This is a genomic window from Pseudomonas sp. TUM25319 (genome assembly GCF_056388475.1).
Genome location: NZ_CM150751.1, coordinates 2,418,224 through 2,471,666, shown reverse-complemented (window position 1 = coordinate 2,471,666; position 53,443 = coordinate 2,418,224). Strand labels below are relative to the sequence as shown.

The 53,443-nt window shown below is 62.1% G+C and carries 65 protein-coding genes, 4 tRNA genes, 1 pseudogene and 1 riboswitch (2 of these 71 cut by a window edge); of the genes and pseudogenes, 55 read left to right on the top strand and 15 right to left on the bottom strand.

The annotated features are described in order from the left end of the window. From tig to AC05QJ_RS11755, 3 genes are all read right to left on the bottom strand, one after another. Positions 1-830, bottom strand: the 5' portion of a protein-coding gene (gene tig / locus AC05QJ_RS11765; protein ID WP_476747017.1) for a trigger factor. Its footprint begins 484 nt before the window's first position; the window shows 830 of its 1,314 coding nt (coding positions 1-830); the start codon lies at positions 828-830; its stop codon lies beyond the left edge, outside the window. A gap of 223 nt (positions 831-1,053) precedes the next feature. Next, positions 1,054-1,359: a DUF6388 family protein gene (locus AC05QJ_RS11760; RefSeq protein WP_476747016.1), complete on the bottom strand. Its 306-nt coding sequence runs from the start codon at positions 1,357-1,359 to the stop codon at positions 1,054-1,056. A gap of 244 nt (positions 1,360-1,603) precedes the next feature. Then, positions 1,604-1,679: transfer RNA gene (locus tag AC05QJ_RS11755), tRNA-His, on the bottom strand. 832 nt (positions 1,680-2,511) lie between these two features. Here AC05QJ_RS11755 and AC05QJ_RS11750 point away from each other — a divergent pair. Then, on the top strand, positions 2,512-2,853 hold the full coding sequence (locus tag AC05QJ_RS11750; RefSeq protein ID WP_476747015.1) for a hypothetical protein: 342 nt from the start codon (positions 2,512-2,514) through the stop codon (positions 2,851-2,853). A gap of 149 nt (positions 2,854-3,002) precedes the next feature. Here the strand turns inward: AC05QJ_RS11750 and AC05QJ_RS11745 are convergent, their stop codons facing one another. The 3 genes from AC05QJ_RS11745 to AC05QJ_RS11735 form a co-directional block, all read right to left on the bottom strand. After that, positions 3,003-3,764, bottom strand: coding sequence for a DNA adenine methylase (locus AC05QJ_RS11745; protein ID WP_476747014.1), 762 nt, complete (start codon positions 3,762-3,764; stop codon positions 3,003-3,005). Positions 3,765-3,826: 62 nt separating this feature from the next. Beyond that, complete coding sequence (locus tag AC05QJ_RS11740) at positions 3,827-4,864, bottom strand: phage portal protein (protein WP_476747013.1); 1,038 nt, start codon at positions 4,862-4,864, stop codon at positions 3,827-3,829. Then, on the bottom strand, positions 4,861-6,618 hold the full coding sequence (locus AC05QJ_RS11735) for a terminase ATPase subunit family protein (protein WP_476747012.1): 1,758 nt from the start codon (positions 6,616-6,618) through the stop codon (positions 4,861-4,863). The genes AC05QJ_RS11740 and AC05QJ_RS11735 overlap by 4 nt, the downstream gene beginning before the upstream one ends. A gap of 154 nt (positions 6,619-6,772) precedes the next feature. On the opposite strand from AC05QJ_RS11735, the gene AC05QJ_RS11730 reads away from it, so the two are divergent. From AC05QJ_RS11730 to AC05QJ_RS11605, 26 genes and pseudogenes are all read left to right on the top strand, one after another. Further along, complete coding sequence (locus tag AC05QJ_RS11730) at positions 6,773-7,612, top strand: GPO family capsid scaffolding protein (RefSeq protein ID WP_476747011.1); 840 nt, start codon at positions 6,773-6,775, stop codon at positions 7,610-7,612. A gap of 43 nt (positions 7,613-7,655) precedes the next feature. After that, complete coding sequence (locus AC05QJ_RS11725) at positions 7,656-8,663, top strand: phage major capsid protein, P2 family (RefSeq protein WP_476747010.1); 1,008 nt, start codon at positions 7,656-7,658, stop codon at positions 8,661-8,663. A gap of 11 nt (positions 8,664-8,674) precedes the next feature. Continuing rightward, positions 8,675-9,373 (top strand): phage terminase small subunit, encoded by a 699-nt coding sequence (locus tag AC05QJ_RS11720; RefSeq protein ID WP_476747009.1) that lies wholly within the window; start codon positions 8,675-8,677, stop codon positions 9,371-9,373. 102 nt (positions 9,374-9,475) lie between these two features. Next, positions 9,476-9,952, top strand: a complete 477-nt coding sequence (locus AC05QJ_RS11715; RefSeq protein ID WP_476747008.1) for a head completion/stabilization protein — start codon at positions 9,476-9,478, stop codon at positions 9,950-9,952. After that, positions 9,952-10,164 (top strand): tail protein X, encoded by a 213-nt coding sequence (locus tag AC05QJ_RS11710; RefSeq protein ID WP_476747918.1) that lies wholly within the window; start codon positions 9,952-9,954, stop codon positions 10,162-10,164. The genes AC05QJ_RS11715 and AC05QJ_RS11710 overlap by 1 nt, the downstream gene beginning before the upstream one ends. A 21-nt stretch (positions 10,165-10,185) precedes the next feature. Next, the gene (locus tag AC05QJ_RS11705; protein ID WP_476747007.1) at positions 10,186-10,539 is read left to right on the top strand and encodes a putative holin; all 354 of its coding nucleotides are present in this window, start codon (positions 10,186-10,188) and stop codon (positions 10,537-10,539) included. 1 nt (position 10,540) lies between these two features. Then, a complete protein-coding gene (locus AC05QJ_RS11700; protein WP_476747006.1) occupies positions 10,541-10,819 on the top strand; it encodes a phage holin family protein in 279 nt (92 codons plus the stop codon). Next, positions 10,816-11,652 (top strand): N-acetylmuramidase domain-containing protein, encoded by an 837-nt coding sequence (locus tag AC05QJ_RS11695; RefSeq protein WP_476747005.1) that lies wholly within the window; start codon positions 10,816-10,818, stop codon positions 11,650-11,652. Before AC05QJ_RS11700 ends, AC05QJ_RS11695 begins: the two co-directional genes overlap by 4 nt. Beyond that, positions 11,649-12,119, top strand: coding sequence for a hypothetical protein (locus AC05QJ_RS11690; protein WP_476747004.1), 471 nt, complete (start codon positions 11,649-11,651; stop codon positions 12,117-12,119). The genes AC05QJ_RS11695 and AC05QJ_RS11690 overlap by 4 nt, the downstream gene beginning before the upstream one ends. Further along, positions 12,116-12,487: pseudogene (locus AC05QJ_RS11685) on the top strand (Rz-like lysis system protein LysB); the annotation flags it as partial. The gene AC05QJ_RS11690 and the pseudogene AC05QJ_RS11685, both read left to right, overlap by 4 nt. Then, positions 12,408-12,674 carry an Rz1-like lysis system protein LysC gene (gene lysC / locus AC05QJ_RS11680; RefSeq protein WP_476747003.1) on the top strand — a complete coding sequence of 89 codons (267 nt, stop codon included), beginning with the start codon at positions 12,408-12,410 and terminating at the stop codon, positions 12,672-12,674. The pseudogene AC05QJ_RS11685 and the gene lysC, both read left to right, overlap by 80 nt. Then, on the top strand, positions 12,658-13,191 hold the full coding sequence (locus AC05QJ_RS11675; RefSeq protein WP_476747002.1) for a phage tail protein: 534 nt from the start codon (positions 12,658-12,660) through the stop codon (positions 13,189-13,191). The genes lysC and AC05QJ_RS11675 overlap by 17 nt, the downstream gene beginning before the upstream one ends. Then, positions 13,184-13,639: a phage virion morphogenesis protein gene (locus AC05QJ_RS11670; RefSeq protein WP_476747001.1), complete on the top strand. Its 456-nt coding sequence runs from the start codon at positions 13,184-13,186 to the stop codon at positions 13,637-13,639. The genes AC05QJ_RS11675 and AC05QJ_RS11670 overlap by 8 nt, the downstream gene beginning before the upstream one ends. A 61-nt stretch (positions 13,640-13,700) precedes the next feature. Continuing rightward, positions 13,701-14,276, top strand: a complete 576-nt coding sequence (locus AC05QJ_RS11665) for a phage baseplate assembly protein V (RefSeq protein WP_476747917.1) — start codon at positions 13,701-13,703, stop codon at positions 14,274-14,276. After that, complete coding sequence (locus AC05QJ_RS11660) at positions 14,273-14,617, top strand: GPW/gp25 family protein (RefSeq protein ID WP_476747000.1); 345 nt, start codon at positions 14,273-14,275, stop codon at positions 14,615-14,617. The genes AC05QJ_RS11665 and AC05QJ_RS11660 overlap by 4 nt, the downstream gene beginning before the upstream one ends. Continuing rightward, positions 14,614-15,528, top strand: coding sequence for a baseplate J/gp47 family protein (locus tag AC05QJ_RS11655; protein WP_476746999.1), 915 nt, complete (start codon positions 14,614-14,616; stop codon positions 15,526-15,528). Before AC05QJ_RS11660 ends, AC05QJ_RS11655 begins: the two co-directional genes overlap by 4 nt. After that, the gene (locus tag AC05QJ_RS11650; RefSeq protein ID WP_476746998.1) at positions 15,525-16,136 is read left to right on the top strand and encodes a phage tail protein I; all 612 of its coding nucleotides are present in this window, start codon (positions 15,525-15,527) and stop codon (positions 16,134-16,136) included. The genes AC05QJ_RS11655 and AC05QJ_RS11650 overlap by 4 nt, the downstream gene beginning before the upstream one ends. Beyond that, a complete protein-coding gene (locus tag AC05QJ_RS11645) occupies positions 16,133-17,440 on the top strand; it encodes a phage tail protein (protein ID WP_476746997.1) in 1,308 nt (435 codons plus the stop codon). Before AC05QJ_RS11650 ends, AC05QJ_RS11645 begins: the two co-directional genes overlap by 4 nt. A 9-nt stretch (positions 17,441-17,449) precedes the next feature. Continuing rightward, positions 17,450-17,872: a phage tail assembly chaperone gene (locus tag AC05QJ_RS11640; RefSeq protein WP_476746996.1), complete on the top strand. Its 423-nt coding sequence runs from the start codon at positions 17,450-17,452 to the stop codon at positions 17,870-17,872. 89 nt (positions 17,873-17,961) lie between these two features. Continuing rightward, on the top strand, positions 17,962-19,134 hold the full coding sequence (locus tag AC05QJ_RS11635; RefSeq protein ID WP_476746995.1) for a phage tail sheath protein: 1,173 nt from the start codon (positions 17,962-17,964) through the stop codon (positions 19,132-19,134). A gap of 15 nt (positions 19,135-19,149) precedes the next feature. Then, entirely contained in the window at positions 19,150-19,665 is a 516-nt protein-coding gene (locus AC05QJ_RS11630) for a phage major tail tube protein (protein ID WP_476746994.1), read from the top strand. A 15-nt stretch (positions 19,666-19,680) separates the two neighbouring features. After that, on the top strand, positions 19,681-20,001 hold the full coding sequence (locus AC05QJ_RS11625) for a phage tail assembly protein (protein WP_476746993.1): 321 nt from the start codon (positions 19,681-19,683) through the stop codon (positions 19,999-20,001). A gap of 8 nt (positions 20,002-20,009) precedes the next feature. After that, on the top strand, positions 20,010-20,129 hold the full coding sequence (locus tag AC05QJ_RS11620; RefSeq protein ID WP_476746992.1) for a GpE family phage tail protein: 120 nt from the start codon (positions 20,010-20,012) through the stop codon (positions 20,127-20,129). Then, positions 20,119-22,806 (top strand): phage tail tape measure protein, encoded by a 2,688-nt coding sequence (locus tag AC05QJ_RS11615; protein ID WP_476746991.1) that lies wholly within the window; start codon positions 20,119-20,121, stop codon positions 22,804-22,806. Before AC05QJ_RS11620 ends, AC05QJ_RS11615 begins: the two co-directional genes overlap by 11 nt. Positions 22,807-22,812: 6 nt before the next feature. Continuing rightward, entirely contained in the window at positions 22,813-23,256 is a 444-nt protein-coding gene (locus AC05QJ_RS11610) for a phage tail protein (RefSeq protein ID WP_476746990.1), read from the top strand. Beyond that, the gene (locus AC05QJ_RS11605) at positions 23,253-24,512 is read left to right on the top strand and encodes a phage late control D family protein (RefSeq protein ID WP_476746989.1); all 1,260 of its coding nucleotides are present in this window, start codon (positions 23,253-23,255) and stop codon (positions 24,510-24,512) included. Before AC05QJ_RS11610 ends, AC05QJ_RS11605 begins: the two co-directional genes overlap by 4 nt. A 1,218-nt stretch (positions 24,513-25,730) precedes the next feature. Here AC05QJ_RS11605 and AC05QJ_RS11600 read toward each other — a convergent pair. Both AC05QJ_RS11600 and AC05QJ_RS11595 read right to left on the bottom strand, forming a co-directional pair. Then, positions 25,731-26,195 (bottom strand): hypothetical protein, encoded by a 465-nt coding sequence (locus AC05QJ_RS11600; RefSeq protein WP_476746988.1) that lies wholly within the window; start codon positions 26,193-26,195, stop codon positions 25,731-25,733. A gap of 38 nt (positions 26,196-26,233) precedes the next feature. Continuing rightward, on the bottom strand, positions 26,234-26,557 hold the full coding sequence (locus tag AC05QJ_RS11595) for a helix-turn-helix domain-containing protein (protein ID WP_476746987.1): 324 nt from the start codon (positions 26,555-26,557) through the stop codon (positions 26,234-26,236). 85 nt (positions 26,558-26,642) lie between these two features. Here AC05QJ_RS11595 and AC05QJ_RS11590 point away from each other — a divergent pair, with 85 nt between their 5' ends. From AC05QJ_RS11590 to AC05QJ_RS11525, 14 genes are all read left to right on the top strand, one after another. Further along, the gene (locus tag AC05QJ_RS11590; protein ID WP_476747916.1) at positions 26,643-26,852 is read left to right on the top strand and encodes a DNA-binding protein; all 210 of its coding nucleotides are present in this window, start codon (positions 26,643-26,645) and stop codon (positions 26,850-26,852) included. 29 nt (positions 26,853-26,881) lie between these two features. Then, entirely contained in the window at positions 26,882-27,364 is a 483-nt protein-coding gene (locus AC05QJ_RS11585; protein ID WP_476746986.1) for a YmfL family putative regulatory protein, read from the top strand. Beyond that, the gene (locus tag AC05QJ_RS11580; protein WP_476746985.1) at positions 27,361-27,654 is read left to right on the top strand and encodes an Ogr/Delta-like zinc finger protein; all 294 of its coding nucleotides are present in this window, start codon (positions 27,361-27,363) and stop codon (positions 27,652-27,654) included. The genes AC05QJ_RS11585 and AC05QJ_RS11580 overlap by 4 nt, the downstream gene beginning before the upstream one ends. After that, positions 27,651-28,022 carry a hypothetical protein gene (locus AC05QJ_RS11575; RefSeq protein WP_476746984.1) on the top strand — a complete coding sequence of 124 codons (372 nt, stop codon included), beginning with the start codon at positions 27,651-27,653 and terminating at the stop codon, positions 28,020-28,022. The genes AC05QJ_RS11580 and AC05QJ_RS11575 overlap by 4 nt, the downstream gene beginning before the upstream one ends. A 71-nt stretch (positions 28,023-28,093) precedes the next feature. Beyond that, positions 28,094-28,327: a hypothetical protein gene (locus tag AC05QJ_RS11570; protein ID WP_476746983.1), complete on the top strand. Its 234-nt coding sequence runs from the start codon at positions 28,094-28,096 to the stop codon at positions 28,325-28,327. Positions 28,328-28,338: 11 nt separating this feature from the next. Further along, positions 28,339-31,062 (top strand): toprim domain-containing protein, encoded by a 2,724-nt coding sequence (locus AC05QJ_RS11565; RefSeq protein WP_476747915.1) that lies wholly within the window; start codon positions 28,339-28,341, stop codon positions 31,060-31,062. Positions 31,063-31,109: 47 nt separating this feature from the next. After that, positions 31,110-31,394, top strand: coding sequence for a hypothetical protein (locus AC05QJ_RS11560; RefSeq protein ID WP_476746982.1), 285 nt, complete (start codon positions 31,110-31,112; stop codon positions 31,392-31,394). Between the two features lie 49 nt (positions 31,395-31,443). Further along, a complete protein-coding gene (locus AC05QJ_RS11555; protein WP_476746981.1) occupies positions 31,444-32,268 on the top strand; it encodes a hypothetical protein in 825 nt (274 codons plus the stop codon). 68 nt (positions 32,269-32,336) lie between these two features. Beyond that, positions 32,337-32,924, top strand: a complete 588-nt coding sequence (locus AC05QJ_RS11550) for a hypothetical protein (protein ID WP_476746980.1) — start codon at positions 32,337-32,339, stop codon at positions 32,922-32,924. Further along, positions 32,921-33,280, top strand: a complete 360-nt coding sequence (locus tag AC05QJ_RS11545; protein ID WP_476746979.1) for a hypothetical protein — start codon at positions 32,921-32,923, stop codon at positions 33,278-33,280. Before AC05QJ_RS11550 ends, AC05QJ_RS11545 begins: the two co-directional genes overlap by 4 nt. Before the next feature lie 63 nt (positions 33,281-33,343). Next, entirely contained in the window at positions 33,344-34,075 is a 732-nt protein-coding gene (locus AC05QJ_RS11540) for a hypothetical protein (RefSeq protein ID WP_476746978.1), read from the top strand. Next, positions 34,068-34,271 carry a hypothetical protein gene (locus AC05QJ_RS11535; RefSeq protein ID WP_476746977.1) on the top strand — a complete coding sequence of 68 codons (204 nt, stop codon included), beginning with the start codon at positions 34,068-34,070 and terminating at the stop codon, positions 34,269-34,271. The genes AC05QJ_RS11540 and AC05QJ_RS11535 overlap by 8 nt, the downstream gene beginning before the upstream one ends. Then, positions 34,261-34,485 (top strand): hypothetical protein, encoded by a 225-nt coding sequence (locus AC05QJ_RS11530; protein ID WP_476746976.1) that lies wholly within the window; start codon positions 34,261-34,263, stop codon positions 34,483-34,485. The genes AC05QJ_RS11535 and AC05QJ_RS11530 overlap by 11 nt, the downstream gene beginning before the upstream one ends. Positions 34,486-34,720: 235 nt before the next feature. After that, a complete protein-coding gene (locus AC05QJ_RS11525) occupies positions 34,721-35,887 on the top strand; it encodes an Arm DNA-binding domain-containing protein (RefSeq protein WP_476746975.1) in 1,167 nt (388 codons plus the stop codon). 136 nt (positions 35,888-36,023) lie between these two features. Here the strand turns inward: AC05QJ_RS11525 and AC05QJ_RS11520 are convergent. The 3 genes from AC05QJ_RS11520 to AC05QJ_RS11510 form a co-directional block, all read right to left on the bottom strand. Further along, positions 36,024-36,108: transfer RNA gene (locus AC05QJ_RS11520), tRNA-Leu, on the bottom strand. Between the two features lie 53 nt (positions 36,109-36,161). Next, positions 36,162-36,237 (bottom strand) — tRNA-His (locus AC05QJ_RS11515). A gap of 39 nt (positions 36,238-36,276) precedes the next feature. Continuing rightward, positions 36,277-36,353, bottom strand: a tRNA-Arg gene (locus AC05QJ_RS11510). Between the two features lie 284 nt (positions 36,354-36,637). Here AC05QJ_RS11510 and folD point away from each other — a divergent pair. The 14 genes from folD (at position 36,638) to AC05QJ_RS11440 (ending at position 50,145) form a co-directional block, all read left to right on the top strand. Further along, a complete protein-coding gene (gene folD, locus AC05QJ_RS11505) occupies positions 36,638-37,492 on the top strand; it encodes a bifunctional methylenetetrahydrofolate dehydrogenase/methenyltetrahydrofolate cyclohydrolase FolD (protein WP_476746974.1) in 855 nt (284 codons plus the stop codon). Positions 37,493-37,595: 103 nt separating this feature from the next. Next, positions 37,596-37,796, top strand: a riboswitch (cobalamin riboswitch). A gap of 119 nt (positions 37,797-37,915) precedes the next feature. Next, the gene (locus AC05QJ_RS11500) at positions 37,916-39,850 is read left to right on the top strand and encodes a TonB-dependent receptor plug domain-containing protein (protein WP_476746973.1); all 1,935 of its coding nucleotides are present in this window, start codon (positions 37,916-37,918) and stop codon (positions 39,848-39,850) included. A gap of 50 nt (positions 39,851-39,900) precedes the next feature. After that, positions 39,901-40,248 carry a (2Fe-2S) ferredoxin domain-containing protein gene (locus AC05QJ_RS11495; RefSeq protein WP_476746972.1) on the top strand — a complete coding sequence of 116 codons (348 nt, stop codon included), beginning with the start codon at positions 39,901-39,903 and terminating at the stop codon, positions 40,246-40,248. Beyond that, positions 40,248-41,165 (top strand): ABC transporter substrate-binding protein, encoded by a 918-nt coding sequence (locus AC05QJ_RS11490; protein WP_476746971.1) that lies wholly within the window; start codon positions 40,248-40,250, stop codon positions 41,163-41,165. The genes AC05QJ_RS11495 and AC05QJ_RS11490 overlap by 1 nt, the downstream gene beginning before the upstream one ends. A 133-nt stretch (positions 41,166-41,298) precedes the next feature. Further along, on the top strand, positions 41,299-42,216 hold the full coding sequence (gene ctlX / locus AC05QJ_RS11485; protein ID WP_476746970.1) for a citrulline utilization hydrolase CtlX: 918 nt from the start codon (positions 41,299-41,301) through the stop codon (positions 42,214-42,216). A 29-nt stretch (positions 42,217-42,245) separates the two neighbouring features. Beyond that, positions 42,246-43,292: an ornithine cyclodeaminase gene (locus tag AC05QJ_RS11480; protein WP_476746969.1), complete on the top strand. Its 1,047-nt coding sequence runs from the start codon at positions 42,246-42,248 to the stop codon at positions 43,290-43,292. Between the two features lie 267 nt (positions 43,293-43,559). Next, a complete protein-coding gene (locus AC05QJ_RS11475; protein ID WP_476746968.1) occupies positions 43,560-44,339 on the top strand; it encodes an ABC transporter substrate-binding protein in 780 nt (259 codons plus the stop codon). A 69-nt stretch (positions 44,340-44,408) separates the two neighbouring features. Continuing rightward, complete coding sequence (locus AC05QJ_RS11470; protein WP_476746967.1) at positions 44,409-45,134, top strand: ABC transporter permease; 726 nt, start codon at positions 44,409-44,411, stop codon at positions 45,132-45,134. Next, a complete protein-coding gene (locus tag AC05QJ_RS11465) occupies positions 45,131-45,844 on the top strand; it encodes an ABC transporter permease (RefSeq protein ID WP_476746966.1) in 714 nt (237 codons plus the stop codon). Before AC05QJ_RS11470 ends, AC05QJ_RS11465 begins: the two co-directional genes overlap by 4 nt. A 3-nt stretch (positions 45,845-45,847) precedes the next feature. Further along, positions 45,848-46,681 carry an ABC transporter ATP-binding protein gene (locus AC05QJ_RS11460; RefSeq protein WP_476746965.1) on the top strand — a complete coding sequence of 278 codons (834 nt, stop codon included), beginning with the start codon at positions 45,848-45,850 and terminating at the stop codon, positions 46,679-46,681. Positions 46,682-46,693: 12 nt separating this feature from the next. Next, positions 46,694-47,188 (top strand): Lrp/AsnC family transcriptional regulator, encoded by a 495-nt coding sequence (locus AC05QJ_RS11455; protein WP_428586940.1) that lies wholly within the window; start codon positions 46,694-46,696, stop codon positions 47,186-47,188. A gap of 212 nt (positions 47,189-47,400) precedes the next feature. Beyond that, complete coding sequence (locus tag AC05QJ_RS11450; protein WP_476746964.1) at positions 47,401-48,711, top strand: C4-dicarboxylate transporter DctA; 1,311 nt, start codon at positions 47,401-47,403, stop codon at positions 48,709-48,711. Positions 48,712-48,735: 24 nt separating this feature from the next. After that, entirely contained in the window at positions 48,736-49,440 is a 705-nt protein-coding gene (locus AC05QJ_RS11445) for a FadR/GntR family transcriptional regulator (protein WP_476746963.1), read from the top strand. A gap of 15 nt (positions 49,441-49,455) precedes the next feature. Further along, the gene (locus tag AC05QJ_RS11440) at positions 49,456-50,145 is read left to right on the top strand and encodes a GntR family transcriptional regulator (protein ID WP_476746962.1); all 690 of its coding nucleotides are present in this window, start codon (positions 49,456-49,458) and stop codon (positions 50,143-50,145) included. A gap of 47 nt (positions 50,146-50,192) precedes the next feature. Here AC05QJ_RS11440 and AC05QJ_RS11435 read toward each other — a convergent pair whose 3' ends face one another. From AC05QJ_RS11435 to AC05QJ_RS11420, 4 genes are all read right to left on the bottom strand, one after another. Next, positions 50,193-51,239 (bottom strand): AI-2E family transporter, encoded by a 1,047-nt coding sequence (locus AC05QJ_RS11435; protein WP_476746961.1) that lies wholly within the window; start codon positions 51,237-51,239, stop codon positions 50,193-50,195. A gap of 12 nt (positions 51,240-51,251) precedes the next feature. After that, complete coding sequence (locus AC05QJ_RS11430; RefSeq protein ID WP_476747913.1) at positions 51,252-52,019, bottom strand: DUF4892 domain-containing protein; 768 nt, start codon at positions 52,017-52,019, stop codon at positions 51,252-51,254. Positions 52,020-52,166: 147 nt separating this feature from the next. Further along, positions 52,167-53,021, bottom strand: a complete 855-nt coding sequence (locus tag AC05QJ_RS11425) for an alpha/beta fold hydrolase (protein ID WP_476746960.1) — start codon at positions 53,019-53,021, stop codon at positions 52,167-52,169. Beyond that, positions 53,018-53,443, bottom strand: partial view of an alpha/beta fold hydrolase gene (locus AC05QJ_RS11420; protein WP_476746959.1) — the 3' portion only. Its footprint extends 369 nt past the window's final position; only the last 426 of its 795 coding nucleotides appear in the window; the start codon falls outside the window, past its right edge; its stop codon occupies positions 53,018-53,020. Before AC05QJ_RS11420 ends, AC05QJ_RS11425 begins: the two co-directional genes overlap by 4 nt.

The window sequence follows — 53,443 nt, the reverse complement described above, 5'->3', positions numbered from 1 at the left end:
TCACGCTCCATGTTCTTGCGAACTTCGGTGCGGAAGCCGTCCAGGCCGGTTTCCTTGATGCCGAACTGGGCGAAGAACTCTTCGTTCAGCTCAGGCAGCTTCGGCTCGGAAACGCTGTTGACGGTGACGGTGAACTCGGCAGCTTTGCCAGCCAGGTCCAGGTTCTGGTAGTCCTCGGGGAAGGTCAGGGTCAGAACGCGCTCTTCACCAGCCTTGGCGCCAACCAGACCTTCTTCGAAGCCCGGAATCATGCGACCGGAACCCAGCACCAGCTGAGTGCCCTTGGCCGAACCACCGGCGAACGCTTCGCCGTCGATCTTGCCAACGAAGTCGATGTTCAGCTGGTCTTCGTTCTGGGCAGCACGCTCGGCTACTTCGAAACGGGTGTTCTGCTTGCGCAGCACTTCCAGCATGTTGTCGAGGTCGGCATCGGCGACTTCGGCGCTCAGGCGCTCGACAGCGATGGAATCGAAGCCGGCAACGGTGAACTCAGGGAACACTTCGAAGGTGGCGATGTATTCCAGGTCCTTGCCTTTCTCGAAGACCTTTGGCTCGACGGCAGGCGCACCAGCCGGGTTCAGCTTCTGCTCGACGACAGCCTCGTAGAAGGTCGCCTGGATCAGGTCGCCCAGGGCTTCCTGACGGGCTGCATCTTCGTAGCGCTGACGGATCACGCTCATTGGCACCTTGCCAGGACGGAAGCCCGGGACCTTGGCGCGACGGGCAGTCTGCTGCAGACGCTTGTTGACTTCGGTCTCGATGCGCTCGGCCGGGACGCCGATGGTCATGCGGCGCTCGAGAGCGGAAGTATTTTCAACAGAAACTTGCATGGATATTCCTCGTTGCACAGACGTTAGCCGGCGATACCCGACTCCAGAATCAAGGGCAAGCATTCTAGTAGCTCGAACACCAGAAGTCACCCTGTTCGGCCCGGAGGCGAATGGCGCCGATCTTCATTGATTTCGACAACAGCCCGGGCGAGAGCCAAACAACGTCGCAGCCACTGAAACAGAGGGCTCGCCCACCCGAGCGAATGAATTGATTCACAACAATTCAGGAAGCCTGACCGTCGATCTCATTGAAATCGCAGTACTCTTCCCAACTCATTCCCAAGGCTTCTGCCACCTCGCGATGAACCTCCAGGCGCATGACCTGCAGCTCCTCCGGCGATTCGGCAACCAGGCGCAGCGTCAATTCCCAGGGCTCGATACCCTGCTCCTGGGCTTCATCCTCGAACGCCCACTGGATCTGTTGCTGCTGCTCGACCTCGCTCAGGGCGGCGATTTCTGCCAGCAACTGCGGATTGGCCTCAGCGAAGCGCTCCAGCGCAAGCGCTTGACGGGATTCTTTCGCGATCATCTTTCTACCTTGCTCTACAACGTAGCGGCATTGGGTCAACCGCCTGAAATCTAACAGCTTTCATTCATGACTTGCTAGCCGTCGAGCAGCGCGGAATTCGCCACGCAACAGAAAGCGACATCTCATGCCTGAAAAAAGCAAAAGGCCGCGCAATGCGGCCTCTCTGCACGGGCTCCAGCCCCCGAAGAGCCTGAAACGCCAAAAGCAAAAGGCGCCGGATTTTCATCGGGCGCCTTCTGAAATATGGGGTGGACGAAGGGAATCGAACCCTCGACCACAGGAATCACAATCCTGCGCTCTACCAACTGAGCTACGTCCACCATATTGCGATACAACTAACGGTTTTCACCTGCCTCAGCAGAAGGCGGTGAGAACTTGAATGGTGCGGACGAAGAGACTCGAACTCATCAACCTGCTACCACCCTGCTTGCGGGCCGCGATTCTAGGGGCTTGCAGGTAGGGCATGCAAGCTTTTTTGTTCCCAAGATGTTCCCAGTCTGGTTGTGGACGTCACTGCGCAGGCGCCGGGCAGGCAGGAAATCGCCGTTTCATGTTGACCCATCAAAAAAAGGTAATTTTGGTAATTTGATTTTCAAAATGCTCTGGAGGCCACGTAGTTCAAGGGCTCCAGCGTTTTTAAAAAAGGTAATTTTTTGGTAATTGAAAGGTAATTGGATTACCTCTGAGAAAGGTTGGCAGGACGAAAAATCAAATCTTTTAAAATCAGTCACTTAGAAAAAAATTACCTTTTGCCTTACCTCAAATTACCTTTCGAGGTAATCGCTGGAGGCCCTATCGCTCAAGGGCTGGAGCACTGGTTGGCACCCGACCTAACCAAAATTACCTATTTTTGAAGGCCAACCTGAAAAGCCCAGACAGAGGCGCGATCCTCAGCGAAAGAAAGCCACCCTCGCAGGGATTCGCAGGGATATTGCCCACCGTATGCCCCACGACCGCCCATAGCCTGCATGGCCTCTGCTGGGGCGCAGGGGCGCGGAAAAAGTGGGACATTTAGCCCGCCGGCGTGGCGTGGGGGAAGTGACGCGCGCCGGGTGAAAAATCCCTGCGCCGCGCTCGGTCGTCGGCTTGGCTCGCGAATCAGGAAAATCGCTGATACTGTTCATTCATACAGCATTAAGTGGAGTGCGAGCCGTGCTCGTTGATGACAGCGGATTCGAACTGGGTACACCCACGCGGGAAGAGATGCTGCGCCACCAGGTGGTGCTGCTAAAGCATGAGCGTGAAGACGTCTGGCTTCGTCTGGCCAAGGCGAACGATGACATCCATCAGCTTGTTGAGATCAATGAGCGCCTGAACCGTCAGATCATCGATCTCCGGCGCCAATTGCATGAACGGCGCGAGCCACATAAAGACGAACTTGCTCGAGGAGTACACCCAGGCACCTTTCCGACTTGGGGCATGCGGATGCCAAGTGATGAAGAGGTTCTGGCATCGATCGCGGAGCGGAAAGAAAAGAAGCCAGAACCCCCGTAAATACTGGGCCAAACCTTAAAAATCGATGGTTTGAATACAGCCAAAGTGCTAGGATTTACTGGGGTTTTGCATACCTCAATTCGGCTTTTTTAGGTCCACCGAGACACAAAAAAACCGTCACAAGGACGGCTTTTTGCTGCACCAAGCGGTCACCAGTTGAAGTAGATCAACTCGTTGGCTGCCTTCCCTCCTTTCCCGCTGACCATGTGGCGAAACGGCACCACCTTCAGGCGCAGATCCGCGAATACCTCCCGGATCTGCGGATGGTCGTTGATCGAGATGACCATCTTCCCGCTACACGACTTGGCCAGGTCGGCCATGGCCAAGTACTGCTCGAAGCCGAACTGACCTGGACAGTAGCCCGCCGTGTCCCAGTACGGGGGATCCAGGTAGAAGAGCGTGTGCTCTCGATCATACCGGCGGACACATTCCTGCCAGTCGAGGTGCTCCACGGTAGTCCTGGCCAGACGCAGGTGCGCCTCGCTGAGTTTCTCCTCGATACGAAGTAGATTCAGCCGCGGAGCCGAGGTGGTGGCGGTACCGAACGTCCGGCTGGTTGGCTTCGCTCCGAAGCACAACTGCTGCAAATAGAAGAAGCGTGCGGCGCGCTGGATGTCCGTCAGCGTCTGCACGGCCTGCATGTTGGCCCACTCGAACATCTTCCGGCTGACCAACGACCACTTGAACTGGCGGATCAGTTCCTCCAGGTGATGGGCGACCACTCGGTAGAGGTTCACCACCTCCCCATCAAAGTCGTTAATGACCTCGACCCGGCTGGGTTCCTTCATAAAGAAAAGCGCGGCACCTCCGCAGAATGGCTCTACATAACAGTCATGGTCGGGAAACTCGGGCAGGATGTGCTTTGCCATGCGGCGCTTGCCGCCCATCCAGGGAAAAATCGGTTGCGACATCAATAGTCCTTTCAATAGTCCTCAGGCGACCGTCCGATCGCCCTCCTTGCAACGCCTCGGGGTTACGCCTTCGGCGGCAATTCAAACGGCTGGAAGCTGACAACCTCCTCCCCCAGCCAATCATTCACCTGGGCCAGTCGCGCCTGCACGGGCTCCAACTCGTTCACCGCCCAGACCTCCGTCGCCTCGCGGATCGAGCCGAACCCGCCGGCGTTCTGCGGCACCACCCCCATCAGTTGCGGCGGGATCCGCAGAGCCGCCAGCAGGTCGTCGCGGCTGATGTTCTTGATCGCCGCGAAGTCGTCCTTCGCCGCCACCTCGCTGATCGGCAGCAACTGGATGCCGTCCTTTTTCCCACCAGGTGCGTACATGAACAGGTTGCGGAAGTTGCCCGGTCCCTTGCTGTTCTTCATGGCCTCACGCAGGTCGTCGACGAATTTCTCGTTCTGGACGGCATCGGTCATATAAAGGACGAATCCAGCATGGCTGCCGTTCTGGTAGTACTTGCGCCGGAACAGCGTCGCGCTTTCGTTCAACAGCGCGCTCTGCAGGGCCGCCATCCACTCCGGCAACCCGTAGACCTCCTGATTGATGTCGGCCTCGCGCAAGTGGCAGACGCTGCCGGTCTTGAACTGGTGTTCGTCCTTCCACCCGCGCACCTGATAGTAGGTGTCAAGGTCAGTACCGCGGCGCATGTACTTGGCCAGGCATGGCTGTAGACCCAGAGCCCGGCCGAGCATGTTGTCGCGCTTCTCCAGGTACAGATTCCCGCACCACCCCCAGTCCATGACGATCTGCTCGAAGGCCTGACGGCTCAATAGCCGGTGCGGTCGGAAGGTTCGGACCAGCATGTTGCGTTTGAAGTTGAGCCCGGACTGCAGGTACACGCTCGCCCGCGTCGACCGGGCCAGTCCGTCGAGCGAGACCGGCGGCTCATACCATCGCCCGTTGGACCAGCACTCCAGGTAGTCCAGGATCTCGCGCCCATCGAGCACCGGTACCGGCTCCCCGAACGAGAACGCCATCGCCTTGCTGCCCTGCCCTTGAGCCAGCAGTTCCCCCTCGACGACCGGGGCCTGCCCGCCGTTGTGTTCGCTCATTGGTAGATCTCCATGAACCCTGTGTTCGTCGCCGTCTGGCCTTCCAGAGGCTCGTTATGAATTGCGTGGAATAGCGCCCAGGCCAGGTCAGCGTGACCGGTGGTTTCGGTACGACCGGCGACGAAGGTGAACTGTCGTCCGCCGGGAGTGACCGTCTTGCGGACGGCCATCAGTGCCTGGGCGAGGTCCGTCCAGCCGGCGTCGAACTCCAGCCGGCCCTTGCTGATAACGTCCCAGGCCTTCATCACCAGGCGCCCCTTCAATTCGACGTTGTAGGAAAACGCCCGGACGGCCGGGAAGAACTGCTTGACCAACTGCGCAACCGCGCCACCGATGCCGGTGGTGTCGATGCCGATGTACGTGACCCAGTAGCGCTCAGTCACCTTGCGGATCGTCTTGGCCTGGTCGTTGAAGTCCATGCCCCGGAACTGATGGCGCTCAAGCACCCGGAACTTGCCGCCGGGCACAAGCGGCGGCGCGACCACGACCAGGCCGGCCGAATCCCCGGTTTCCGCGGGGTCATACCCCACCCATACCTGCCGATCGGCAAAGGGCCTGGCCGCGAACGGCTTGTAGTCGTCCCAGTTAGACCAACTGTCCACCATGCACGGCTGCAGCATGGTTAACGGGAAGATGCTGGCCCCATCGTCGACGAACTGGCACATCAGCAGGTTCTGGAACGCGGCGGCGTCGTATTCGAGCCGCAGCTCATCGATGTCGAAAAGGTCGCAGCCGCGCTCCTCGGCGTCGAGGATCGTGACGATCTGCCGCCAGACCCTGTCTTCGCACAGCCGGCCCTGCTGCAGGGCGCTGTGGCTGACATCCAGTTTCAAGTGCTGGGCAGCCGGCTTGCCCTTGTTGAACCGCTCGCCGGTCCAGAAGGAATAGGCTTCGTGCGCCATTGAGCTGGGCGTAGAGAAATAGGTCCGGCGGTAGCGCTTCTGCATCGCCATGCCGGACGCGACCTTGTTCAGTTCCTTGAACTTGAAGGTCCAGAAAAACTCGTCGAAGTAGAAATTCCCGTGATAGCCCTGGGCAGTACGGGCGTTGGTACCGAGGAAATGCAGCTCGGCTCCGTTGGACAGAATGATCGGATCACCGATCAGTTCCACGCCGATGGTGTCGCGGGCGAACGCCTGGATGTAGGCCTTGAAGATGTGGGCCTGCGCCTTGCTTGCCGATAGGAAAATCTGATTGCGCCCGGTGGTCAGGGCGTCGATCAGCGCCTCCCTGGCGAAGTAGAACGTGGCGCCGATCTGGCGGCTCTTGAGGATGGCGCGGGTTCGCTGGTTCCCAGCGCGGTACCAGTCGAGCTGGTAGTCGAAACAGCCCTCGACGAAGGCCTCGACCAACTTCTCGGTCAGTTCCTCGGGGATCTCGTTGCGCTTGGGTTTGCGCTTCTCGCCCGCGTTGCGCTTGGCCAGCTCCGGGTTCAAGTCGGTTTCGGTACCGCCGGCCTGGAAGCGCTCGATCCGCGCCTGCCGCTCCAGTTGGCGGTGCAGCAGATCGATCTCTTTGAAGTCCGTCCCCGACTTTGGGTCCTTCAGGAGGAGCTGCACCAGGCGAGCTTCCGTCGCGGCCTGAATGCGCTGCAGCGGCGTGGCCCGGTCCCACTCGTCGCGGTTCTTCCAACTGTGGAGGGTCTTTTCCTTCTCGCCGATCAGCTCGGCGATCTCGCACACGCGATAGCCCTGCCAATACAAGTGCTTGGCGTGCCGGCGGTGATCGGTAGGTAAGTCGACGATGGTTTCCATGGCGCCGATGCTGCCGTTCGCGCACGCGATCCCCTATCTGCGCACCCTGTAGGACCGCTCCCTACAACGTCGCCGCGTTGCCGTGACCGTGCGCACTGCCGACCATGCCATCAACGCAACGGCAACCGCCGAAACGCATTGAGGACAGCTCCTGATGAAGAAATACCGTTCCAAGTGGTTCCGGGTCGCCGTTGAAGGCGCAACCACCGACAAGCGCAAGATCGAACGCTCCTGGCTTGAGCAAGCTGCGAAGAACTTCAACCAAGCCACCTACGGCGCCCGCGTTTGGCTCGAGCATTTCCGCAGCGTGCTGCCTGACAGTCCGTTCAAAGCCTATGGCGACATCGCTGCCGTCAAGGCCGAAGAGGTCGAGATCAACGGCCAAAAGAAACTTGCTCTATTCGCGCAGATTGAGCCGACCGATGACCTGATCGCCATGAACAAGGCACGGCAGAAGATCTACACGTCGATCGAGATCGATGACAGTTTTTCCGATACCGGCGAGGCATACATCGTCGGCCTGGCCGTTACCGACTCACCCGCAAGCCTGGGCACCGAGGTGCTGGCCTTCTCCGCGCAGAAACCTGAAGCCAGTCCTTTCAAGGACCGGCATTACTCCGCGACCTCGATGTTCACCGAGGCGTTGGAAACCGAGTTGGACTTCGAGGAAGTACAGGCCCAAGAGACCAAGACCTCCGGTCTGTTCTCACGGGTTCTGGACGCACTCGGCAAGAGCAAGGAGAAGTCGGTCAAGGATGACCAACAATTCAGCGAACTGACCGACGCCGTCGAGGCGCTGGCCACTCATGCCAAAGATCAGAACGATCTTTTCGTGGCCGAGAAGGCCGCACGCACCCAGCTTTCCAGCAAGGTCGACAAGCTGACCGCAGACCTCGGCACGCTGGTAGATCGCCTTGGAAAAACCCAAGACCACAACACTCAAAAGCGCCCGCCGGTAACCGGTGGTGATGGTCGCGACGTTACCGACTGCTGACCTGAACACGGACCAACCAAGGCAAGGATTACCGGAGAACCCCATGCGTAATGAAACTCGCGCCCTTTTCAACGCCTACCTGGAGCAACTTGCGAAGCTCCACGGTGTGCCAAGCGTCACCACCAAGTTTGCCGCTGCACCCGCGGTCGCGCAGAAGCTGGAAAGCCGTATCCAGGAGTCCAGCCAATTCCTGACGTCCATCAACATCTATGGCGTACAAGATCAGATGGGCGAAAAGATCGGCCTCGGCGTCAGTGGCAACATCGCCGGAACCACCGACACCGACGTCAAAGCTCGCGAAACTCGTGATCCAAGCGGCCTGGATGACCGCGGTTACGTCTGCACCCAGACCAACTTCGATACACACCTCAAGTACGCCAAGCTCGACGCCTGGGCAAAATTCCCGGAATTTCAATCTCTTATCCGGGACGCAATCATCAAGCTGATGGCATTGAACCGCATCTGCATTGGATGGAACGGCATCAGTCGCGCTGCTACCTCGAACTCGTCTACCAATCCGTTGCTCCAGGATGTGAACATCGGCTGGCTGCAAAAAATGCGGATCGAAAACGCTCCACGAGTCATGTCCGAAGTTGTCGATGGAAGCGGCAAGATCCAGATCGGGTCCGGCAAAGACTTCGAGAACATCGATGCCCTGGTATTCGCGATGGTGAACGAGCTGATCGATCCCTGGTATCAGGAAGACACAGAGCTAGTAGTTGTCTGCGGCAGGAAGATTCTGGCCGACAAGTACTTCCCAATCATCAACAAGAACCAGGCGCCAACCGAGATGCTGGCTGCCGACATCGTCACCAGCCAGAAGCGTATCGGCAACCTCCCTGCAGTCCGTGTGCCGCACTTCCCGGCCAACGGCCTGTTCGTCACCAGGCTGGATAACCTGTCCATCTACTGGCAGGAAAACACCCGTCGTCGCACCGTTGTCGACAATGCCTCCCGAGATCGTATCGAGAACTTCGAGTCGGTGAATGAGGCGTATGTGGTCGAGGATCTCGGCTGCGCTGCACTGGCAGAAAACATCGAGATCAGTTGAGGAGCGTCGACATGACCAACCCCTGCCGACGCCACTTTCAGCGTGTCAGCGCCGCCCAAGCTGCTGCGGCCATAGCTCCTGAGCAGACCATGGACGGCGCCACGCAATACGAAATCATGATGGCCAAGCTCCAGCAGGATCAGTTCCGCCTCAAGCAGCTCCAGTCCGGAGAGGCCAAGGGCAAGCTCAAAGCCGAGCTTCTTCCTGACTACATGCCATACATCGATGGCGTGTTGCAGGCCGGCCAAGGCGCGCAGGACGACGTGGTGGTCACTGTCATGGTCTGGCGCTTCGACGCCGGCGACTTCGACGGGGGCCTCGACGTTGCGGCCTACGTCCTGCAGCACGGCTTGAAAATGCCCGACCGGTTCAACCGGACCACCGGCTGCGTGGTTGCCGAGGAAGTCGCGACTGCAGCACTCAAGGCTCAAAGGGCCGGCGAGTCCTTCTCCCGCGACACGCTGACCCGCACGGCAGAACTCACCGCCGACTACGACATGCCGGACGAAGCAAGGGCCAAGCTAATGCTCGCCCTGGGCAAGGCCACACTGGAAGGTCTGGACGACGAAACGCCGGGCCAGCCTGGTCAGATCGCCGCCGGCATCGAGCTGCTGAAACGCGCCATCGAGCTGCACGGCGCCTGCGGTGGCAAGACAGACCTGGGGCGCGCCGAGCGCCTCCTCAAGATACACGCCGGCACCACCGGCTAACCGAGCGTCCCACGCAACCCCGGCGGCTCGGGGCGATCAGCGGCCAGTCACTGGCCTCCCTGTGAAACCCCGACCACCGCCGACTTTTCAGAGCATGCGACGATGAGCGGATTTATTGCCGGCGGCCTACCGGCCAGCGCCCCTGCACCTGGTGCGCACATCAATACGGACGCCTTCTGGCCGTCGATCGACATCGACAAGCTACGCGCCACGCTGCGGATCGACTCAAGCGTCACCGCTGCACGGCTTGAAACTGCTGTCATCGCGGCGGCAATCAGCGTCAACGACGAGCTGGACGAGTGGCGCCTTGCGAAGCTCGCCGAGGGCATCACCGCCTTGGCCGACTTTCCGAGCATGCCCGTCGCCGACACCACCAAGCACCTCTACCTGTATGGTCGCGCCATCGAAGCGGCCACCGGCGCCGAAGTCTGCGAGCGGTACCGCAGCTACGACACCACCGCCAGCGGAAGCAAGAAAGCCGACGACGAAGCCCCGACGATCGAGGACTACCGGCGCGACCAGCGCTGGGCCATCCGTGACTTTTTGGAAAAGTCGCGCACCACCGTCGAGCTGCTGTGATGCCTGCCCAACTGCGCACGATCCAGAACGACACCGTCGACGCCCTCTGCTGGCGGCACTATGGCCGCACGGCCGGCGTGGTTGAGGCAGTGCTCGACGCCAACCCCGGCCTTGCAGACCACGGCCCGCAGTTGCCCACCGGCCTGCTGGTCAACCTCCCCGACCTTCAATCCTCGGCCCCGACCAGGGCGATGGTGAACCTATGGGACTGACAACGAAAAGGACGACACACCATGGCTGACCCGACTTCCTCAACCATTGCCGGCGTGCTGATGGGCCTTGGCCTGGCCACCGCCGTGCCGCTGATCGACGGGGGCGCCCTATTCGGTGCTGTCCTGGGCGCTTGGCTGGTGACCAGTACCAAGCGCGACCTCAAGGTCTGGCAGCGGATCGGTTCGCTGACCCTGTCGGTCGGGGTTGGCTACCTGTTTGCTCCCGTGGCACTGGCTTTCGCTCCCGTCCTGAACTCCGGCGTGGCGGCATTCGCCAGCGCCTTGGTCGTGATTCCGGTGAGCATCAAGTGCATGGTCTGGGTCGAGCAGGCCGACCTGTTCGAAATCGTCCGCCGCATCCGTGGAGGGAGCTGAGATGTCGATCATCACCACTGCCGTGCCGCTGATCACCGCCGCCGCCTACTTGCTCGGCTCGCTGCGGCTGATCTGCTACACCCGCGGCGAAGCCCGGTACCGCCTCGGGATCTCGCTGCTGGCCAGCCTGCTTGGCGCAGCTTTGTGCATCAATGGATTGGAGCTACTGCTCTATCGGCCGCCGATCAGCTTTTGGCAGCCCGTAACGGCCGTGTTGCTCTGCATCCAGATCTGTCGATCCCGCGGCAATGTCGCCGCCTTACTGAGGCCCGGCGTATGACGACTCTCCGACACGGCGACCGCTCCCAGGCCGTCCGCGACCTGCAACGCAAACTCAATACCCAAGGCGCGAAGCTGGAGGTCGACGGACACTTCGGCGACGAGACGGAAAAAGCCGTCATCGCGTACCAGCGCCGTGCAGGTCTGGTGGACGACGGCGTTGCCGGGCCCAAGACCGTGGCCAGCCTACAAGGCGCCGACTGCCAACTCCTGCTCAAGGGCGCGGATCTGGCCAAGGCCGCCACACGGCTCGGCGTGCCGGTGGCCGCGGTCTATGCGCTGAACGAAGTCGAGTCCAAGGGCCGGGGCTTCCTGGACAACGGCAAGCCGGTGATCCTGTACGAGCGCCACATTATGTTTCGCCAGCTCCAAGTCCCCCGCGGGACAGACGACGAGAACCAGCTCCAGCAGCGCGCCCGGCAGTTAGCCGCCCAGTTCCCGACGCTGGTGAACGAGAAGGCCGGCGGCTACATCGGCGGTACCGCCGAGCACCAGCGGTTGGCCAGCGCCCGCCAACTTGATGACACCGCCGCCCTGGAGTCCGCGTCTTGGGGAGCGTTCCAGGTCATGGGGTTTTGGTGGCAGCGCCTGGGCTACAGCAGCGTCCAGGACTTCGTCGCGGCCATGTCCCGCAGCGAAGCCGCACACCTGGAGGCGTTCGTCCGCTTTATCGAAACCGATGCAGCACTGCACAAGGCGCTCAAGGCCCTGAAATGGGCCACTGTGGCCAGCCTCTACAACGGCCCGGACTACAAGCGAAACCTGTACGACGTGAAACTGCAGCGCGCATATGAGCGCTACCAGGACTGCGGATGCGGGCAGGTGGCAGCATGAAGAAGCCGGCTTATCTCGAAATCAGCCCGAGGCAAACGGGGAAGACAGAGCGTCTGATCGCCTTGGCTTGTAGCGTCTTGGACGCTGGCCGCAAGGTCTGCTTTAGATCACGCGCTGCAGATGACATACGACGGCGATTGCCCGGCGCATTGGTAATTAAGCCAGGCGCTCGTTTGCCTACCGATTTAGTGGAGGAAGAGTACGCCTGGTTCTTCGATGAATTTGACTGGTTTAAACAACCCGCCGACTTCGTCGACGGAGGGTTCTACTCGACGACACCGCGATTCCTTCGCGACATAGACGCGGACCCGGCCGATGACCTGCTGTTGCAGCTGTTGAAGGCCAACGACAACGTCTTGACCCGCAACTACTGGCCGTTCGACATGATGGAGACCCTCCAAGAAGCCCGCAGGTATCACACACCCGAGGATTTTCGCCTGCTGTACCTCGGTGAGTGCTTCAAATGATCGACCTTCGCACTGGCGCCCTGGCCGGCGCCCTGATCTTCGCGGCGGGCGCCGGCCTCTGGTCGCTCGCGCAGCACAAGCTTCTCAATGCGGCAGGCGAGACAAGACAACTCCTCGAAGACCAGGTCAAAGCCGCCCAGGACGAAGCCCGCCAGAACTTGGCCACCGCCACCGAACTGAACCAGACCCTGAACCGCGAGCGCGAAACCCAAGTCCAGCAGCTCCAGCTCCTCGGCGAGCTGCGCCTTGGCCTGGCCGATCGCCGGCGACAGATCGAGGACCTCAAGCGTGAAAACGAAGACCTTCGCAACTGGGCTGACCAGCCTCTGCCTGACACTGCTCGCCGGCTGCGCGAGCGCCCCGCCCTCACCGGCGCCGACGCTTACCGTAACTGGCTGTCCCGCAGTGGTGCCGTGCGCCCTGCCGGCGACAGCGCCGGCGAACAACGGCCAACTGCTCAATGACCAGGATCTGGTCGAACATGCCTGGGCCGAGTGCGCGGCCCAGGTCGACCGCGTCTACAAGCACCAGGTGAACCATGAACAAGCCCGATAGTCTGCGCGCCCACCTGCTTGCCGAGGTACCCGATCTCGCCCGCAACCCCGATCGCCTGCTGACATTCATCGACAAGGGCAAAGTCCGCTGCACTGCCGCACCGACACTGTCCTTCGAGTATGAGTACACGCTGCAGTTGATCCTCACCGACTTCCCCGGCCACCCCGACACCGTGATGATTCCGATCCTCGGCTGGGTTCGCGTGAATCAGTCCGAGCTGCTGGCCAACCTGGACAAGTCCAAGGACGGGCTCAAGTTCGAGGCCGATATTCTGGATCACAGCAAAGTCGACCTGAGCATATCGCTGCCACTGACCGAACGCGTGTTGGTCAAGCTCAATGACCATGGCAAGTACGACGTAAGCCATCCGGCCGACCAGGGCTATCAGGTGTACGGGCCACAAGGCCCGATCGAGATCTACGCCAACGGCGAGCACCAGGTAACGTACCAGCCGCCAGCCCCACCGGATGGCATGGCCCTGGCCAGCCCACACCCGAAGCGCCCAACCCATGGCTGATCTCGAATCGCTCGACGGCTGGATGAGCCCGCTGCTCCAGCGGATCGCCCCTGCAGAACGTGCCAAGCTCAGCCGCTCGATCGCCACGCAACTGCGCCGCTCCCAGCAGAAGCGCGTCGACGCTCAGCGCAACCCGGACGGGTCTGCCTATGCACCGCGCAAGCCCGGTAAACTCCGCGACAAGCAGGGCCGGATCAAGCGCAAAGCGAAGATGTTCAAGAAACTGCGGTCCGCGACCTGGATGAAAGCTCGGGGCGACAAGAGCCTGGCGACTGTGGGCTTCACCGGCCGAATCGCCAGGATTGCCCGCGTTCACCAGGACGGCCTGCGCGACCGCGTAGAGCCCCGCGGCCCAAGCGCGCTGTATGAACGCCGCGAGATCCTCGGCCTCACCGACGACGACCACCAGCTCATCCGTGACGCCCTGATCGCCCACCTCTCCCTGTAGCACGCGCCTCTACAAGCCCGCCGTGCTGCGCGCGCACGAACCCGGCGCCACCATCGGCGCCATGAACGACTTCGCCACACTCTCCCGTCTGATCGAAAACCTGATTCGCTTTGGCACCATTGCCGAGGTGCAGCACCAGCCGCCCCGCGTAAAGGTCAGCTCCGGCGGCATCGTGACGACCTGGCTTCCGTGGCTCGCCATCCGAGCTGGTGCCGACACCACCTGGGATCCGCCCACCGCCGGCGAACAGGTTCTGCTGTTCGCACCGAGCGGCCAGCTCGCCAACGCCGTAGCAATCACCGGTCTCTACAGTGACGCGATCCCTGCCAACGGCGACCGTGCCGGCCTGCACCGACGGACCTATCGCGACGGCGCCGTGATCGAGTACGACAGCATTACGCATCACCTCAACGTGACACTGCCGGCCGGCGGTACCACGAACCTGACCAGCACCGGCGGCATCACCATCGACGGCCCCATCACCCACATCGGCGACTACACACAGACCGGCAACCAGACCGTCACAGGCAAGGTCACGGTCAGCCAGGACGTTGTAGCCGCCGGTGTGAGCCTGGTTGCGCACCCGCATTCGGGCGTTCAACCAGGCTCGGGCCAGAGCGGAGCGCCGGTGAAATGAATCGCCAGACCGGCAGCACCCTGACCGAACTTGAGCACATCGCCCAGTCCGTCCAGGACATCCTGACCACGCCCATCGGCACCCGCATTGCCCGGCGTGAATACGGCAGCCTACTGCCTGAGCTGATCGACCAGCCACAGAACGAGGCAACACGACTGCGTCTGTTCGCCGCCACCGCCATGGCCCTGATGAACTGGGAGCCGCGGATCAGCCTGTCCCGCGTGCAACTGTTCATCACCGGCCTGTCAGGCGGGGCCGAGCTGGATATCGAAGGCGTTCTGGTCGACCGCAACAAACCGTTCAACCTCAACATTCCGTTGCAACTGGGGGCCAGCGCATGAACACGTTCACGCCCATCGACTTCGGCCTCCTGCCGGCGCCGGCCGTGGTCGAACAGCTCGACTACGAAGCGATCCTGCTGGAGCGCAAGGCCTACCTCATCAGCCTCTGGCCTGCCGACCAGCAAGCAGAGATCGCTGGCCGGCTCGAACTCGAATCCGAACCGCTGACAAAACTCGTGCAAGAGAACGCCTACCGGGAGATGGTCCTTCGCCAGCGCTGCAACGAAGCGGCCCAGGCCACGATGCTGAGCAGCGCAAAGGGCAGCGATCTGGACCAGATCGCCGCCAACTACAACGTCAAACGTCTGGTGACCCGCCCGGCTGCCCCCAAGGCAATTCCGCCCGTCGCGGAAGAGCTGGAAAGTGACGACAGCCTGCGGGAGCGCGCACAGCTTGCATTCGAGGGCCTGAGCACCGCCGGACCGCGCAATGCCTATATCTTCCACGCCCGCGCTGCTGACGGCCGGGTGGCTGATGCCTCGGCCGTCAGCCCGTCGCCGGCAGTCGCCGTTGTCACCGTCCAGGCCACGGCCGGCGACGGTACCGCCGACGAAACGCTGCAAGCGATTGTCTTCGCCTACCTGAACGATGAAGACCGCCGGCCGGTGGCCGACCGACTGACAGTCCAGGGCGCGCAGATCCTGAACTATCAGGTGAGCGCCAGGCTCTTTCTCAGCACGCCTGGTCCGGAGTCCGAGCCGATCCTTGCCGCCGCCAGGCAGAAGCTGGAGACCTACGTCCACCAGCGCAGGCGCCTCGGCCTGCAGGTGTCACAGTCAGCCATCCACGCGGCACTGCACGTCGAGGGCGTGCGGAAGGTCGAGCTGGACGCCTGGCAGGACATCAACGCGACGCCCGCCCAGGCACCGTACTGCACCGCTATCGACCTGACCGCCGAGGCAGCGTCGTGACCTCCCTTCTGCCAGGCAACGCTACCCAACTGGAACGCCTGGCGGCCGAGGCCCTGGCGCAGATCCAGCGCGTCCCGGTACCGCTGCGCGACCTGGTCAATCCGGACCGCTGCCCACTCGAGCTGTTGCCGTATCTCGCGTGGGCCTTCTCCGTCGATAGGTGGGACAGCAAATGGCCCGAGGCGGCGAAGCGCAGGGCGATCCGGTCAGCGTTCCTGATCCACACCAGGAAAGGGACCATTGGCGCGCTGCGCCGCGTGGTCGAGCCCTTGGGCTACCTGATTGAAGTGGTCGAGTGGTTCGACACCGTCCCGCCCGGCGTCCCAGGCACGTTCGCGCTCAAGATCGGCGTGCTCGACACCGGCATCACCGACGAGATGTACAACGAGCTGACCTGGCTGATCGACGATGCCAAACCACTGACACGCCACCTCACGGGCCTGGCAATCACCCTCGCCAGTTCCGGCTACCTGCGGATCGCCGCGGCGCTGACTGACGGCGAAGAAATCGACGTGTACCCACCGCTTGCGCTGGACATCGTCGTCACCGGCACATTCGGCCACGTCGGACGTGCCCACACCATCGAAACCCTGGACGTTTACCCATGACTGACCAGAACAGCCAGTTCTTCGCGATTCTCACCGCGATCGGCGAAGCCAAACAGGCCAACGCCGACGCACTGGGCGTACCCTGGACCTTTGCCCAGATGGGCGTCGGAGACGCCAACGGTGCAGAGCCAATCCCCGACCGGACCCAAACCCGGCTCATAAACGAGCGGCGCCGTGCGCCCCTCAACCAGGTGAAAGTCGACCCTGGCAACGCCAACATCATCATCGCCGAGCAGGTCATTCCGCCGGACGTAGGCGGCTGGTGGATTCGTGAGATTGGGCTCTACGATGCCGCAGGCGACCTGGTGGCAGTGGCCAACTGCGCGCCGAGCTTCAAGCCACTGCTGAGCCAGGGTACTGGCAAGACACAAGTGGTGCGACTCAACATCATCGTCACCAGCACAGCCAACGTTCAGTTGAAGATTGATCCAGCGGTGGTGCTGGCGACGCGGGAGTACGTTGACTCGACGATCCTGAGCGTCCTGCCGAAGAACAAGGTGGCCGGTACCTATACCAAGGTCACAATCAACGACCGGGGCATCGTCCAGGAGGGCTCGAACCCGACGACTCTGGGCGGTTACGGCATCACTGACGGCGCGCCCAAGAACAGCCCGACTTTTACCGGCACTCCGCAGGCTCCAACGCCGGCGAAGTTCGACAGCTCCAAGTTGATTCCGACGACAGAATTCGTTCGCGCCTCGCTGGGTAGTCTGGCGGGGCGCGTGACCTACAACTCATCAAAAGACCTTTCCGCTGACGACGTGGGCAAGCTGGTGATGCTCAACTATGCGGGAAGCGTCCAGCTCCCGCCGGTAGCGGGGCTGCCCGACGGTGCCGGGGTGACCCTGTTCAACTGGGGTGGATCTAAAATCACCGTGGTGTCGAGCACCGGCACGGTAATGAACACTGGCGGCGGTAACTTCCAGAGTTTTGTGCTTGCCGCTGGTACGTTTGTGACATTCGTCCTTGAACACAGCGCAACATGGATTGCAAAGAGTGGTGACGGCGTGCTGCCGTTCTCTCCAATGTTTGCTAGCTCCCAAGGGGCAGTCAGCAGGTACTACAAGCACCCGAGCGGGATGATTATCCAAGTCGGCCTAGCGTCTGGCTTTGTGAGTGACGGAACATTTGCGACGGCAAACGTGACCCTGCCGGTGACGTTCCCGACCCAAGGCCTGGCGGCTCTTGCCAACAGCGCCGGCGCTGGTGTCTCGTGCGCAACAGGCTTAAGCGAATCCAACCTGACGATCACCAACAGCACCGCCTCGCTTTCCGAGGCTCATTGGATAGCGATCGGATTTTAAGGAGCGGAAATGTTCTACTCACCCACTACGAAAAGTTTCTACTCGCTTGAGATCAACGGCGCGAAGATGCCAAACGACGTCGTCGAGATCAGCGAAGAGCACCACGCTGAGCTGCTCGCCGGCGACGCAGCGGGAATGATCATCATCACTGACGATGCGGGCAAACCAGCGCTTGCCGACCCGCCTCCACCGACGTCCGAAGCCCTGGCAGCGATCGAGCGGATCTGGCGCGACGAGCAATTACAGGCAACAGAGTGGATCGTCAGCAGGCAACGCGACGAACTCGATATGCAGCGACCGACGACACTGACGACCGATCAGTTCGCGCAGCTTCTGCAGTTCCGGCAGCGCCTGCGTGACTGGCCCGCGGCCGGCGCATTCCCGACAGAGGCTGACCGGCCGCAGGCGCCGGACTGGCTCGACAGCTTGTAAAGCTGCGCCCTACAGCCCCGGCCGCTCGCCCGCCACACATACGCGCGGCAGCCTGTGCAGTGTCATCCCACTGCACAGGCACCTCCCCAATGGCCGGCGAATACCACCACGGCGTGCGCGTTGTCGAAATCAACGAAGGCACCCGCCCCATCCGCACCGTTTCTACCGCCATCGTCGGCCTGGTCTGCACTGCAGACGATGCCGATCCGGCAGCTTTTCCACTCGATACCCCGGTTCTGCTGACGAACGTCCAGGCAGCAATCGGCAAGGCCGGAACCTCCGGCACACTGGCCGCGAGCCTGCAGGCGATCGCAGACCAGACCAAACCCGTCACAGTGGTAGTTCGGGTGGCCACCGGCGCCGACGCTGCCGAGACCACCAGCAACCTCATCGGCACGACCACGGCTGACGGCAAGTACACCGGCATGAAAGCGCTGCTGGCTGCGAAAACCCGCCTCAAGGTGACGCCGCGCATCCTCGGCGTGCCTGGCCTGGACAGCCTCCCTGTGGCCACTGCCCTTGTCGCGATTGCCCAACAGTTGCGTGCCTTCGTATACGTCCGTGCGGACGACTGCAAGACCAAGGAAGAGGCCGTGGCCTACCGCGAGAACTTCGGCGCCCGCGAGGTGATGGTCATCTGGCCCGACTTCGAGGCCTGGAGCACCACGACAGACAGTACCGTCACGGCCCCGGCCGTGGCCGTCGCCCTGGGCCTGCGAGCAAAACTCGATCAGGAAGTCGGCTGGCACAAGACCCTGTCAAACATTCCCGTCAACGGCGCGACCGGCATCAGCGCCGACGTGTTCTGGGATCTGCAGAACCCCGCTACAGACGCCGGCTACCTCAACGAGAACGAGGTCACGACACTGATCAACCAGGGCGGCTTCCGCTTCTGGGGCAGCCGCACTTGCACCGACGATCCACTGTTCGCGTTCGAGAACTACACCCGGACCGCGCACGTCCTGGCTGACACGATGGCCGAGGCCCACTTGTGGGCAATCGACAAGCCGATGCACGCCTCGCTGATCCGCGACATCCTCGAAGGCATCAACGCGAAATTCCGCGAGCTGACCGCCAACGGCTACATCATCGGCGGCAGCGCCTGGTACGACGAGACCGCAAACGACGAAACCACGCTCAAGGCCGGCAAGCTGTACATCGACTACGACTACACGCCGGTGCCGCCGCTGGAAGATCTCACACTGCGCCAGCGCATCACCGACCGCTACCTGGCGGACTTCGCCACTCGAATCAACGCCTAACCGGAGCCCGCGCACATGGCCATGCCCCGCAAACTCAAGAACATGAACCTGTTCAACGACGCGAACAGTTACCTGGGCGTCTGCAAGTCGGTCACCCTCCCGGTCCTCGCCCGCAAGATGGAATCCTATCGCGGCGGTGGTATGAACGGTCCGGTCAAGGCAGACCTGGGCTTCTCCGACGACGGCCTCCAGGTGGAATTTACTCTGGGCGGTCTGGACCTGATCAGCTTGCGCCAGTTCGGCGCTACAAGTGCGTCCGGCGTGATGCTGCGCTGGGCCGGCGCATACCAGCAGGACGACACTGGCGAATACACGGCCGTGGAAGTGGTAGTCCGAGGCCGCCACGAGACACTGGACGGCGGCGAGGCAACCCCTGGTGAGGACACCGAGCACAAGGTCACCACCACCTGCAGCTACTACAAGCTGATCGTTGCCGGCGAAACCATCGTCGAGATCGATCTCCTGAACTTCACCGAAACCGTCGACGGCGTCGACATGCTCGCCGAGCAGCGCCGTGCCCTCGGCATCTAACCCATGGAGCCTCTTATGAAAGACACCACCGAAGCCCAGCCTCTCGCCATCCCGGACAACGTCGCGGTGCTCGACACCCCTGTAAAACGCGGTAGCACTGAAATCACCCAGGTCGCCGTTCGCAAGCCCTCGTCTGGCGAACTTCGCGGCCTGCATCTGTCCGAGCTGCTGCAACTGGACGTGGCCAGCCTCATCAAACTGGTCCCACGGATCACCGAGCTGACCGAGCAGGAGGTCGCGAAGCTGGAACCGGCCGACCTGGTCGAGATCGGGACCAAGGTGATCGATTTTTTGGTGCAGAAGCGGACGAAGACGGCCGCATCGCTCGTTGCGTAGAAGACGCCATGGCCGATGTGGCCGTGGTTTTCCACTGGGCGCCGGCCGATATGGACCGGTTCTCGCTGAAAGAACTGATGGACTGGCGCGAGCGGGCGCGGGTCAGGAGTAGCAGCAATGGCCAATGACCTGCGCTTGAGGGTCGTGCTCGATGCGATCAACCGTGCCACCGGCCCCCTGCGCCAGATCAACCAGGGCAGTACGGAAACTGCCCAGTCCCTCAAGGCCGCACGCGAGCGGCTGAAAGAACTGAACGGCCAGCAGCGCGACGTCACCGGCTGGCGGCAGCAGCACGCGCAGGCGCGTGAAACCTCGAAGGCCTTGGAGGAAGCCCGAGCGAAGGTCCGGCAGATGGGCCAGCAGATGTCGGCCACCTCCAACCCCACCAAGCAGATGAACGCCGAGTTTCAGGCGGCGATCCGGGCAACCAACGATCTGAAGCGAAAGCAGCAGGAGGAGCAAGAGGCTCTCCGCGGCTTGCAGCGCCGGCTCAGTGACGCCGGCATCAACACCCGCCAGCTCAACCAGCACGCCGGCTTGCTTCGACGGGAGTTCGCCCGGACGAACCAGGTCATCGCCGAACAGGAGGATCGACTCAAGCGCCTGGCCGCGACCCAGCGCCGCGCCGCCGAGGCAAAGGCCAAGCTGGAGAAGGCCCAGGCGCGAACAGGCAACATGGCCACCACTGGCGCTGCAGGCGTCGCCACCGCCGCCGGCATGGCCATGACCGGCGCCAGTCTTGTCGCACCGCAGGTCGAGGTCGCGCACCAGGGCTCGATGATCGCAGCCCAGAACGGAGAATCCGGGGCCCGTGCTGAACAGTACAACGCGCTGATTCGCGGCATGCGTACCGACGGCGTGAGCACCGATATCGGCGAGATCTCCACGGCTATTGGCGCCGCAAAGAGCACGCTGTCCGCGCTCGGCCCTGTAGCCGACAAGGAACTCGACTCCGCCGCCCGGAAGGCCCTGGACTTGTCCAAGGTCATGGGAATCGACGTCACAGAGGCCATGCAGACCGTCGGCATCATGATGCAGAACGGCCTGGCCAAGGACAGCACCGAGGCCTTCGACCTGCTGACAGCCGGCCTGCAGAAGATCCCCCAACAGATGCGCGGCGAGATCCCCGAGATCCTGCACGAATACTCGACCCACTTTCGTGGAATGGGTTTCAGCGGCGCCGAGGCGATGAACCTGCTGGTGGAGCAGTCGAAACAGGGCAAGTTCGCCCTGGACAAGACTGGCGACGCGATCAAGGAATTCTCGATCCGTGGCTCAGACCTGTCGAAGGCTAGCCGGGAGGCCTACGCCTCGATCGGCCTGAACGCCGAGAAGATGTCGTCGGCGATCGCCAAGGGCGGACCTGGTGCACGCGACGCGATTCTCAAGACCGCCACGGCGCTGCAGCGCATCAAGGACCCGGCAGAGCGCGCCAACGCAGCAATTGCGCTGTTCGGCACCCCGGTGGAAGACCTGTCGGTTGACCAGATCCCGGCGTTCCTGGAGAAGCTGAACGGGGGCACCAAAGCCCTGGGCGACTTCGGCGGCGCCGCCGGCAAGATGGGTAACGCGCTGCGGGACAACCTGGCTGGAGACCTCGACAAGCTCACCGGCACCTGGGCCGGATTGATCGGGTCTCTGATGGACGGGGAAAACGGCGCCTTGCGTGACCTGGTGCAGCAAGTGACCGCTGTCCTGGGCTCGGTCCGCGAGTGGATCGCCGCCAACCCGGAGCTGGCCTCGAAGATCGCCAAGGGCGCAGCGGCCGTCGCGGTACTAATTGGCGGCATGGGCGCTCTGACCGTCGCACTGGCCAGCGTGCTCGGCCCATTCGCCCTGGTGCGCTACGGCATGACGATGTTCGGAGTACAGAGCGCCGGCATCGCCCCCGTCCTGGGCAAGCTGGCCAGCGTCCTCAAAGGCGGACTCCTGACAGCGATACGCGTGGTCAGCATCGCGTTGTGGGGCCTAGCGACAAACCCGGTGGCCTTGGCGATCGCCGGCGTTGTGGCGGCATTGGCAGGCGCGGCTTACCTGATCTACCAGAACTGGGATGCAGTGAAGGCTTACTTCAGCGCGGCCTGGAACGAGATCCGCGCAGGCTTTGGCAGCGGCATCGGCGGCATTCTCACCGTGCTGGCCAACTTCAGCCCCCTTGGCCTGATCTACCAAGCATTCGCCGGCGTGCTGAACTACCTGGGGCTTGACCTCCCCACGCGCTTCACCGAGTTCGGCAACATGATCGTCAACGGCCTGGTCAATGGCCTGACCGCCGGACTCGGCCAGATCAAGGACGCGATCAGCACCCTCGGCGAGTCGACCATCGGCTGGTTCAAGGAAAAGCTGGGCATCCATAGCCCGTCGCGTGTGTTTGCCGAGCTGGGAGGATTCACCACCGAAGGTCTCGCTCAGGGCCTCGATGCCGGAGCAAAGCTGCCGCTCGACGCAATGAACCGCATCAGCCAGCAACTGACGGCCACCGGAATCGATATCAAGCCGCCGGTACCGGCCCTGGCCCAGGGCTCGCCAGTCCGTGCCGCTGCCGACCTGGTCGGAGCCCAGCGACAAGGCAATCGGCCCGGAATGGCCCTGACTGCCGCCTCGGCCGTGGCGATCGACGACCGTCCGCCGATCGCTACTGCGCCGGCTGCGAGTTACGACAGCCACGACGTGATCAACATCAATATCCAGCCGACTCCCGGCATGGACCCGCAAGCAATCGCCCGCGCCGTCCGCGCCGAGCTGGACCGACTCGAGCGCGAGAAGTCCGCCCGCCAGCGCAGCCGCCTTTCCGATTCTGAGTAACCCGCCATGATGCTCGCCCTCGGCATGTTCGTTTTCAGCCTCAGTACCCTTGCCTACCAGGAGCTGCAGCGCCAGACCAACTGGCGCCACTCCTCGAGCAATCGGGTCAATGCACAGCCGGCGCTGCAATACACCGGCCGCGGCGACGAGACCATCACATTGCCGGGCATCCTGCTGCCCGAACTGGCCGGCAACGTGATCAGCCTCGACGAGCTGCGGGCAATGGGCAACAACGGGAAGGCCTGGCCGCTGGTGGAAGGCACTGGCAAGGTCTACGGCCTGTTCGTGATCGAGAACTTGAGCGAGACCCAATCGGTGTTCTTCCAAGACGGCACCCCACGCCGGATCGAATTCAACCTGGCCCTCAAACGCGTCGACGACGGCCGTGTCGACCTGGTCGGCGCCCGCGATCGCAGCAACTCGAACATTCTCAGGACGCTGATTCGATGACCACCGAACAAGAGCAATACGCGGCCTATCTACGCGACGTGCGCGAGAGCCTGCGCCGTGACGGCAACTACGCGGTACCGGGCTTTCGTCTGACGGTTGACGGGAAAGACATCGCCCGCATGGTCGCGCCACGGCTGATCAGCCTGCAGCTCACCGACAACCGGGGGATCGAGGCCGACCAGCTCAGCATTTCACTGAGCGACCACGACGGCCTACTGGCCATCCCACCTAAGGGCGCCACGATCCGGCTTTGGCTGGGCTGGAGCGACACCGGCCTCGTCGACAAGGGCACATACACCGTGGACGAGACGGAGCACAGCGGCGCGCCGGACGTGCTCAGCATCCGCGCCCGGTCAGCGGACCTGCGCGGCGGGCTCAAGACCAAGCGCGAGCGCAGTTGGGACGGGACAACTCTGGGAAAGGTGCTGGCCGATATCGCCGCCGGCAACGGACTCAGGAGCAGCATATCGCCCGCCCTGCAAGAGCAGGCGATCAAGCACCTGGACCAAGCCAACGAGTCAGACGCGAACCTGATAACGCGCCTGGGCAAGACCTACGACGCGGTGATCAGCGTCAAATCAGGGAGCCTGATCGGCCTGCCGGCCGGCGGCGGCAAGACGGCCAGCGGAAAGGCCCTGCCCCACATCACCCTCACCCGCCAGGACGGAGATGGCCACCGCTTCCTGCAGGCGGATCGGGACAGCTTCGACGGGGTCAAGGCCTACTACTACGACGTCGGCAGCACGAAGAAACAGGAGGCGATCGCCGGCGGCGGAGACAAGTTGAAGGATCTGCGGCACACGTACAGCGATCGGGAGTCAGCGCTGCGTGCTGCTCGATCGGAACTGAACCGGCTGCAGCGCGGGAGTGCGACCCTGAGCTACAACTTGGCCAAGGGGCGCCCGGATCTGATCCCTGAGTTGACTTACACGTTGCGGGGCATCAAGGCGGAGATCAGCTCGATCATCTGGTATGGGGGGAATGTGGTGCACAGCCTGACGGCAGATGCTGGCTATACGATGAGCCTGGAGCTGGAGAGCAAGCTGCCAGAGGACAGTGTCGACGGCCTGTATGAGGAATCAAAGGATGGCATATTCACTGGCGTAGTGGCGTTCTACAGGATCCCGGAAACCAATCAAGAAGGCTCAGTAGTTGTAGGCGATGCGACCAAACTGAAGCGAATCAATCGCGTCTACGACAGTCAGGAGACTGCCTACAAGGCCGCTACCCAAGCATGGAATAAATTGCAAAAATAGACCAACAAAGGCAGCATCTTTCAACAGGGCGCAACGCTTTTCAGGCCACCCTACTACTAAACTTTAAAATCGAGAATCACACCGACATTTGCGAGAAATCCAGATGCTGCTAGGGAAGAGCTGCAAATCGAGACATCACATAAAAAATGGTACTCTCAGGCTAGGAACGCTGCATAGTTATCGAACTATCGAAAACCTTGCGCTACGAGATGAGCACGAGGGACTTCTCACATTCCATTTGAACTTTCATGGCCGCGCTCGTGTTCCGACCATATGGTTTAACACGATAAATGGCCCTGGAATTTTAGTCGGCCACGGGAAATATCTGAAATTCCCCGGCCGCTTTATTTCATCAATCGACACTATTAATTATGGTAACGCGACTGATGAATCGTTAGATCTATATGAAGCAAGAGCCACGATTGTAAGGGAGTCACCAAACACCTTTATTTTCTGCATGTCTCAAATCCAAGCCCCTCTTGACTGCCATGGAATGTTTGAGGGCTGCGACGATTACTGGTATATAAAAAAGGAGAACATAGATAATTTCGCAAAGGCCATCGGCATAGCTTTATACGATCACATCCAAAATGAGCATGCTCGGGGCAACTACATTATCCCCAAGGACTCTGACTTACGACATCTTGGCATCTATTCTGAACATATCGGAGTCAGATACAAAAGCCGTGACCTTCACGTCCATAACGACGCACTTATAACTCTGGAAGAATTTACAGAGACAATGCGCGAAACTTCATTTACAAAGCCAGACTCATTTTCACACGAATGTGAATACCGCTTCAAGCTCACACCATTGATTAAAAGGGTACCAGTAACCCCAATAGTCGACAGCGTAATTCTGGACTCCCGATCGCTACTAAAATACATATACTGGCTATAGGTAAGTCATAACCACACAGCATCTATGAGAACCCCAGTCATCACTGGGGTTCCTGCTGCTATCGCTGATCAGACTGTTCGAACGCCTCAAGAATAATCATTACACTACGTTTTTGATTTTTAGTGCGCCTGCGATATAGCCAAATTAGGCGCACCAGTTCCTTTAAATTAGCGTAGTTGCGCTCCAGCATACGATACTCCCTTACCGAGCGCTCGGCGCCATCATGGCTCCGGACTAAACGCTCGGGGAGTCACCTATTCTCTGCATAATTCTGCGTGCCACCCGCATAAAAATTTTAATCTGCATTCACTCCATGCTTACTTCACGAAGCGTTTAACAAAGTCTGCCCTTGACTCTTTGGTGTCGTACCGTTGGATAAAATCGGTGCGCCAAGCATTCGGATCACCATTGATGGCTGCAAGATCGACACCGTAGTATTTCTCGATATCGGCCCGTGAGATATCCAGCACCTGGACGGTGCCGTCATTCGGTATTTTCATGGTCAAGCGCTTGAGGCTCGGAACGTCCCGGAACAGACGTGCTGATTCGATGGCGAACACCTTGTTGGCCTTGTCACCAGCCTCGAAGTAATCAGGCATACGCTCAGGTACTTTGAACGCGATCTCGCCACTGGCTCCTGACTCATGCACCGCCTCGATAACCGAAGGCGAGAAAACCCGCTCGACCTTCTCGCGAAAATCAGCCGCCCAGGTGCCGCCGGCAACGAGCAGCAACGCCCCCACGGCGAGGATTTTTCTCACAACCACTTCGATTGTCTTCATGCCTATCACTCCCTGTTATCGCAGCCTTAGGCTGCCGGTTATCCCTTAAATGTGGCCAGTGCTTCGCTGACGCTGTCCAGCGTGGCCTTCCCTTCAGGTGCCATCTGCCGGTAGCGACTCACAAGCCGAACCTCCTCAGCGTTGAACCCATCGGCGGCCGCCGGCGTTCGGTGTCCTGTCACAACGTACAGCACATCAACGCCCCTTCCCGCGACCGCAGCAAGGTACTCAGCGTCTGGACTGCGCTCACCTTTTTCGTAATTGAACTGTGAAGTCTTCGCCACTCCAGCGATCGCGGCAAAGTCGGCTTGGTTGTAGCCCAAACGGGCGCGCTCTTCTCTCAGCCTTTCGCCGATATTCAACAAAACGGAACCCCACCTATTGACGATTCAACAAACGTTGAATAATCTGAGCCTGCTATCACACGAAACCACACGAAACGAAACTATGCCGAACACATACCCCACCGAGCAAGCATGCCAACGAGCTCGCGCCCGCTTGGCACAACAAGGAATCTCGGCAAAAGACTGGGCTCTGCAACACGGCCTCACCCCCTCCACTGTGTATGCAGTTCTGAACGGCCAGAAAAAGTGTCTGCGTGGCGAATCCCATCGGGCAGCAGTGCTGCTCGGAATCAAGCAGACCGAAGCAAGCTAAGCCCCCTGGCTCAAGGAGGAAACCAGAACATGAAACGTCCCGTTCTAGAGACCCTACGCCAGGTTGTGAGCGCCGTGGTATGCGCCTATCCCGGTGGCCGCGAGTGTGCCGCCCCTCGGCTGGGTTATGAGCTGAAGCAATTCGACAACCGCGTCTATGAGAACGCTGGCAGCCGGCCGCTGGCTTACGACCAGATCCACCTGCTGGAAACGGACGCCGGCACCACGCATCTGCCCGAGTTCATCGCGAAGATGTACGGCGGCATGTTTGTTCCACTGGTGAAGCCAGAGGACCTGGACAACGTCGAGCTTTACCGGCGCTCGGTGAAGACCGACGCCAAGCGCGGCATCGTCGACCAGATCATCGCCAAGTCGCTGGAAGACGGCGTAATCGAGCAGGCCGAAGCGCAGATCATCATGGAGGCGCACACCAGGTACATGGCGGCGCGCACCGCCGAGATCACCGCGACCATCCAGCTACACAGCCCACCTGCCGAAGGGGGCAACCAGTGAGCACCTACAAACTTGTCTGCCCGCACTGCAACAGCAAGATGCGCATCCGCACCAGTGAGGGACGCCACATCTTCCTGCGAACCGCGTACCTGCAGTGCGCGAACGAGGCCTGCGGCTGGGCCGTGCGTGCCTTGTTCGAAATGACTCACGAAATGAGCCCCAGCGGCATGCCGAACCCCACTGTCAAGCTGCCGGTGGCGCCGATCGCCATGCGACGCCAGGCGATGAAGTCGGCCGACGATCAACCCGATTTGCTGGATCAACTGGAAATGGAGGTCGTACCCGTATGAACGTCGCACTCACCGAGAACCCCGCCACCGACTACCGCGCTGCCATGCAGGAAGCCGCCGTCGCGTTTCTGCTGCGCCATCGCGGCGAACACCTCACCGGGGATCACCAGGTGTTGGAAAACTGCCAGCGCTACCTGAGCCAGTCGCTCGAAGTGCCATCCCACCTGGTGCAACGGATCGCCGAGCTGGCGGTCGGCCAATTCGAAGGCATGACCAGCAAGCGGCTGACGCTGCTGGGCGTTCATCCCGCCAGCGGCGCCTTCCGGCCCACGCTGTTGTTCCTGGATACGCGAACACAACAGCGGTACCCGGTGCCGGCGCGCTTCCTGCCCGCCCGCCTGCAGACCTCTCGCAACACCCCGAAGTAACCCGAATCTCCCCCTGAGCCATGCCTGCATTCGCGTGGGTAAGGGGAAACTGCACTCAATTGGTGGCCGACATGACCAACATCACCATTCAACTGGACCTCAACCAGGAGCAGGCGAAGCACTACCTGCAGTGGCTCGACAGCCAGTACAAAAGCACCATGGCCGACGTCTGGTACTCCGACCGCTATCGGAATGTGCCAAGCGGAGAACGGGGCCCGCAGGTGATGCGGGACGTGCCGCATTTGGCCGGGATCACCCGGACACGACGCGAGCTGGAGAAGCGTCTGGCGGAGCGCGACCAGTGAACCGCAAGCCCATGGAACAGAAACTGCGCGACGAGGTGCTTCGTCGCCTGCAGGACGAGTTTGGCCTCAAGCCCATGGCGGGCACCCAGTACCTACGCAAGGGCACCTGCCCGAGCTGCGGGAAGAAAGAGCTGTACTCCCGCCAGGACGAGCCCTGGTTCATCAAGTGTGGCCGCGAGAGCAAATGTGGCGAGCAGTGGCACGTCAAAGAGCTGTTCGAGGATCTGTTCGAGGACTACAGCAAGCGCTATCCGTCTACTGCCGAGTCTCCGAAGGCGTCGGCCGATGCCTACATGCAGTTCGCCCGAGGCTTCGACCTCGGCCAGGTGAAAGGCTGGTACACGCAGGAAAACTACTGGGATCGCGATCTGGCCATCGGCAGCGCAACTGTCCGCTTTGCCCTGGAGAAAGGTGGCTACTGGGAACGCCTGATCGACCAGCCCCATCGCTTCGGCAAGAAGAAAGCACGCTTCGCTCCCGGCCAGTCGCCGGCTGGCTACTGGTGGTGCCCGCCATCCGTGGACTTGCTGGAGGTGGACGAACTGTGGATCACCGAGGGAATTTTCGACGCCATCGGCCTGCTGCATAACGGGCTGGACTCGGTATCGGCCATGGGATCGGGCTACTACCCGGCGGAATCGCTCAAGGCTCTGGTCAAGCTGAGAACCGAAGCTGGCAAGAAATTGCCGAAGCTGATCTGGGCGCTGGATAACGAGCCCGGCGCGCACTACTTCACCCGAAAGCATGCTGCCTTGGCCCGTGAATTGGGCTTCACCGTGGAGGCCGCACAGATCCCCCAGCGCGGCCGCAAGGTGGACTGGAACGATCTGCACCAACGCTGGGGCTTCATCGACGAGGAGAAGCGCCAGGAGCGCATTGATCGGGATCTGCGCGAGGTTCGCTACCACGGCAGCCTGCTGCTGGCGGAAAGCGCATCGGAGAAAGGCGTTCTGATGTACGAATGGCGCGAGCGCCACGAGTTTCACTTCTCGTTCGAGAACCGCCTGTACTGGTTCAAGATGGATCTGGAGAAGCTGACCAAGGCCATTCAACAGCTCAAGGACTCCGACAGTCACGACAACCAGTTGCTGAACGATCGCCAGCTCCGCGACAAGGCCATGCGCCAGTGCGGCATGGTGGTAGAGATCGCCAACTGCTACCCGCAGGCGCTCTATTTCCAGCGCAACGAAGTCACCGACGAATCCTGGTACTACTTCCGGGTCGACTTCCCGCACGATGAACCGAGCGTGCTGAATACCTTCACCGGTGGCCAGGTCACCACAGCCAGCGAGTTCAAGAAGCGGCTCGTGGGAATGGGCGCCGGCGCCTACTTCACTGGCTCAAGCTCCCAGCTCGATCGGATCATGCAGCACCAACTATTCGGGCTGAAGACCGTCAAGACCATCGACTACGTCGGCTACAGCAAGGAGCACGGGTGCTATGTGTTCGGCGATCTGGCCGTTCGTAGTGGTGTGCTGGAGAAGGCCAACGCCGAGGACTATTTCGAGTTCAAAGGCCTGCGACTCAAGACGCTGCAGAAGTCGATCCGACTGGAGATCAACCAGGACGCATCTGAATACCGGCCAGACTGGTTCAGGTGGCTGTGGACCTGTTTCCACACTCAAGGAGTGATAGCGCTCGCCTACTGGTTCGGCTCATTGTTCGCCGAGCAGATCCGCGCTGAGTTCCAGTCCTTCCCCTTCCTTGAGGTGACCGGCGAGGCTGGTGCCGGCAAGTCCACCTTGCTCATGTTCCTGTGGAAGCTGCTCGGCCGACAGGACGAGGAAGGCGACGACCCGATCAAGATGACCAAGGCAGGCCTGCGCCGGTGGCTCAGCCAGACCTCGGGAATGCCGGTGGTCATGCTGGAAGCGGACCGGAGCGACGCTGAAACCGGCATGGCAAAGTCGTTCGACTTCGACCAGTTCAAACCCCTGTTCAACGGCCGCGGCCTGGGCCTGACCGGCGTGAAGAACGGCGGAAACGATACCAATGCCCCGCCCTTCCGGTCCGCCCTGGTGTTCAGCCAGAACGCCTCAGTGGTTGCGTCGGAAGCGATCCTCACCCGGATCGTGAAGCTGCACTTCGTCCGCCCGGAGGTCACCAGCGACAGCCGGGCCGCAGCGGACAACCTCAACCACCTGCAAGCCAGCGAGGTGAGTCACTTCCTGCTGATGGCCGCCAAGGCAGAGCAGAAGGTAATGGAAACGTTCCGCACGCAGGTCAAAGTCCACGAAAAGGCCCTGCGCGAACTGCGGGAGATCCGCATCGAACGGATCATCAAAAACCACGCCCAGATGATGGCCCTGGTGGACGCGCTGCGCCTGGTGGTGCCCATGGACGACCGCCAGCACGAAGGCACCCTGCGAGAGCTGCGCTGCATGGCCATCGCCCGACAGCACGCGGTGAACTCTGATCCGAAGGAAGTCGCCGAGTTCTGGGAGGTATTCGACTACCTGCAGTCGCTCAGTGACGAACCGGTGGTGAACCACAGCAAGAACGCCGAGCTGATCGCCATCCACCTCAACGAATTCTGTGAGCGTGCGGCCGAGCACAAGCAAAAGCTGGCCGACGTCTCGACCCTGCGCACGCTGCTGCGCAATAGCAAATCGCGCCCCTTCGTCGACGCCAATCGCGCCGTCGACAGCGCCGTGCGCGCTGTATTCAACACCCGTACAACAGCCGCAAACCTACGGCCTACAACCGTCAAGTGCTGGACCTTCAAGGCCGGCTGAACCGTCCTGGCGCTGCAACGCCGGGCACAACTCCAAGGAGAAACCACATGCAACTAAACGTAGTTCGGGGTGAACCAGTCGCTGGATCTATTCGCCTGTTCGAGCTTCACAAGGGAAGTACCACGCCGAAGCACAAGATCCTGCGCGGCATTTTCTGCACCCCTGAAGCCCTTGCAAGGCAGGTGATTCAACAGGCCGGCGACGGGGCTGCGCTGATCTGCATCGATGAATGCAGCGAGAGGCAGATTCATCACCTGGAACAACTCCAGCATGACTGGCCGAACGACCTGCGCATCTGCGCCGTGGTGCGCTGCGACAACTTTAACCACTGATCGATCAGGCCTGGCGCTGCAACGCTGGGCCTGCTGAAGGAGAAACCACATGCAAAAGCACACCCCAGAATGGCTCACCCACTTCATCACCGCCTTCGGCACCAGCGGCGTGATTGCTATGGCCTGGTGGGTAGGCGCTCGAAATGCAGTTGAGATTCGAGACATGCAGCAGTCGTATCCATTCCTGCGGATCGTCCCCGCGAGCTCTCACGCGCTGGATTCCAGAGATCTGCTGGAGACCCTTGCCGTTCTATCCGGATTCGAGAGAGCAGAGGGTATCGCCAACGCCCAATACATGCCGCTTGAACTGAGGCGCTCGTTGTTCGTTAACACCAACCTACCGCTTGTTCTCACAAAGATGGAGAGTCCCGGTACTCGCTTCGACGACTGGGCCATGTTGAAGCCTATGTTCAACAACTGCACCTTGCACTCGACCTCCTACAGGGCTATTCCGGCGCCCCCGGACAAGCCGTTTACTCGCAGCCTGGTAATGGTTGCCGAGCGCGGCGAACGACCTGCTCTCCAAGGGAGGACAGTCGAACTGCCCATCGATCTGAAAAGCCTCGTCGGGTCAGTGAAGCTCGCGGAACAGGTTCTGCGACAACGCCCGGCCGGTAGCCACGATCTGCTGTCGCTCGATCCGACCGCATGGCGCCAGATGATCTACCACCTGGGCGGGATCGAAAAGCACATCAACACCATGGCGGAAGACCTCGGCAAAGCCCTGTCCAGACGCGAGGCGAAGAACCACGCCCAATTGATCAGCTTGGTGCACACCTTGGTGGACGCCTTCGGCCTCCCTGAGGACGTGGCGTCCAACGCGATTCGCACCATCCACGACATGGCGGCCGGCAACGCCGACATCCAGTTTTAACCCCCCGACCAGACGCATCGCCGGCGGAGCTGCAACTCCCCGGCATGGCGACAACAAGGAGAAACCACATGCAGCACTACTACAAATCGGAGGACGCCACTGTGGTGGCGATCGTCCAGGAGTACTTCCAAGCGCGTGACCAATTTCATCAGCAACTACTGGTCCTGGGGAATGTATTCGGAGGCAAGGTTGCTCCGATGCGTTGCCTGGAATCCCACTTTGCCGGTGGTATCAACCTCCCGGCCGATCGCGCCTTGGACGTTCATTGGAAGCGTCCAGACGACCACGGGTATCGCTCCCTGCGCCAGAGCGCCTCGATCCCGAAGGGGTTGAGCAAGGAGGAGCGTGCTCAGATCCGTGCCCAACACGAACAACTGCACGCGCAGTGGGCTGAACACCGCCCTCCCCGGCTGAACATCCACCCCTACTGGAGCCGCCTCGGCATCAACACTGGAAACCTGTTGTTGTCCGGCGGGGTTAAGTTCGAGTTTCAAGGCATCGCCTATTTCCTGCTCGGCTTCAGCATTGACCAGGCCGCTCACGAGGCCAATGTCGCAGCGCGCAAGCCATCCGCCGGCTGGATCGCTGGAGCGATCGAGATTCTGCCCAGTGAATACGAAGCCGCCCGCATGGCGAAAGTTGGGGGTGCAGCATGAGCGACCTGGATGCATTGAACATCGCGCTGGGGTTCCAGCTCTGGGCCCAGGATCGCGGCTATGACATGAAGCTCGATGCCGAAGGCAACTTCCTCAACATGGAAACCCGTGCCGCCTGGCTCGGGTTCGAAGCGGCGCACGGGCCAGCAGGTTGCAAGGGTGCAGGCCAGCAGATCCATGCCCGGATCAAGAAGAACAGCGAGTACTCCCACCAGAGCGACCAACTCTTCCCCGTCGTCGTGGGTAAGCCGCCTTACGACAACTTCGTGGTGCACGGAGGGATAGGCGGGGTGTATCGCATGCGCGATGTGGATCTGTACGTCATCGATGACGGCAAACAATACCGCCTGAAGTAACCAGAAAGATGGTGCCGAGGAGCTGCAACTCCCCGGCGCCGACCAACCCCAAGGAGAAACCACATGCAAGTAGAAACCCCGGAAGCAGGCGGTAAACAGGCTAACACAAGCAAGCCTTTCTCCCTCCGCATGCTTTCTCAACGTGTCTCGACTGTCCAACGGCAGATCGAGGCCGATGATTGCGACCTGGTCGCAATCATCAACGGTCGCCAGATCCCGTTGGACACTGGCAATTTCCAAATGGCCGATGACGGAAAACTCGAACTGGCCCTGCCAGAGTCTTGGATTCCCATTTGCAGCCGGCCCAAACGCAGTGAAGAGGCCTATGACCTTGAACTGCGCACCCTGCAAATCGTCGACATGGCTTCTGTCCTGGCGACAGAGGAACTAGACACTACGAGCCTAGACGAGCCTCTGGAGTCATTTCTGGAGGTACTGCTTGACCGACCGGTTCGGCATCCGTCGTTGGAAGCACTGTCAGTCGTCCTGTCGGCACCCGGATGGGAGAAAGAGGATTATGAAGATCAAGCCGACCATAACCGACAAGTGCTCGCGGAGAACGCCTATGAGGCCGACCGTGCGGGGCTGCATGGATTTGGCGTCCAGTTCGGCACCCCACGCCGCCGGTACACCAGCGCCACGTCCTATAGCTCTTCCTTTGGACACATGAAAACAGCATGGCTATACGCTGACTCCTTCGAAGAGGCGTGGAGCCTGGGCGTTGAGTGGGCACGCTCATCCCATGCGAAAGATCTCCAAGAAAGTGGCTTCGCAGGGGAGACGTCCAATGACTGAGCAAACCCGCCAACGGCTGGCCACCCACTCGCTGGATCTGCCGAACCATTGCGATGTGTGCAACCGGTCGCGCTCCACCGGCAACCATCAGAAGTGCAGCAAGATCCGCCAGGAGAAACAGTCTTCCGCATGGGAGGCCTACATGGCCAACGTTGAGGCCAAGCGAGCGCTACGAGGGGGCTGCCGTGGCCGTTGAGATCCGTTGCCGATACACCACCGGTACTTATGTGGCGACCATGAAAGGCCAGAAACTGACAGCCAGCAACACCATCAGCGCCCGACAGGCCGCGGAAGCGCTGGCGAAAAAGCTGAACCTGGATCCTTCACTCCTGGTGCAACATCAGCGAGAGCTGCCGACCACTCTGACAACCTTCACCCATCCGGGACACCAGTCAGGGGACGACCAATGACGTTTCGATGCGCGGCAAAGCTCGCGATCACCTTCGGATTCTGTAGCGGCCTCGGATTCATGGCCGCTCAGGAAACCTGGTGGTGGTTCACCGGGCTCGCCGGGTTCTGCCACGGATAGCCGGTGGCCTTGCTTCGCATCAAGAACTGATGCGGCAACCTTCTAGGCCTGGCAACAGGCCAACTCTTACAACGGCCCATACACTGGGCCGTTTCTTCGTTCGTGAGTGAAATTCAATGGCTGATGGAGTCGAAGTACGCGGCAACCGTGTCCGCGTGTATTTCCGTTACCAAGGCGAGCTGTGCCGGGAGACCATCCCCGGTGACGCCTCGCCCGGCAGCATTGCCAACGCTGAGCGCCTCGTCGGGATCATCAACTACGAGATCCAGGCAGGGACATTCAGCTACGCCCGCCACTTCCCTGACTCGCCCAGGGTCAAAAGCAACACCTTCGGCCACTTCATCGACCTGTGGCTCGACATCAAGCGCAACGAGATGGCCACCTCGGGATTCCTGGCCTACGCGAGCAAGGTGAAGAACCACATCCGGCCGATGTGGGGGCACCGCCAGGCCGACCAGATCGACCACCTCGATCTACAGACCTGGATTCAGAAAACGCTGATGCCTGTGCTGCACAACAAGACAGTCCGGGAGATCCTCAGCATCGTCCGGCAAATCTTCACGCTGTACCGCACCAGGAACAAGACTGCCCACGACCCCACCGAGGGAATCACCGTGCGGCTCCCTGATGCGGATGATCCCGACCCGTTCGAGCGCAGCGAGATCGATCTCATCCTGGGCGAGGACCTGGACTACGAGCAGGAGGTCAACCTCATCCAGTTCATGATGTGGACCGGGGCGCGGGTTTCGGAAGCGATATCACTGGCCTGGGAAGACGTAGACCTCGAAACAGGCGCCGTGAAGTTCCGCCGGTCGCAGGTCCGCAGCAACTACAGGGTGACCAAGACCCGACGATCGACACGAGAGGTGCGGCTGATAAAGCCTGCGCTGGACGCGCTCCGGGCGCAGATCCGCTTCACCAGGGGCCGGCCGGCGGTGGAAGTCGACGTCACCGATCGCGACAACCGGACGGTCAAGCGGCAGAAGCTGCGCTTCGTCTTCCACAAGACCACCACCAACGCGGCCTGGACGAGTTCTGACGTGCTGGTGAAGACCTGGTGGCGGGGGCATCTGGAGAAAGTCGGCGTGCGGTACCGCGGCCCGAACAACTGCCGGCACACTTACGCGAGCCAGACGCTGAGCACCGGCGTGGTGCCGCTGGATTGGATTGCGGACCAGATGGGGCACACCTCGACGGCGATGATCTGGAAGCACTATGGGAAATGGATTCACCAGGATGGGCCGGACATGATCGGCATGCTGGAGCACGCGCTTCGGCTGTGAGGAAACCGAGGTCCGGAAATGAAAAAGGCAGCCCTATGAGGCTGCCTTTTTTTGCGTTGCGATTCCCAAAGTGTTCCCAGTTCGCTCCCATTTAAGAGGTCGCTGGGATAAAACCCTTTGAAAACAGACGCTTAGATGGTGCGGACGAAGAGACTCGAACTCTTACAGCTTGCGCCGCTGGAACCTAAATCCAGTGTGTCTACCAATTTCACCACGTCCGCGTGAAGCATTTAAAGCAAAGGCGCCAGATTTTCATCAGGCGCCTTTTGGAATATGGGGTGGACGAAGGGAATCGAACCCTCGACCACAGGAATCACAATCCTGCGCTCTACCAACTGAGCTACGTCCACCATATTGCATTACTGACTTGTGCCAAAGCTGCCCTTGATTGGCGCACCCGGCAGGACTCGAACCTGCGACCATCCGCTTAGAAGGCGGATGCTCTATCCAGCTGAGCTACGGGCGCATATTTAATCTGCTTTCACTTAGGATTACAAATTAACTTTTAGCCGTACTGAACAAGCTAAAAAATCCGCTTATTCTGCCCGACCTTGCTAACCAGTGCTAGGCCCTGCCCGACAAGTGAGGCGAATCCTATAGACGACCGGCGGGATCGTCAACTCTTTTCTCAAAAAAATTCATTTTATTGAAGGGCTTAGGGGAATTGCCGGACCAAGCGCCTTTGCCCTGCGCCGCCGTCATGCGAGAATGCGCGCTCTTTTTTTTCCTCTCGATGGTTAATCACCCGTCATGACTGCACAACTTATCGACGGCAAGGCGATCGCCGCCAGCCTGCGCCAGCAGATCGCCAAACGTGTCGTGGAACGTCGCCAGCAAGGTCTGCGGACCCCCGGCCTGGCGGTGATCCTGGTTGGCAACGACCCCGCCTCTCAAGTCTATGTTTCGCACAAGCGCAAGGACTGCGAAGAAGTCGGCTTCATTTCCCAGGCGTTCGACCTGCCCAGCAGTACCTCCCAGCAAGAGCTGACCGACCTGATCGACCGTCTCAACGATGATGCGAACATCGACGGCATCCTGCTGCAACTGCCGTTGCCGGCCCACCTGGACGCCTCCCTGCTGCTGGAGCGCATTCGCCCGGACAAGGACGTCGACGGATTCCACCCCTACAACATCGGCCGCCTGGCCCAGCGCATCCCGCTGCTGCGTCCCTGCACCCCGAAAGGCATCATGACCCTGCTGCAAAGCACCGGCCAGGATCTCTACGGCATGAACGCCGTAGTGGTCGGCGCTTCCAACATCGTCGGTCGCCCGATGGCCATGGAACTGCTGCTGGCCGGTTGCACCGTGACCGTCACCCACCGTTTCACCAAGGATCTGGCTGGCCACGTCGGTCGCGCCGACCTGGTGGTGGTCGCCGCCGGCAAGCCGGGCCTGGTCAAGGGTGAGTGGATCAAGGAAGGCGCCATCGTCATCGACGTCGGCATCAACCGCCAGGAAGACGGCAAGCTGGTTGGCGATGTGGTCTACGAGACCGCCCTGCCCCGCGCCGGCTGGATCACGCCGGTCCCGGGCGGCGTCGGCCCCATGACCCGCGCCTGCCTGCTGGAGAACACCCTGTACGCGGCGGAAGAACTGCACAAGTAACACGCAGGACGCTCCCGAAAACGGCACCCGCAAGGTGCCGTTTTTTTATGCCTGGGAAATGGCAATTGGCCCTCATCGGTTGACGAACGGTCGTCCCGGTGGTCAGATGCCGCCCGTTTCAGGTGTCTGCCGCCGCCGCGCGGCAGGTGAAACGGGAAGCCGGTGCGTCTCTCATGACAAGTCCGGCGCTGCCCCCGCAACGGTAAGCGAGTGAAGCGTTCAACAAGCCACTGTGCCCAGGCATGGGAAGGCGAACGCCTCGATACTCGCAAGCCCGGAGACCGGCCTGGAACGTCACGACTGTGGCACGGACGCGATCAGTCTTTTTGGCAAACCTGCGGTGGGCGGGCACGAGCCGGTAGACTGGCGCGCGTTCGCCAGCACCCTCCTGTGCGCTTCCCGAAAGTCCTTTTCGAGAAGTCAATGAATACACGTTACCTTCCACTGATCGGCTGCCTGCTGGGCGGCAATACCGGCGCTCTCGCGGCAGCGGTAAACCTCGATCAGCAATTCGTCTCGGCGCCACCGGTAGAATCGGACACCATCGCCCAGATGGCCCGCTTCGGCAGCAAGGTCGAGATCGTCGAACGCGAGCAGATCGAACGCGCCGGCCCCAGCGCCGACATCACCCGCGTCCTGCAGATGTTCGTCCCCGGCCTCTACGTGGCACCCAAGCAAGGCCCGTTCGACTACGGCACCTACTCGCTGCTGGGCGGGCGCAACGACGACACACTGATCATGCTCGACGGCGTGCGCCTGAATAACCGTCTCTACGGCGGCATCTACATCGACACCCTGCCGGCTGCCGCCATCGAGCGCATCGAAGTGCTCAAGGGCGGGCAGAGCCTGCTGTTCGGCACCCAGGCGGTATCCGGTGTGATCAACATCGTCACCCGCAACGCGCAGTCCCGCGATCCGTCCGGCCAGGTCAACCTGGGTGTGGACAGCTTCGCCGGGCGCAATGGCGACGCACGTATCGAGCGGATCTTCAGCAACGACCTGGGCGACCTCGGCCTGCTGGCGTACGTGAGCCACAACATTTCCGAAGGCTACCAGCCCTACCGCAACAGCCAGATGACCGCGACGGTCAGCGACAGGAAGCGCAGCTACGAGGTCAACACCTTCGGCGCCAAGGCCGCGCAGAGCTTTGCCAACGACAGTCGCCTCGAACTTTTCTACCAATACAGCGCCGCCAGCCTCGACTTCCTGCGTCCCGACGCCAACCGCAACACCACCAACGACCGTGTCCAGCAGATCGCCACGGCCACCTTCGAACAGCACCTCGACGAGCGCTTCAGCTACTTCGTCAAAGGCCACATGAACGATTGGGACACGCTCTACAACCGCACCTACAACAACACCGACGGCAGCACCCGGGTGCTCAACCACAACGACTACTGGGGCTTCAGCGACTGGGGCGTACAAGCCGAAGGCACCGCCGTACTGCCCGGCGGTCATACCCTGGTGTTCGGCAGCGACAACCAGTGGTTCAAGGGCAAGGACGATGTCTGGCAGATCGACAACAACCAGGCCGAGGCGCACGCGCTGTATGTGCAACTGCGCCCGGAAATCGCTGCCCTGCCCGACTGGCATCCAAGCATCGGCGTACGCCGCGAGCACCTGAGCGGCGGCGACAGCGCGACCGTGGGCATGCTCACCTCGCTCTACGACCTCACCGACCGCCTCAAGCTGCGTGGCCAGTTCGGCACCGCCTACAAGCTGCCCAGCGCGGAGCAGTTGTACGTGAACGAGCCGGGCGACTCGATGGGCAACCCCAACCTCAAGCCGGAGAAAAGCCGCAACGCCGAACTGGGCCTGGACTACAGCAACCTGCTCGACGGCCAGCCCTGGAGCGTCAGCGGCACGCTGTTCCATCGCCGTATCCAGGACCTGATCGCTATCGTTGATACCCAATGGGTCAACGGTGACGGCGAGATCAGGGTGCGGGGCTTCGAGCTCGATGGCCGGATCCAGCTCAGCGACCGCTGGCAATTGCAGGCGGACATGACCCGCAACCTCACCGAATCACGCAATGGCGCGACCCTCAACAACATCCCCGACTACTTCGCCCGCAGTCGCCTTGGCTACGAGTCCGCCGACCGCCTGTGGGGTGCCGGTACCGCAGTCCGCTACGTTGGCAGCGTGATCAGCCCACGAGACATCGACTACGGCCACTACACCGTGGTGGATGCCGATGCCTGGCGCTACCTCGACGCCCGGCGCGAGCACCGCCTGAGCCTGTTGCTGGAGAACCTGCTGGACCGCAATTACACCACCAGCATGGACAGTGGCGCGCGCAAGGTCAGCAACCTGGGCCGGCCGCTCACCGCCGAGGTTCGTTACACCTACAGCTTCTGATGCCTGTCGCGGGGTGCCGTCGCGCGCCCCGCTGCGCCAAGGAGACGCCCATGCAAGAACAGGACATTCCGAGCAAACCCGAGTGGTCGGTCATCCCCGACCATGCCCGCCATGTGATGCTGTGTACCGGCCCGCGTTGTACCCAGCGCGGCGCCCTGCAGCTGTGGAAAACCGTGCGCAACGAATTGCTGGCCGCCGGCCGCATGGAAACCGTCGGCGGCGTGCTGCTGACCCGCACTCACTGTCAGTTTCCCTGCAACCTAGGGCCCGTGGCGACGGTCTATCCCGATCGCTGCTGGTACCGCATCGCCAGCCATGACGACGCCCGCCGCCTGGTCCGTGAACACCTGCTCGACGGCCGCCCGGTCAGCGAGCTGTTGCTGAACGGAGACAGCTGATGCAACGCCTCCTCTCGCTGCTTCTGCTCAGCCTTGTCGCCAGCACCGCCCATGCCCTCGATTACCACAACTGCGGCGAGCGCCGGACGCTCGCACAACCACCCCAACGCATCCTCGCCCTCAACCAGCATGCCGCCGATCTGCTGCTGGCGCTGGACGTCACGCCGGCAGCGGTCAGCTATATAGATGACGATGCCGGCTCGCTGCTGGAAAACCGTTATCGCGGCGTCCCGCTGCTGTCGCGCCGCTACCCATCGCGAGAGGTGTTCTATGCCGGGCAGTTCGACTTCGTCGTCGGCGGCTTCGCCAGCGCCCTTCGCGAGGGCGACGGTATCGGTCCCCGCGCCGACCTTGCCCGCCGCGGCATCGCCAGCTACCTGCTGGAAAATGCCTGCACGCCGCAACCCGCTTCCGGCTTCGCCGCCATCGCGGATGACCTGCGCAGCCTCGGTCATCTGCTGGGGCACGATGCCCGGGCCGAGCAATTGATCGCCGCCCAACAAGAAGACCTGCGCCAGGCCCGGCAACTCGCCGGCCATCGCCAACCGGTCTCGGTGTTCTACCTCGACAGCGAGACCCGCGGCCTGGAAAGCAGTGGCGGCAAGGGCTTCATCAGCGAACTGATCGCCGCTGCCGGCGGGCGCAACATCCTCGCCGACCTCGACCTGCACGGCGTCACCGTCGATCCCGAGACACTGCTGCTGAAGAATCCGGACGTGATCATCCTCGCCGACGCGGTCTGGTCCCGCGCCACCGCAAAACGCGCCTACCTGCGCAGGCATCCGGCCCTCTCGCACCTGCGGGCGGTACGAGAGAACCGCATGATCGACCTGCCCTTCACCCATCTGGTGGCCGGTGAACACAGCGCCCGTACCGCCCTGGAACTGGCCCGCCAACTGAGGGCCATGAACGACTGAAGCGTGACAGCCGAATCGGCTGCAACCCTGCCGGTTTCAGCTATCCCGGCTGGGCGCCTCGCGTGCTTCAGCCGGGATTGCAAGCGCATCGGGAGGACAATGGACGCACAGCCAACCCCTGGATGCGTGCCCGATGCAAACCACCAATACCGTCCTGATGATCCGCCCGGCGCGGTTCGCCTTCAACCCGGATACCGCGGTCAACAACCGCTTCCAGAAACCCGTGCTGGATGCCGAGATGGCGCAGCAGAAAGCGCTGGAAGAGTTCGACGGCTATGTCGATACCCTGCGCCAGCATGGCGTCGAGGTGCTGGTGGTACAGGACACCCCGGCGCCCCACACGCCCGACTCGATCTTCCCCAACAACTGGTGGAGCAGCCACGCCGACGGCAGCCTGGTGCTCTATCCGATGGAAGGCCAGAACCGTCGCCTGGAACGCGACAAGGGCGTGCTGCGCGCGCTGGATGAGCGCTTCGCCATCCACAAGACCATCGACCTCAGCCCGCTGGAGGAGCAGAGCATCTTCCTCGAAGGCACCGGCAGCATGGTGCTGGACCGCGAACACCGCATCAGCTACGCCTGCCACTCCGGCCGCACCCATGGCGAGGCCCTGCGCCAGTTCGCCGAGCACATGGATTACCGCCTGTGCGTGTTCCACGCCGTCGATCGCCACCAGGCACCGATCTATCACAGCAACGTGATGATGAGCGTGGGGCGCAACCTGGCGGTGGTGTGTCTCGACGCCCTGCCCGACGCCACCGAGCGCCGCACCCTGGAACACAGCCTGCGCGACACCGGCAAGGACATCCTCGGCCTGGACTTCGACCAGCTCGAAGGCTTCGCCGGCAACATGCTCGAAGTCCACGACAAGCAGGGCCAGCCGCTGCTGGTGATGTCGCGCAGTGCCTGGAACACCCTCGATGCCGGCCAGCGCCGCCAGGCCGAGCGCCACAGCCATCCGGTGGTGGTGAACATCGATCATATCGAACGCATCGGCGGCGGCAGCGCACGCTGCATGCTCGCCGAAGTGCACCTGCCCGTTCGCAACTGACCCCGACGACGACAAGAAGGAGAGCCCCCATGACCCGCTATATCGACGTGACCGACCTGAGCCGCCTGGTTGCCCGCAAGGGCCTGACCACCTGCCTGGAAGAAATGGCCGAGTACATCCGCGAGGATTACCTGCGCTGGAACGACTTCGAGAAATGCGCGCGGGTGGCCAACCACTCGCCAGACGGCGTGATCGAACTGATGCCGGCCTCCGACGCCAACCTCTACGCCTTCAAATACGTCAACGGCCATCCGAAGAATACCCACCGCGGCATGCTTACCGTGATGGCGTTCGGTGCCTTGGGCGACGTCGATACCGGCAGGCCGCTGCTGCTCAGCGAAATGACCCTGACCACCGCGATCCGCACCGCCGCCACCTCGGCCCTGGCCGCACGCTACCTGGCGCGTCCGGACAGCCGCAGCATGGCGCTGATCGGCAACGGCTCGCAGAGCGAGTTCCAGGCCATCGCCTTCCACACCCTGCTGGGCATCGAAGAGATTCGCCTGTACGACATCGATGCCAAGGCCAGCGCCAAGCTCGCCGCCAACCTGTCGGCGTATCCAGGCATCCGTCTGGTCACCGCCGGCTCCGTGGCCGAAGCGGTACGCGGCGCCGACATCGTCACCACAGTGACCGCCGACAAGGCCTACGCCACCATCCTCACCGCGGACATGATCGAGCCCGGCATGCACCTCAATGCCGTGGGCGGCGACTGCCCCGGCAAGACCGAGCTGCACCGCGACATCGTCGAGCGCGCCCGGGTGATCGTCGAATACGAGCCCCAGAGCCGCATCGAAGGCGAGATCCAGCAGATGCCCGCCGACTCCCCGGTGACCGAGTTCTGGCAGGTGGTGAACGGCGAAATCACCGGCCGTGAAAGCGCGGAGCAGGTGACCCTGTTCGACTCCGTGGGCTTCGCCATCGAGGACTATTCGGCGCTGCGCTACGTACTGGACGTCGCCAGGGTACTGGACATCGGCAGCGAAATCGGACTGGTGCCGGATCTGAAAGACCCGAAAGACCTCTACGCGCTGCTGCAACCGGCAGTAGCCGCGGTGCAGAAGAAACGCGCCTGACACAGCCGTATCCGCCGCTCCAGGGGCGCGGCGGATCGGAAAACGCTGTGACGAAGCCAAAACAGGAGGTGCCTCGACAGAATCGGCTGTGACACGCCGCACTAACAGCATATTCCGGTAGCCAGCGCCGGCCCAAACGACACAAAAAAATCGCTGCCATCGCGCATTCTGAGCCCCGACCGAAGAGTCACTACAAGACCACAAGGCCAAGGCCCACGAAGCGTTCTACTGCCCTACATCAACTACAAAACAAAGGGACCAATTCCTATGACTTCGCTGCGAAAGCTTCTCGGTGTCCTGCTCCTGCCCCTCTGCGCCAGCGTGGCCCAGGCCCAGGAATGGAAAGAAATCCGCTTCGGCGTCTTCCCCGAATACCCGCCCTTCGAATCCGTCGCCGCCGATGGCAGCCTGCAAGGCTTCGACATCGAGCTGGGCAATGCGATCTGCGCCAAGCTGGAAGTCAAATGCACCTGGGTGCACAACGAATTCGACGGCATGATCCCGGCCCTGCGCGCACGCAAGTTCGACGCCATCATGTCGTCCATGGCCGTGACGCCAGCGCGCCTGAAACAGATCGACTTCAGTGACCGGCTGTTCCTCAGCCCGACCTCGATCATCACCCGCAAGGGCGCAGGCTTCGGCGATACACCGGAGTCGCTCAAGGGCAAGACCGTCGGCGTGCTGCAAGGCTCGCTGCAGGAAGCCTATGCCCGCGCCAAACTGTCGCCGCTGGGCGCCACGGTCAAGGCCTACCAGGCCCAGGACCAGAACTACGCCGACCTGATCAACGGCCGCCTCGACGCCACCGTCACCGACAAGCTCGAAGCGCAGCTCAACTTCCTCACCAAGCCCGAAGGCGCCGACTTCCAGAGCGGCCCGGCGATCAAGGACCCGACCCTGCCGCTGGACATCGCCATGGGCATCCGCAAGAACGACGCCGAACTCAAGGCCCTGATCAACAAAGGCATCGCCGCGGTACTGGCCGATGGCACCTTTGCCAGGATCCAGCAGAAGTACGTCGGCGACCTGGACATCTACAACGAGTAACCCGCCCGTCGATGGCCGGGCAGCCACTGCCGGGCCATCGCTCCACGAGCGCCCACCGAGATTTTCCCCGTGAACGACTTCCTTCACTCTGTCGGCTTGCAGGCCCTGAGCCTGCAGGGCTTCGGCCCGCTGTTGGCGCAAGGCACCTGGATGACCCTCAAGCTGGCGTTGCTGTCGCTGTTGCTGAGCCTGGTGCTGGGCCTGATCGGCGCCAGCGCCAAGCTGTCCTCGCTGCGCCTGTTGCGAGTGCCCGCCACGCTCTACACCACCCTGATCCGCAGCGTGCCCGACCTGGTACTGATCCTGCTGATCTTCTACACCTTCCAGATCTGGCTCAACGACTTCACCGAGTGGATGGGCTGGGGCTACTTCGAGATCGATCCTTTCACCGCCGGCGTACTGACCCTGGGCTTCATCTACGGCGCCTACTTCACCGAGAACTTCCGCGGCGCCATCCTCGCCGTGCCCGCCGGGCAACTGGAGGCCGCCACTGCCTACGGCCTGAGCCGCGCCCAGCGGTTTCGCCTGGTGCTGTTCCCGCAACTGATGCGCTTCGCCCTGCCGGGTCTGGGCAACAACTGGCTGGTGCTGCTCAAGTCCACGGCGCTGGTGTCCATCATCGGCCTCGCCGATCTGGTGAAAGCCGCGCAGAACGCCGGCAAGAGCACCAATAACGTCCTGTATTTCCTGATCATTGCCGGGCTGGTCTACCTGCTCATCACCACCCTCTCCAACCGCCTGTTCAAACGCCTGGAGCGGCGCTACAACACCGGCATCAAAGGGCTCGCATCATGATCGAACTGATCCAGGAATACGGCCTGGCCTACCTGTACAACGACGGTGCCGGGCTGTCCGGGCTGGCAATGACGTTGTGGCTGTTCATCGTGACCATGGTCGCCGGATTCTTCCTGTCGCTGCCGCTGGCGTTGGCACGGGTGTCGCGCAAGGTCTGGCTGCGCTGGCCGGTGGAGTTCTACACCTACCTGTTCCGTGGCACGCCGCTGTATATCCAGTTGCTGATCTGCTACACCGGGCTCTACGGCCTGGAAGTGGTACGCGACCACGAAATGCTCGACCGCTTCTTCCGCAACGCGCTGAACTGCACCCTGCTGGCCTTCGTGCTGAACACCTGCGCCTACACCGTGGAGATCTTCGCCGGGGCCATCCGCAACATTCCCCATGGCGAGATCGAGGCGGCCCAGGCCTACGGTCTGTACGGCTGGAAGCTCAACCTGTTCGTGATCCTGCCGGCGGCCCTGCGCCGTTCGCTGCCGGCCTACAGCAACGAACTGATCCTGATGCTGCATGCCACCTCGCTGGCCTTCACCGCGACCATCGCCGACATCCTGAAAGTCGCCCGCGACGCCAACGCCGCGACCTTCCTGACCTTCCAGGCCTTCGGTATCGCCGCCCTGCTGTACATGTCACTGTCCTTCGCGCTGGTCGGACTGTTCCGCCTGGCTGAACGACGCTGGATGCGTTTTCTCGTTCCTTCCCGAGGCTGACCCATGACCACTTCCGCACACGCCTTGTCGATGCAATCCTCTTTCGCTGCCCCTCAAACCTCCACTTGCGCCTCCGTCAACAGCGCCGCGATCAAGCTGACGGTCGAGGCGCTGCACAAGAGCTACGGCGACCACCAGGTGCTCAAGGGCGTCTCGCTGCAGGCACGCAAGGGCGACGTGATCAGCCTGATCGGCGCCAGCGGCTCGGGCAAGAGCACCATGCTGCGCTGCATCAACTTCCTCGAACAGCCGGACGCCGGCGCCATCACCCTCGATGACCAGACCATCGAGATGCGCCAGGGCCGCGGCCCCCATCCGGCCCAGTTGCAGAACCTGCGCACGCGCCTGGCCATGGTATTCCAGCACTTCAACCTGTGGAGCCACATGACCGTGCTGGAGAACATCACCCTGGCGCCACGCCGGGTGCTGGGGGTCAGCCAGAAGGAAGCCGAGGCTCGCGCCCGGACCTATCTGGACAAGGTCGGCCTGCCAGCCCGCGCCGCCGATCAGTACCCGGCATTCCTGTCCGGCGGCCAGCAGCAGCGGGTCGCCATCGCCCGGGCCCTGGCGATGGAGCCAGAGATCATCCTGTTCGATGAACCCACATCAGCCCTTGATCCAGAGCTTGTAGGGGAAGTCCTCAAGGTCATACAGACGCTGGCCGAGGAAGGTCGTACCATGCTCATGGTCACCCACGAGATGGGCTTTGCCCGCCAGGTGTCCAGCCAGGTGCTGTTCCTGCACCAGGGTCGGGTCGAGGAACAGGGAAGCGCGGATATCCTCGATCAGCCCCGAAGCGAGCGCCTGCAGCAATTTCTTTCCAACCGCTTGAAGTGAAGCAACGCCACCATGGATACCAAGGCCAACGCCCCCCACGCCACGCCGCCACTGGACCGGATCGACGAAGCGATCATCGATGTGCTGCGCCATAACGGCCGCATCACCTACGAGAAACTGTCGTCACTGGTGCACCTGACGCCCAGGCCGTGCCTGGAACGGGTACGCAAGCTGGAAAGACGCGGAGTGATCCGCGGTTATGGCGCGATCATCGACGTGCAGATGGTTTCGCCGGGGTTGTCACTGCTGGTCCTGGTGGCGCTGTCCAACCAGAGCGGGCGCGCCGCGCAGAAGGCTTTCGAAGCCTGCGTGCGCGCCTGCCCGCAGGTGTTCGAATGCCAGCTCATCAGCGGCCACTTCGACTACAGCCTGCGCATGCGCTGCCGCGACATGGAGCACTACCGGGTGCTGACCGAAACCTGGATGAACAACGACGAACTGCACATCGACAAGCTGGTCGCCCACCCGGAACTGGCGGTGGTGAAAAACACCGCGCCCCAGCTCTGATCCCCTCGGGAGCGGGCTCACCCCGCTTCCACCTCATTTTCTCTGCGCCCTAACTGGTCAGACCGGTAAAACCAATTGTCGCCTTCCCTCTTGCGGAATCGGAAAATCCGCACTTAAACTGCCCGCGCACTGGACATACCGGTAAGACCACAATAATTAAGTCCGACGCGCCGTAACCTCGGCAGCCAGGACACCGACCAGAGATCCCTCCCATGCTCAAATGGTGCTCGCGTTCGATCTTCCTGCAAGTAGTGCTCGGCCTGATGCTTGGCATCGCCTGCGGCCTGAGCTTCCCCGACCTTTCCCTGCAACTCAAACCCTTGGGTGATGGCTTTATCAAGCTGATCAAGATGCTGATCGGCCTGATCGTGTTCTGCGTGGTGGTCAGCGGCATTTCCGGTGCCGGCGACCTGAAGAAAGTCGGGCGCATCGGCCTGAAGTCGGTGGTCTATTTCGAGATCCTCACCACTATCGCCCTGGTCCTGGGCCTGGTGCTGGCCTTCTCCACCGGCATCGGCAGCGGCGCCAATATCCATCTGGAGCAGCTTTCCACCAGTGAAGCCGGCGCCCTCGCCGAACGCGGCCAGCATATCCATGGCACCGCGGCCTTCCTCATGGAACTGATCCCGACCTCGGTGATCGGTGCCTTCGCCGACAACAACATTCTCCAGGTCCTGGTGTTCTCCGTACTGTTCGGCAGCGCCCTGAACCTGGTGGGAGAGTCGGCGTCGGGCATTTCGCGGCTGATCAATGAACTGAGCCACGTGATCTTCCGCATCATGGGCATGATCGTGCGCCTGGCACCGATCGGTGTGTTCGGTGCCATCGCCTTCACCACCAGCAAATACGGCCTGGATTCGCTGCAGCACCTGGGCGGCCTGGTGGCGCTGTTCTACCTCACCTGCGCGGGCTTCGTGCTGTTGATCCTGGGTCTGGTGATGCGCCTATCCGGGCTCAAGATGCTGCCGTTCATCAAATACCTGCGAGAAGAACTGACCATCGTCCTCGGTACCGCTTCGTCCGACGCCGTATTGCCGCAGATCATGCGCAAGCTGGAGCACCTGGGCATCGGCAGCTCAACCGTCGGCCTGGTGATCCCCACGGGCTACTCCTTCAACCTCGACGGGTTCTCGATCTACCTGACCCTGGCCATCGTCTTCATCGCCAATGCCACCGGCACACCGCTGGCCATGACCGACCTGCTGACCATCCTGCTGGTGTCACTGGTCACATCCAAGGGCGCCCACGGCATTCCCGGCTCGGCACTGGTGATTCTTGCCGCTACCCTGACCGCCATCCCGGCCATTCCGGTGGTGGGCCTGGTGCTGGTGCTGGCGGTGGACTGGTTCATGGGCATCGGCCGGGCGCTGACCAACCTGATCGGCAACTGCGTCGCCACCGTGGCCATCGCTCGCTGGGAGAAGGACATCGACATGGAGCGGGCCAACAATGTACTGGCCGGCAAGCAGGGGTTCGCCTTCCAGCCACGCAAGCCGGCGCAAGCCCATCAGCAAGAATTCTGAAGACTGTTTTTCACGGAGTGACCTGTGATCACCTCATCGACCGTTGTGAATGCCGTAGTGGAAAAACTGCGTCAGGCCCTGGCCCGCGGCCAGTGGCGCTCGGGCGAGATGTTGCCCGGCCAGCGCGAGCTGGCCGAGCAACTGGGCATCAGCCGCCCCAGCCTGCGCGAAGCCGTGACCGTACTGGAAACCCTCGGCCTGGTGCGCTCGATGCCAGGCAAGGGGGTGCTGGTACTGGATCCCGACAGCAGCGAGCTGGTGCTGGCCACGCCAGCAGTGGCCGAAGCCAGCCTCGAAGACGTACTGCAACTGCGCTACACCCTGGAGCCCTTCATCGTCGGGCTGGTGGCGCAGTCCATCAGCAGCCAGGAAACCGGCCAGTTGCGCCTGACCCTGATGGACATGCGCGAAGCGCTGGACGCCGGTGACGGCGAAGCCGGAGTCAGCGCCTACATCGCCTTCCACGAGGCGCTGTTCGCGCTGACCTCCAACCCGATCTTCCAGAGCGTGGTGCAGCAGACCGGCAACGCCCTCAAGCAGAGCGCCCAGATGCTGCGCAAGTCACCGGAGCACCTGGCCGCGCGCCTGGCGGAAAACGAAGCGGTGGTGCGCGCCATCCGCAACAAGGACAGTGCCCAGGCCAGCGCGCAAATGCGCCGGCACATCGTCCAGGAAGGCCAGCGCATGGGTATCGAACTGAAGATCCCGGACGAACAGCCGGGTCACTGACACAGGAGAACGAACATGAGAGCCGCCGCCACCGCCACCTCCCTCGCGTCCGCCCTGCCCGTGCCGCTGGCCATGGGCGGACGGCGCCTGTCGGCTGCGGAGATCTATCCGCAGTTGTTCGATGCGATTCTCGAACAGCGCCTGGCCCCCGGCACTCCGCTGACCGAACTGGCGCTGGGCGAGGCGTTCGGCGTCAGCCGGACGGTGATCCGCCGGGTGCTGGGACGGCTGTCGGACCAGCAGGTGATCGTCCAGCGCCCGGCCCACACGGCGCGGCTGGCGGCGCCGGATCCGGAGCAGGCGCGACAGGTCCTGAGCGCCCGGCGCCTGGCGGAAACCACCCTGATCGAACTGGCTGCACGGCGCTCGCGGCCGGCGCAGCTGCGTCAGTTGCGTGAATTGATTTCCCGGGAGCGCCAGAGTCATGAACAGGGCCAGCGCTGCACGGCAATCCGGCTGGGCGGCGAGTTTCACCTGAAGCTGGCGGAGATCGCCAACAACGCCCCGCTGACGCGGTTTCTCAACGGCCTGGTGCCGATGACCTCGCTGATCATCGCCAAGTACGAAAGCCGGGGGTGCGAGCACTGTGCCTGGGAAGAACACGCCGCCCTCGTCGATGCCCTCGAAGACGGCGACAGTGAGGCGGCGTTGCGCTTGATGCATCTGCACCTGGACCGGATCGAGGCGAAGCTGGATCTGGATTGAGGAGACTGAACAGCCTGTGGGAGTCGGCCTTGCCGACGACAGCTGTTTCAGCGATTCACCACCGGCGTATGCCGCGACCAGTCCAGCAACAGGCTGTAGCCCACCGCCAGCAACGTCGGCCCGATGAACAGCCCGATAAAGCCGAATGCCAGCAGCCCGCCGAACACCCCGAGCAGCACGATTACCAGCGGCAGGTCGCCGCCCCGGCTGATCAGGTAGGGCTTCAAGACATTGTCCACGCCGCTGATGATGAAGGTGCCCCAGATCCCCAGGAACACCGCCATGCCGTACTCGCCTTTCCACGCCAGCCAGGCGGTGGCGGGAATCCAGGCCAATGGCGGGCCCATGGGGATCAGGCTGAGCATGAAGGTGACCAGGCCGAGCACCAGCGCCCCCGGAACCCCAGCGATAAGAAAACCGATCAACGCCAGTAGCCCCTGGGCTGCCGCCGTGCCGATCACGCCGTTGACCACCCGCTGCACGGTGCCGGCCACCAGGTTCAGGTAGTAGTCCGCCCGCTCCCCGATCAAGCGCTCCAGCAAGCGCAGGACGAACGCCGACAGGCGCGGCCCGTCGCGATAGAAGAAAAAGACGAAGACCAGGCTGAGGATCAGTTCGAGAATGCCGCTGCCGATCTGTGCACTACGCGCCAGCAGCCAGTTGCCGACCTGTCCGAGGTAAGGCTTGACCGCTGTCAGCAAGGCCGCGCCCTGCTGGTCGATGGTGTCCCAGAACCGCACCAGGCGCTCGCCGACGAAGGGCACGCCCGCCAGCCAGTCCGGCGCATCGGGAAAGCCATCGACCTGCACATCACGGATGAACACCGTGGCATCGCGCACGTGGTCGGCCAGGTTGAAGCCCAGCCACACCAGCGGCAACGCCACCAGCAGCAGCCACAGGCAGGTCAGGAAGCTCGCCGCCAGCGTCTCGCGACCACCACACCAGCGCGTGACCAGACGCATCAACGGCCAACTGGCGTAGGCCAGGATCGCCCCCCACAGCAAAGCCGAGATGAACGGCGCCATGACCCACAAGCCGGCGCCCAGCAGGGCCAGCAGAAGGATCTGCACCAACAGCCGATCGTTGTTGAGCATCACCCTCTCCGTCTAGCGAATCAGTTCGACATGCAGGCCGTCCGCCGTCTGGCTACCCACCTCTAGCCGCGCCGAACGCACGCCGGCGGCACTCAGCCCGTCGAGCCAGGCCTGGGCGTGAGCGCCGGTGAGCACCACCCGCAGGCTGCTGTCCAGGTTCAGGCTGCGGGCCAGCAGGTTAACCCAGGCGGCGGGCGGCTCTGCGCTCAGGTCAGGGTAGTCGAGCTTCGCGTTGCTGCGCAGTTCACGCAGGACAGTGGCCGGGGTCGGCAGCAATTCGCCCAGCGGCGCATTGGCTTCGAATTGCTCGACATGAAGGTAGGCGCGCTTGTTGCCGCGGGTGATGGCGTAGAGACCGACCAGCGTATCGTGGTCGGCACCGGAGCGCCGCAAGAGGATATAGAACTGGTCCTGGTCCGAGCCCGACAGGCGCGCGCTGCCGAAAATCTCGTTGTTCCACAGGCTGTTTTCACCGCAGTCGCGGCCTTCGCACCAGAACAGCGGGTATCCTCCATCGGCCTGCAAGGCTTCACGGGCATTCCTGAAGGCTTCCCCGGCACTGCGCTCGGCGGGCAACTCCCAGGTCTGGGAGCGGACATTGCCGCGCGCTTCGATCTTGGCATCCATGCGGATGTTGCCGCTGATCTTGCGCAGCCCACCCAGTGGATAGACACGCTCCTGATCCGTCGCCGAACGCTCGTCGACCACTTTGGCGTCCTGCGGAATCGGTAGCTCACCGGCAGCGTGGGCAGCTCCAGCCGCCAGCAGCAAACCGCTCATGACAGCGCGCAACGTATGAACGGCACTCATCGGCGAACCCCGCCGACGGGCGCGGCGTGGGTGTTACGAAGGGGGCGTGGGTCGTACTGGGTCATGATTGTCTCCCTGATCAAAACCCGCCAAGCCTCGGCAGTTGCCCGGTACAAGTCAAGAAATGGCAAAGAAGCGATTGAAACAGTCTGCAACAAGCACTGCGCCGGCTTCATCGTTCAAGTGCAGGTGATGGCCACCGGGCAGGCGTTCCAGGCTAAAGGGTAGCTGGTCGAGCAGCGTCGTGTTGCGCGCCAGCATGCCATCGTCGGCAACGATCAGTTGCGTCGGGCAGGCAATGCGCCGCACGAAACTCATCGCCTGGTCTTCGTTCATCCGCAGCGGCGACGGCAGGGTCAGGCGGCTGTCGCTGCGCCAACTGAAGCCGCCGGGCACCGGCACCAGCCCGCGTTGGGCCAGCAGTTCGGCAGCCTCGCGGGTAACCGCCACCATGCCCTTCATCCGCGCCTCCACTGCCTGCTCCAATTCGGCATACACCGACTTGCGCTTGCTGTCGTGACGCAGCTGCGCCTCCAGGGCCATGCCCATGCGCTCGGCGGTGTCCTGCCCCGCGGCGCCTGGCGGGATCACGCCGTCGATCAGCGCCAGCCGGGTGATCCGTTCCGGCAAACTGCCAGCCAGTACCACCGAGACGATCGCCCCCAACGAATGCCCGAGCAGGGAGAAACGTTCCCAGCCAAGCTGCGCCGCGACCCGCAGCACGTCGTGGGCGTAGTCCCACAGCGCATAGCTGGCCCCCGGCGGACGATGCCCGGAATAACCGTGCCCGGCGAAATCCAGGGCGACGATGCGCAGCCCTTCGAGCTTCGGCGCCAGGCGGGCGAAGCTGTTGGCGTTGTCGAGCCAGCCGTGCAACGCGATCACCGGGCGGCCATCCGCCGGGCCGTACAGGTGCGCCGCCAGTTCGATATGGCCCAGGTCCAGGCGGACCTCTTCGACCGGGTTGCTCATGAAGGTGTCTCCTGCCAGCGCTGAAAGAGGGTGCGGATCAGTTGCGCGGTTTCATCCGGGCGCTCCAAGGGAAACATGTGCCCGCCAGCGACGCTATGGTTTTCGCCCCGCGGCATGCGCCGCACGGCCTGGGTGTGGTGCGGCCGGACGATGCGGCTGTGGCTGCCGCGAACCATCGCCAGCGGCACCTGCAACTGGCCGGGCGAGGCCGGCCGGGTGTGAGGAATACTGCGATAGATGCTCATTTCGATGGCCGGGTCGAAGCTCAGGCGCAGTGCCTCGCCGTCATGAATCAGGCCGTGTTGCAGGTAGGCCTCCAGACACTCGGGATCGAAGGCGCGAAACAGCGTCTTGCTGGCGAAATAGGCCCGGGCCTGGTCAATATCGTCGAAGGCCTCGCGTCGCCCCTGCGTACGCCCCGC

What these genes read in the sequence shown, in the direction of transcription:
- AC05QJ_RS11480 (WP_476746969.1), top strand. Translation starts at nt 42,246, where the DNA reads ATGACCCGCTATATCGACGTGACCGACCTGAGCCGCCTGGTTGCCCGC.
- AC05QJ_RS11725 (WP_476747010.1), top strand. Translation starts at nt 7,656, where the DNA reads ATGCGTAATGAAACTCGCGCCCTTTTCAACGCCTACCTGGAGCAACTT.
- AC05QJ_RS11430 (WP_476747913.1), bottom strand. Translation starts at nt 52,019, where the DNA reads ATGAGCGGTTTGCTGCTGGCGGCTGGAGCTGCCCACGCTGCCGGTGAG.
- AC05QJ_RS11705 (WP_476747007.1), top strand. Translation starts at nt 10,186, where the DNA reads ATGGCTGACCCGACTTCCTCAACCATTGCCGGCGTGCTGATGGGCCTT.
- AC05QJ_RS11745 (WP_476747014.1), bottom strand. Translation starts at nt 3,764, where the DNA reads ATGTCGCAACCGATTTTTCCCTGGATGGGCGGCAAGCGCCGCATGGCA.
- AC05QJ_RS11465 (WP_476746966.1), top strand. Translation starts at nt 45,131, where the DNA reads ATGATCGAACTGATCCAGGAATACGGCCTGGCCTACCTGTACAACGAC.
- AC05QJ_RS11735 (WP_476747012.1), bottom strand. Translation starts at nt 6,618, where the DNA reads ATGGAAACCATCGTCGACTTACCTACCGATCACCGCCGGCACGCCAAG.
- AC05QJ_RS11625 (WP_476746993.1), top strand. Translation starts at nt 19,681, where the DNA reads ATGAAAGACACCACCGAAGCCCAGCCTCTCGCCATCCCGGACAACGTC.
- AC05QJ_RS11715 (WP_476747008.1), top strand. Translation starts at nt 9,476, where the DNA reads ATGAGCGGATTTATTGCCGGCGGCCTACCGGCCAGCGCCCCTGCACCT.
- AC05QJ_RS11760 (WP_476747016.1), bottom strand. Translation starts at nt 1,359, where the DNA reads ATGATCGCGAAAGAATCCCGTCAAGCGCTTGCGCTGGAGCGCTTCGCT.
- AC05QJ_RS11525 (WP_476746975.1), top strand. Translation starts at nt 34,721, where the DNA reads ATGGCTGATGGAGTCGAAGTACGCGGCAACCGTGTCCGCGTGTATTTC.
- AC05QJ_RS11640 (WP_476746996.1), top strand. Translation starts at nt 17,450, where the DNA reads ATGTTCTACTCACCCACTACGAAAAGTTTCTACTCGCTTGAGATCAAC.
- ctlX (WP_476746970.1), top strand. Translation starts at nt 41,299, where the DNA reads ATGCAAACCACCAATACCGTCCTGATGATCCGCCCGGCGCGGTTCGCC.
- AC05QJ_RS11455 (WP_428586940.1), top strand. Translation starts at nt 46,694, where the DNA reads ATGGATACCAAGGCCAACGCCCCCCACGCCACGCCGCCACTGGACCGG.
- AC05QJ_RS11660 (WP_476747000.1), top strand. Translation starts at nt 14,273, where the DNA reads ATGAATCGCCAGACCGGCAGCACCCTGACCGAACTTGAGCACATCGCC.
- AC05QJ_RS11665 (WP_476747917.1), top strand. Translation starts at nt 13,701, where the DNA reads ATGAACGACTTCGCCACACTCTCCCGTCTGATCGAAAACCTGATTCGC.
- AC05QJ_RS11535 (WP_476746977.1), top strand. Translation starts at nt 34,068, where the DNA reads ATGACTGAGCAAACCCGCCAACGGCTGGCCACCCACTCGCTGGATCTG.
- AC05QJ_RS11620 (WP_476746992.1), top strand. Translation starts at nt 20,010, where the DNA reads ATGGCCGATGTGGCCGTGGTTTTCCACTGGGCGCCGGCCGATATGGAC.
- AC05QJ_RS11440 (WP_476746962.1), top strand. Translation starts at nt 49,456, where the DNA reads ATGAGAGCCGCCGCCACCGCCACCTCCCTCGCGTCCGCCCTGCCCGTG.
- AC05QJ_RS11600 (WP_476746988.1), bottom strand. Translation starts at nt 26,195, where the DNA reads ATGAAGACAATCGAAGTGGTTGTGAGAAAAATCCTCGCCGTGGGGGCG.
- AC05QJ_RS11740 (WP_476747013.1), bottom strand. Translation starts at nt 4,864, where the DNA reads ATGAGCGAACACAACGGCGGGCAGGCCCCGGTCGTCGAGGGGGAACTG.
- AC05QJ_RS11475 (WP_476746968.1), top strand. Translation starts at nt 43,560, where the DNA reads ATGACTTCGCTGCGAAAGCTTCTCGGTGTCCTGCTCCTGCCCCTCTGC.
- AC05QJ_RS11565 (WP_476747915.1), top strand. Translation starts at nt 28,339, where the DNA reads ATGGAACAGAAACTGCGCGACGAGGTGCTTCGTCGCCTGCAGGACGAG.
- AC05QJ_RS11700 (WP_476747006.1), top strand. Translation starts at nt 10,541, where the DNA reads ATGTCGATCATCACCACTGCCGTGCCGCTGATCACCGCCGCCGCCTAC.
- AC05QJ_RS11635 (WP_476746995.1), top strand. Translation starts at nt 17,962, where the DNA reads ATGGCCGGCGAATACCACCACGGCGTGCGCGTTGTCGAAATCAACGAA.
- AC05QJ_RS11590 (WP_476747916.1), top strand. Translation starts at nt 26,643, where the DNA reads ATGCCGAACACATACCCCACCGAGCAAGCATGCCAACGAGCTCGCGCC.
- folD (WP_476746974.1), top strand. Translation starts at nt 36,638, where the DNA reads ATGACTGCACAACTTATCGACGGCAAGGCGATCGCCGCCAGCCTGCGC.
- AC05QJ_RS11550 (WP_476746980.1), top strand. Translation starts at nt 32,337, where the DNA reads ATGCAGCACTACTACAAATCGGAGGACGCCACTGTGGTGGCGATCGTC.
- AC05QJ_RS11495 (WP_476746972.1), top strand. Translation starts at nt 39,901, where the DNA reads ATGCAAGAACAGGACATTCCGAGCAAACCCGAGTGGTCGGTCATCCCC.
- AC05QJ_RS11575 (WP_476746984.1), top strand. Translation starts at nt 27,651, where the DNA reads ATGAACGTCGCACTCACCGAGAACCCCGCCACCGACTACCGCGCTGCC.
- AC05QJ_RS11435 (WP_476746961.1), bottom strand. Translation starts at nt 51,239, where the DNA reads ATGCTCAACAACGATCGGCTGTTGGTGCAGATCCTTCTGCTGGCCCTG.
- AC05QJ_RS11675 (WP_476747002.1), top strand. Translation starts at nt 12,658, where the DNA reads ATGAACAAGCCCGATAGTCTGCGCGCCCACCTGCTTGCCGAGGTACCC.
- AC05QJ_RS11645 (WP_476746997.1), top strand. Translation starts at nt 16,133, where the DNA reads ATGACTGACCAGAACAGCCAGTTCTTCGCGATTCTCACCGCGATCGGC.
- AC05QJ_RS11460 (WP_476746965.1), top strand. Translation starts at nt 45,848, where the DNA reads ATGACCACTTCCGCACACGCCTTGTCGATGCAATCCTCTTTCGCTGCC.
- AC05QJ_RS11610 (WP_476746990.1), top strand. Translation starts at nt 22,813, where the DNA reads ATGATGCTCGCCCTCGGCATGTTCGTTTTCAGCCTCAGTACCCTTGCC.
- AC05QJ_RS11710 (WP_476747918.1), top strand. Translation starts at nt 9,952, where the DNA reads ATGCCTGCCCAACTGCGCACGATCCAGAACGACACCGTCGACGCCCTC.
- AC05QJ_RS11630 (WP_476746994.1), top strand. Translation starts at nt 19,150, where the DNA reads ATGGCCATGCCCCGCAAACTCAAGAACATGAACCTGTTCAACGACGCG.
- AC05QJ_RS11545 (WP_476746979.1), top strand. Translation starts at nt 32,921, where the DNA reads ATGAGCGACCTGGATGCATTGAACATCGCGCTGGGGTTCCAGCTCTGG.
- AC05QJ_RS11585 (WP_476746986.1), top strand. Translation starts at nt 26,882, where the DNA reads ATGAAACGTCCCGTTCTAGAGACCCTACGCCAGGTTGTGAGCGCCGTG.
- AC05QJ_RS11730 (WP_476747011.1), top strand. Translation starts at nt 6,773, where the DNA reads ATGAAGAAATACCGTTCCAAGTGGTTCCGGGTCGCCGTTGAAGGCGCA.
- AC05QJ_RS11690 (WP_476747004.1), top strand. Translation starts at nt 11,649, where the DNA reads ATGAAGAAGCCGGCTTATCTCGAAATCAGCCCGAGGCAAACGGGGAAG.
- AC05QJ_RS11500 (WP_476746973.1), top strand. Translation starts at nt 37,916, where the DNA reads ATGAATACACGTTACCTTCCACTGATCGGCTGCCTGCTGGGCGGCAAT.
- AC05QJ_RS11490 (WP_476746971.1), top strand. Translation starts at nt 40,248, where the DNA reads ATGCAACGCCTCCTCTCGCTGCTTCTGCTCAGCCTTGTCGCCAGCACC.
- AC05QJ_RS11695 (WP_476747005.1), top strand. Translation starts at nt 10,816, where the DNA reads ATGACGACTCTCCGACACGGCGACCGCTCCCAGGCCGTCCGCGACCTG.
- AC05QJ_RS11605 (WP_476746989.1), top strand. Translation starts at nt 23,253, where the DNA reads ATGACCACCGAACAAGAGCAATACGCGGCCTATCTACGCGACGTGCGC.
- AC05QJ_RS11670 (WP_476747001.1), top strand. Translation starts at nt 13,184, where the DNA reads ATGGCTGATCTCGAATCGCTCGACGGCTGGATGAGCCCGCTGCTCCAG.
- AC05QJ_RS11570 (WP_476746983.1), top strand. Translation starts at nt 28,094, where the DNA reads ATGACCAACATCACCATTCAACTGGACCTCAACCAGGAGCAGGCGAAG.
- AC05QJ_RS11615 (WP_476746991.1), top strand. Translation starts at nt 20,119, where the DNA reads ATGGCCAATGACCTGCGCTTGAGGGTCGTGCTCGATGCGATCAACCGT.
- AC05QJ_RS11540 (WP_476746978.1), top strand. Translation starts at nt 33,344, where the DNA reads ATGCAAGTAGAAACCCCGGAAGCAGGCGGTAAACAGGCTAACACAAGC.
- AC05QJ_RS11555 (WP_476746981.1), top strand. Translation starts at nt 31,444, where the DNA reads ATGCAAAAGCACACCCCAGAATGGCTCACCCACTTCATCACCGCCTTC.
- AC05QJ_RS11655 (WP_476746999.1), top strand. Translation starts at nt 14,614, where the DNA reads ATGAACACGTTCACGCCCATCGACTTCGGCCTCCTGCCGGCGCCGGCC.
- AC05QJ_RS11560 (WP_476746982.1), top strand. Translation starts at nt 31,110, where the DNA reads ATGCAACTAAACGTAGTTCGGGGTGAACCAGTCGCTGGATCTATTCGC.
- AC05QJ_RS11450 (WP_476746964.1), top strand. Translation starts at nt 47,401, where the DNA reads ATGCTCAAATGGTGCTCGCGTTCGATCTTCCTGCAAGTAGTGCTCGGC.
- AC05QJ_RS11425 (WP_476746960.1), bottom strand. Translation starts at nt 53,021, where the DNA reads ATGAGCAACCCGGTCGAAGAGGTCCGCCTGGACCTGGGCCATATCGAA.
- AC05QJ_RS11720 (WP_476747009.1), top strand. Translation starts at nt 8,675, where the DNA reads ATGACCAACCCCTGCCGACGCCACTTTCAGCGTGTCAGCGCCGCCCAA.